Annotated in this window: 51 protein-coding genes and 2 pseudogenes; 30 read left to right on the top strand and 23 right to left on the bottom strand. The window is 72.6% G+C overall.

Features of this window, described 5'->3' with window-relative positions; genetic code table 11:
* On the top strand, positions 1–104 hold a 104-nt coding region (locus BCD49_RS46650; protein ID WP_131803637.1), incomplete at its 5' end, for an acyl-CoA dehydrogenase family protein.
* 462 nt (positions 105–566) lie between these two features.
* Here the strand turns inward: BCD49_RS46650 and BCD49_RS36455 are convergent.
* Positions 567–1121 carry a PIN domain-containing protein gene (locus BCD49_RS36455; RefSeq protein ID WP_007507366.1) on the bottom strand — a complete coding sequence of 185 codons (555 nt, stop codon included), beginning with the start codon at positions 1119–1121 and terminating at the stop codon, positions 567–569.
* Positions 1122–1124: 3 nt separating this feature from the next.
* The gene (locus BCD49_RS36450) at positions 1125–1583 is read right to left on the bottom strand and encodes an excisionase family DNA-binding protein (RefSeq protein ID WP_007507364.1); all 459 of its coding nucleotides are present in this window, start codon (positions 1581–1583) and stop codon (positions 1125–1127) included.
* Positions 1584–1678: 95 nt separating this feature from the next.
* On the opposite strand from BCD49_RS36450, the gene BCD49_RS36445 reads away from it, so the two are divergent.
* Positions 1679–2050, top strand: coding sequence for an acyl-CoA dehydrogenase family protein (locus tag BCD49_RS36445; RefSeq protein WP_084174250.1), 372 nt, complete (start codon positions 1679–1681; stop codon positions 2048–2050).
* A gap of 114 nt (positions 2051–2164) precedes the next feature.
* Here the strand turns inward: BCD49_RS36445 and BCD49_RS36440 are convergent, their stop codons facing one another.
* Positions 2165–2872 carry a DUF2306 domain-containing protein gene (locus tag BCD49_RS36440; protein ID WP_007507361.1) on the bottom strand — a complete coding sequence of 236 codons (708 nt, stop codon included), beginning with the start codon at positions 2870–2872 and terminating at the stop codon, positions 2165–2167.
* A gap of 155 nt (positions 2873–3027) precedes the next feature.
* Between BCD49_RS36440 and BCD49_RS36435 the strand changes: the two genes are divergently transcribed.
* The 6 genes from BCD49_RS36435 (at position 3028) to BCD49_RS36410 (ending at position 9210) form a co-directional block, all read left to right on the top strand.
* Positions 3028–4269, top strand: a complete 1242-nt coding sequence (locus tag BCD49_RS36435; protein ID WP_007507359.1) for a sensor histidine kinase — start codon at positions 3028–3030, stop codon at positions 4267–4269.
* Positions 4266–4931 (top strand): response regulator, encoded by a 666-nt coding sequence (locus BCD49_RS36430; RefSeq protein WP_007507356.1) that lies wholly within the window; start codon positions 4266–4268, stop codon positions 4929–4931. The genes BCD49_RS36435 and BCD49_RS36430 overlap by 4 nt, the downstream gene beginning before the upstream one ends.
* 237 nt (positions 4932–5168) lie before the next feature.
* On the top strand, positions 5169–6323 hold the full coding sequence (locus tag BCD49_RS36425; protein WP_007507354.1) for an ABC transporter ATP-binding protein: 1155 nt from the start codon (positions 5169–5171) through the stop codon (positions 6321–6323).
* On the top strand, positions 6320–7150 hold the full coding sequence (locus BCD49_RS36420) for an ABC transporter permease (protein ID WP_083401911.1): 831 nt from the start codon (positions 6320–6322) through the stop codon (positions 7148–7150). Before BCD49_RS36425 ends, BCD49_RS36420 begins: the two co-directional genes overlap by 4 nt.
* Before the next feature lie 123 nt (positions 7151–7273).
* The gene (locus BCD49_RS36415; RefSeq protein ID WP_035924761.1) at positions 7274–8608 is read left to right on the top strand and encodes a sensor histidine kinase; all 1335 of its coding nucleotides are present in this window, start codon (positions 7274–7276) and stop codon (positions 8606–8608) included.
* Positions 8605–9210: a response regulator transcription factor gene (locus BCD49_RS36410; protein ID WP_071042422.1), complete on the top strand. Its 606-nt coding sequence runs from the start codon at positions 8605–8607 to the stop codon at positions 9208–9210. Before BCD49_RS36415 ends, BCD49_RS36410 begins: the two co-directional genes overlap by 4 nt.
* 89 nt (positions 9211–9299) lie before the next feature.
* On the opposite strand, the gene BCD49_RS36405 is transcribed toward BCD49_RS36410, so the two are convergent.
* The 5 genes from BCD49_RS36405 to BCD49_RS36385 all read right to left on the bottom strand — a co-directional run bounded on the left by BCD49_RS36405 (position 9300) and on the right by BCD49_RS36385 (position 14475).
* Positions 9300–10343 carry an LLM class flavin-dependent oxidoreductase gene (locus tag BCD49_RS36405; protein WP_007507347.1) on the bottom strand — a complete coding sequence of 348 codons (1044 nt, stop codon included), beginning with the start codon at positions 10341–10343 and terminating at the stop codon, positions 9300–9302.
* A gap of 7 nt (positions 10344–10350) precedes the next feature.
* The gene (locus BCD49_RS36400) at positions 10351–11517 is read right to left on the bottom strand and encodes an acyl-CoA dehydrogenase family protein (protein ID WP_007507343.1); all 1167 of its coding nucleotides are present in this window, start codon (positions 11515–11517) and stop codon (positions 10351–10353) included.
* Positions 11514–12791: an acyl-CoA dehydrogenase family protein gene (locus BCD49_RS36395; protein ID WP_007507342.1), complete on the bottom strand. Its 1278-nt coding sequence runs from the start codon at positions 12789–12791 to the stop codon at positions 11514–11516. Before BCD49_RS36395 ends, BCD49_RS36400 begins: the two co-directional genes overlap by 4 nt.
* A gap of 78 nt (positions 12792–12869) precedes the next feature.
* On the bottom strand, positions 12870–13613 hold the full coding sequence (locus BCD49_RS36390; protein WP_007507340.1) for a 3-oxoacyl-ACP reductase family protein: 744 nt from the start codon (positions 13611–13613) through the stop codon (positions 12870–12872).
* Positions 13614–13680: 67 nt separating this feature from the next.
* Positions 13681–14475 carry an SDR family NAD(P)-dependent oxidoreductase gene (locus BCD49_RS36385; RefSeq protein WP_007507338.1) on the bottom strand — a complete coding sequence of 265 codons (795 nt, stop codon included), beginning with the start codon at positions 14473–14475 and terminating at the stop codon, positions 13681–13683.
* A gap of 185 nt (positions 14476–14660) precedes the next feature.
* Here BCD49_RS36385 and BCD49_RS36380 point away from each other — a divergent pair, with 185 nt between their 5' ends.
* Both BCD49_RS36380 and BCD49_RS36375 read left to right on the top strand, forming a co-directional pair.
* On the top strand, positions 14661–15407 hold the full coding sequence (locus BCD49_RS36380) for an SDR family NAD(P)-dependent oxidoreductase (RefSeq protein ID WP_007507336.1): 747 nt from the start codon (positions 14661–14663) through the stop codon (positions 15405–15407).
* 4 nt (positions 15408–15411) lie between these two features.
* Positions 15412–16365, top strand: coding sequence for an LLM class flavin-dependent oxidoreductase (locus BCD49_RS36375; RefSeq protein ID WP_083401910.1), 954 nt, complete (start codon positions 15412–15414; stop codon positions 16363–16365).
* 14 nt (positions 16366–16379) lie between these two features.
* Here the strand turns inward: BCD49_RS36375 and BCD49_RS36370 are convergent, their stop codons facing one another.
* The 4 genes from BCD49_RS36370 to BCD49_RS36355 all read right to left on the bottom strand — a co-directional run bounded on the left by BCD49_RS36370 (position 16380) and on the right by BCD49_RS36355 (position 19786).
* Positions 16380–17609, bottom strand: coding sequence for an acyl-CoA dehydrogenase family protein (locus tag BCD49_RS36370; protein WP_071042421.1), 1230 nt, complete (start codon positions 17607–17609; stop codon positions 16380–16382).
* Between the two features lie 59 nt (positions 17610–17668).
* Positions 17669–17980, bottom strand: a complete 312-nt coding sequence (locus BCD49_RS36365; RefSeq protein ID WP_007507330.1) for a hypothetical protein — start codon at positions 17978–17980, stop codon at positions 17669–17671.
* 145 nt (positions 17981–18125) lie between these two features.
* Positions 18126–18950: a FadR/GntR family transcriptional regulator gene (locus tag BCD49_RS36360; RefSeq protein ID WP_007507328.1), complete on the bottom strand. Its 825-nt coding sequence runs from the start codon at positions 18948–18950 to the stop codon at positions 18126–18128.
* Positions 18951–18958: 8 nt separating this feature from the next.
* A complete protein-coding gene (locus tag BCD49_RS36355) occupies positions 18959–19786 on the bottom strand; it encodes an enoyl-CoA hydratase/isomerase family protein (RefSeq protein WP_007507325.1) in 828 nt (275 codons plus the stop codon).
* Positions 19787–20013: 227 nt separating this feature from the next.
* Here BCD49_RS36355 and BCD49_RS36350 point away from each other — a divergent pair, with 227 nt between their 5' ends.
* The 10 genes from BCD49_RS36350 to BCD49_RS36305 all read left to right on the top strand — a co-directional run bounded on the left by BCD49_RS36350 (position 20014) and on the right by BCD49_RS36305 (position 30501).
* Positions 20014–21171, top strand: a complete 1158-nt coding sequence (locus tag BCD49_RS36350; protein ID WP_027140576.1) for an acyl-CoA dehydrogenase family protein — start codon at positions 20014–20016, stop codon at positions 21169–21171.
* On the top strand, positions 21171–21965 hold the full coding sequence (locus BCD49_RS36345; RefSeq protein ID WP_007507321.1) for an enoyl-CoA hydratase/isomerase family protein: 795 nt from the start codon (positions 21171–21173) through the stop codon (positions 21963–21965). Before BCD49_RS36350 ends, BCD49_RS36345 begins: the two co-directional genes overlap by 1 nt.
* 177 nt (positions 21966–22142) lie before the next feature.
* Entirely contained in the window at positions 22143–23294 is a 1152-nt protein-coding gene (locus BCD49_RS36340) for an acyl-CoA dehydrogenase family protein (protein ID WP_071042420.1), read from the top strand.
* Positions 23295–23370: 76 nt separating this feature from the next.
* Positions 23371–24810 (top strand): OB-fold domain-containing protein, encoded by a 1440-nt coding sequence (locus tag BCD49_RS36335; RefSeq protein ID WP_007507317.1) that lies wholly within the window; start codon positions 23371–23373, stop codon positions 24808–24810.
* Between the two features lie 3 nt (positions 24811–24813).
* Positions 24814–26016 (top strand): acetyl-CoA acetyltransferase, encoded by a 1203-nt coding sequence (locus BCD49_RS36330; protein WP_007507314.1) that lies wholly within the window; start codon positions 24814–24816, stop codon positions 26014–26016.
* Positions 26017–26067: 51 nt separating this feature from the next.
* Entirely contained in the window at positions 26068–26499 is a 432-nt protein-coding gene (locus BCD49_RS36325) for a Zn-ribbon domain-containing OB-fold protein (RefSeq protein WP_027140577.1), read from the top strand.
* On the top strand, positions 26496–27647 hold the full coding sequence (locus tag BCD49_RS36320; protein ID WP_007507309.1) for a thiolase family protein: 1152 nt from the start codon (positions 26496–26498) through the stop codon (positions 27645–27647). Before BCD49_RS36325 ends, BCD49_RS36320 begins: the two co-directional genes overlap by 4 nt.
* Before the next feature lie 131 nt (positions 27648–27778).
* On the top strand, positions 27779–28627 hold the full coding sequence (locus BCD49_RS36315; RefSeq protein WP_007507307.1) for an enoyl-CoA hydratase-related protein: 849 nt from the start codon (positions 27779–27781) through the stop codon (positions 28625–28627).
* Complete coding sequence (locus BCD49_RS36310; protein WP_007507305.1) at positions 28624–29538, top strand: enoyl-CoA hydratase-related protein; 915 nt, start codon at positions 28624–28626, stop codon at positions 29536–29538. The genes BCD49_RS36315 and BCD49_RS36310 overlap by 4 nt, the downstream gene beginning before the upstream one ends.
* 111 nt (positions 29539–29649) lie before the next feature.
* Positions 29650–30501, top strand: coding sequence for an acyl-CoA thioesterase (locus BCD49_RS36305; protein ID WP_007507304.1), 852 nt, complete (start codon positions 29650–29652; stop codon positions 30499–30501).
* Positions 30502–30845: 344 nt separating this feature from the next.
* Here the strand turns inward: BCD49_RS36305 and BCD49_RS36300 are convergent, their stop codons facing one another.
* The 3 genes from BCD49_RS36300 to BCD49_RS36290 are packed head-to-tail and all read right to left on the bottom strand — an operon-like array spanning position 30846 to position 32451.
* Positions 30846–31715, bottom strand: a complete 870-nt coding sequence (locus tag BCD49_RS36300) for a helix-turn-helix domain-containing protein (protein ID WP_083401912.1) — start codon at positions 31713–31715, stop codon at positions 30846–30848.
* Positions 31712–32263, bottom strand: coding sequence for a DUF6879 family protein (locus BCD49_RS36295; protein ID WP_007507300.1), 552 nt, complete (start codon positions 32261–32263; stop codon positions 31712–31714). The genes BCD49_RS36300 and BCD49_RS36295 overlap by 4 nt, the downstream gene beginning before the upstream one ends.
* Entirely contained in the window at positions 32218–32451 is a 234-nt protein-coding gene (locus BCD49_RS36290; RefSeq protein WP_007507297.1) for a hypothetical protein, read from the bottom strand. The genes BCD49_RS36295 and BCD49_RS36290 overlap by 46 nt, the downstream gene beginning before the upstream one ends.
* 235 nt (positions 32452–32686) lie before the next feature.
* Between BCD49_RS36290 and BCD49_RS36285 the strand changes: the two genes are divergently transcribed.
* The 3 genes and pseudogenes from BCD49_RS36285 to BCD49_RS46645 form a co-directional block, all read left to right on the top strand.
* The gene (locus tag BCD49_RS36285) at positions 32687–33160 is read left to right on the top strand and encodes a glycine-rich domain-containing protein (RefSeq protein WP_007507296.1); all 474 of its coding nucleotides are present in this window, start codon (positions 32687–32689) and stop codon (positions 33158–33160) included.
* 115 nt (positions 33161–33275) lie between these two features.
* Positions 33276–34055 (top strand): phosphotransferase family protein, encoded by a 780-nt coding sequence (locus BCD49_RS36280; protein ID WP_007507294.1) that lies wholly within the window; start codon positions 33276–33278, stop codon positions 34053–34055.
* 68 nt (positions 34056–34123) lie between these two features.
* A pseudogene (locus BCD49_RS46645) lies at positions 34124–34302 on the top strand (IS701 family transposase); the annotation flags it as partial.
* A 214-nt stretch (positions 34303–34516) separates the two neighbouring features.
* Here the strand turns inward: BCD49_RS46645 and BCD49_RS36275 are convergent.
* Complete coding sequence (locus BCD49_RS36275; RefSeq protein WP_007507290.1) at positions 34517–35002, bottom strand: MaoC family dehydratase; 486 nt, start codon at positions 35000–35002, stop codon at positions 34517–34519.
* A 116-nt stretch (positions 35003–35118) separates the two neighbouring features.
* On the bottom strand, positions 35119–36195 hold the full coding sequence (locus BCD49_RS36270) for an amidohydrolase family protein (RefSeq protein WP_071042419.1): 1077 nt from the start codon (positions 36193–36195) through the stop codon (positions 35119–35121).
* Between the two features lie 253 nt (positions 36196–36448).
* On the opposite strand from BCD49_RS36270, the gene BCD49_RS36265 reads away from it, so the two are divergent.
* Together BCD49_RS36265 and BCD49_RS36260 are read left to right on the top strand one after the other, a co-directional pair.
* Positions 36449–37948: an aldehyde dehydrogenase family protein gene (locus BCD49_RS36265; protein WP_007507285.1), complete on the top strand. Its 1500-nt coding sequence runs from the start codon at positions 36449–36451 to the stop codon at positions 37946–37948.
* Positions 37945–38811 carry an SDR family NAD(P)-dependent oxidoreductase gene (locus BCD49_RS36260; RefSeq protein ID WP_007507282.1) on the top strand — a complete coding sequence of 289 codons (867 nt, stop codon included), beginning with the start codon at positions 37945–37947 and terminating at the stop codon, positions 38809–38811. Before BCD49_RS36265 ends, BCD49_RS36260 begins: the two co-directional genes overlap by 4 nt.
* Before the next feature lie 148 nt (positions 38812–38959).
* On the opposite strand, the gene BCD49_RS36255 is transcribed toward BCD49_RS36260, so the two are convergent.
* From BCD49_RS36255 to BCD49_RS36245, 3 genes are all read right to left on the bottom strand, one after another.
* On the bottom strand, positions 38960–39964 hold the full coding sequence (locus BCD49_RS36255; protein ID WP_071042418.1) for an LLM class F420-dependent oxidoreductase: 1005 nt from the start codon (positions 39962–39964) through the stop codon (positions 38960–38962).
* A gap of 36 nt (positions 39965–40000) precedes the next feature.
* Positions 40001–40780, bottom strand: a complete 780-nt coding sequence (locus BCD49_RS36250; protein WP_007507279.1) for an enoyl-CoA hydratase/isomerase family protein — start codon at positions 40778–40780, stop codon at positions 40001–40003.
* Between the two features lie 96 nt (positions 40781–40876).
* Positions 40877–42127 (bottom strand): ABC transporter substrate-binding protein, encoded by a 1251-nt coding sequence (locus BCD49_RS36245; protein ID WP_007507277.1) that lies wholly within the window; start codon positions 42125–42127, stop codon positions 40877–40879.
* 125 nt (positions 42128–42252) lie between these two features.
* On the opposite strand from BCD49_RS36245, the gene BCD49_RS36240 reads away from it, so the two are divergent.
* On the top strand, positions 42253–42837 hold the full coding sequence (locus tag BCD49_RS36240) for a nuclear transport factor 2 family protein (protein ID WP_131803636.1): 585 nt from the start codon (positions 42253–42255) through the stop codon (positions 42835–42837).
* A 156-nt stretch (positions 42838–42993) separates the two neighbouring features.
* Here the strand turns inward: BCD49_RS36240 and BCD49_RS36235 are convergent, their stop codons facing one another.
* Entirely contained in the window at positions 42994–43809 is an 816-nt protein-coding gene (locus BCD49_RS36235) for a FadR/GntR family transcriptional regulator (RefSeq protein WP_007507273.1), read from the bottom strand.
* Between the two features lie 155 nt (positions 43810–43964).
* Here BCD49_RS36235 and BCD49_RS36230 point away from each other — a divergent pair, with 155 nt between their 5' ends.
* The 3 genes from BCD49_RS36230 to BCD49_RS36220 are packed head-to-tail and all read left to right on the top strand — an operon-like array spanning position 43965 to position 46515.
* Positions 43965–44525, top strand: a complete 561-nt coding sequence (locus tag BCD49_RS36230; protein ID WP_232794043.1) for a PaaI family thioesterase — start codon at positions 43965–43967, stop codon at positions 44523–44525.
* Positions 44522–45826, top strand: coding sequence for a phenylacetate--CoA ligase family protein (locus tag BCD49_RS36225; RefSeq protein ID WP_071042417.1), 1305 nt, complete (start codon positions 44522–44524; stop codon positions 45824–45826). The genes BCD49_RS36230 and BCD49_RS36225 overlap by 4 nt, the downstream gene beginning before the upstream one ends.
* On the top strand, positions 45823–46515 hold the full coding sequence (locus BCD49_RS36220; RefSeq protein ID WP_007507267.1) for a hypothetical protein: 693 nt from the start codon (positions 45823–45825) through the stop codon (positions 46513–46515). The genes BCD49_RS36225 and BCD49_RS36220 overlap by 4 nt, the downstream gene beginning before the upstream one ends.
* A 93-nt stretch (positions 46516–46608) precedes the next feature.
* Here the strand turns inward: BCD49_RS36220 and BCD49_RS36215 are convergent, their stop codons facing one another.
* The gene (locus BCD49_RS36215) at positions 46609–48297 is read right to left on the bottom strand and encodes an N-acyl-D-amino-acid deacylase family protein (RefSeq protein ID WP_007507265.1); all 1689 of its coding nucleotides are present in this window, start codon (positions 48295–48297) and stop codon (positions 46609–46611) included.
* A 133-nt stretch (positions 48298–48430) separates the two neighbouring features.
* Positions 48431–48562, bottom strand: coding sequence for a hypothetical protein (locus BCD49_RS46035; protein ID WP_274535053.1), 132 nt, complete (start codon positions 48560–48562; stop codon positions 48431–48433).
* A 27-nt stretch (positions 48563–48589) separates the two neighbouring features.
* On the opposite strand from BCD49_RS46035, the pseudogene BCD49_RS36210 reads away from it, so the two are divergent.
* A pseudogene (locus BCD49_RS36210) lies at positions 48590–48980 on the top strand (MMPL family transporter); the annotation flags it as partial.

Raw genomic sequence — 48980 nt, 5'->3', positions numbered from 1 at the left:
GCTTCCTCAACAGCCGTGCCGAGACCATCTACGGCGGTGCCAACGAGATCCAGCGCACCATCCTCGCCGAACGCGTCCTCGCCCTCCCCAAGGAAGCCACCTGAGCTCTGACCCGGCGGGGTCAGAAGGACCAGTGCCAGGTGAGTAACGCGCCGAGCGCGCCGGCGGCCGCAACTTGGGCCAGTGGCTCCTCGACGGGAGGGAACGGTCATCGGCGATTCTGTCTGCTCCGCTAACCCGGCGGCACGGGCGCGGCTTTGTCGGGCTCAGGGCCAGCAGCGGTGGACGCGTAGGAGGGCGGACACGGCGGCGGTGACGGTCTCATCCTGAAGGCCGGCGTTGAGGGCGATCTGGACTACCTGGGTGACGGCCGGATCCGGTTTCCTTTCTTGCCGGGTGTTTGGTGAGGTTTCGGGACGGTCGTCGTGCTGGCGGGTGTGAGACGTTCGAGGACCCTGCCATGGAGTACCTGTCGACGGCTTCCACATGGATCTTCCMGGCAGCCGCCGCGGGCCTGCCTCCGGACGGACACCTTCTCGCCGCCGCAGTGCCGACCGGGTGATTGGCTATACCGTTCGGAGCGCGGCGACTGATTCCACGAGGCCGTCGCGTTCCAGCTGGTCGAGGACGTCGTCGATGGACTCCGGTGGGTTGGTCCGAGAATCGGCGATCTGACGGACGGATGCGGCGACTGCGCGCCCCTTGACGCCGATCTGGTTCAGCACGAAGGTGTCGGGCGACTGGGCGTCGATGTTCCACGGTTCCAGGTCGGTGGCGGGGAAGTGCTTCAGGTTGCGGGTGACGATGACCTGGGCGCCGGTCTTGACCGCCGCGGCGAGGACATGCCGGTCGTCAGGATCCGGGAGTTTAAGCCCGTCGATCAGCGGCTCGTGGCCGGACACCAGAGCGTCTCGGACAGCTGCGTTCATGAGGTCACGGAGACGGTCGAGGCGCGTGGGCGGAATGTCAGGCCGGTTGCGGCGGAGCGCGGTGACCATCTCGTCGAGGATCTGGCTGGTCCACTTGGCCTGGACCAGGCCCGACTGGGCGATTCTGATCAGCAGGTCGCGCAACGTGTTCGGGTAGAGCACATTGGCGTCGTAGACCACCGTGAAGGTCATCGGTCAGTACAACCCCAGTTCCTGGGTCAGCTGGGTCAGTTCATCGGCTGCGCGCCGCCGGGCCAGGTCGTCACGGCTCTTGTAGGCGCGCAGGTCCTGGAACCTGACTCGGCGGTGGGTGCCGACCAGTCGGAACGGGATCTCGCCGGATTCCAGGAGTTTGATCAGGTAGGGGCGGGAGACGTTGAGGAACTCGGCGGCCTGCTGTGTCGTCAGCTCGGCGGAGTCGGGGATCACATGGACGCCCTCGCCGTTGGCGAGAAAACTGAGGATCTTCGCGAGCAGGACGGCCGCTTCGCGTGGGACAACCAGCGCGTCGTCACCCGCGAGCTCACCGTTGATCGTGACCGGGCCCTCGCCGGGGTGAGTCGTCAGGTACTCGCCGATGCGTCGCGCCGCCCGCAGGGCAAGCTCTCTCTCGGCGCCCTGCTGCCTGGCCGCGCCGTCAACCTGGCCGGGCATCGCCGTCACCTCCACCATCGCGCACGGTCTTCTAATCGAAGTATCCGCAACAATCGCAACATCTGCAAGCCGGCTGACGCCACACGACCGGCACCTTGAAAGGGGGCGAGCACCTGACGGCCGTGGGCCGCAGCTCGTCCTCGGTCAGCGCGGACGTCTGGATCGGCCTCGAGGTGGTCCGCTACACCAACCTGCGGATGATCGGCACGCTCACTCGGACGGGCGACCTCGGCTCCGAGTCGTCCGTCTCCAAGCTGCAGTGGGCCACCTGGCATCAGCGGCTCGGCGAGCTCTCGATGCAGTTGCTCGGCCCGTCGGCGGAGATCGTCGGCGACGGCTACGCCCTCGACGGCTTCCAGCGAGGCTTCCTCAACAGCCGTGCCGAGACCATCTACGGCGGTGCCAACGAGATCCAGCGCACCATCCTCGCCGAACGCGTCCTCGCCCTCCCCAAGGAACCCGCCTGAGCCCCGGCTGGGGCGAAGCCCATCAGGAGGCTGGCATCCGCGGCCGTGAGGCGATGAAGGGGCGGGCCTCCGCTCCTGGTGACGCCCCGGGTGTGGGGAGGTCCTCGGGGTTGCTCACGGCCCGGCCACCGAGCGGGGGGTGGCCGGGCCGGCATACTTGTTGATGACCCAGTGGGCGACGATGAGATTGGGCACCCAGCAAAGAAACGGCACCACCTGGTATGCGCGGTCGAACGCGAGATCGGACTCGGTGCCAGCGATGCCGCTCTGCGCCGCGATCAGCACGCCCAGCCACAGGCGGAGGGTCACCGCGGCGTAGGTCATGGCGAACGTCCGGATCGCCCAGCGCCGGTGCGCGCGGATGTCCCGCCGGACGCCCGCCCGTGCCGCCGCCACGGCGAACACCACCCACAGCACGGCCAGGAGGCCGAAGCCGGCCGTGCCGACGCCGCCCGCGAGGCTGACCGGCGCCAGCACCGCGCCCGCGGTGCCCGCGACGCAGATGGCCGCGATCGTGATCCGTCCGACGACCCGGTGTAGCCCGGCCGCGCGGGCGCGCACCCTGGCCGAGAGCTGGATGGGTGACAGGAGCAGGGCCGTCCCGCCGAACACGACGTGCAGGTAGAACGCGGTCCGCAGCGGCAGCGAACGGTCGACGTAGTTGGCGGCCAGCCGGCTCTGGTCATCGGCCAGACTGCTCAGCGACGAGGTCAGGTACGGCAGCGGGGCGAACATCGCGATGGCCACCGCGCTGAGCGCGAACCACCAGAATGCCGCAGTGCGGGTGCGGCTCGGCGCGGCGGGCCGGTCGATCGTTGACATGGCGCCAACACTGGATCTCCCGCCCGATCCGGATCGACCCCCAGGCGGGTGGATTCCGGCTGCCCGCCCGGGGATGCCGCATCACCCGCACGGGTGACCCGAGGCTGCCCTGACCGGGGGTCGCGCGGGCGGACCGACGACCGTCACCATGACCTATGTCATCCACAGCCGTGGCCGGCCCGGCCGCCCGCCGCTCGACCCGAAAGGTGCGCGGGGACCGCCATGTTCGGGCGGCGTTCGTCACCTTGACGAGCCGCCCCGCGCGCTCCGACGTCTGGTTGGCCGTGGGCTTGGCGGCCGTGACCGTCACCGCGACGGTGCTCTCGCCGGGTGACCCGCCACACCGCCCCGCCGGCCTGCTCGGCGCGGCTCTCGTCGCTTGCGCGGCGTGGTCATTGGTATGGCGGCACTCAGCACCCCTCGCCGCGAGCGCGGTGACGTCGGTGGCCGTGGTGGTCAACTCCGCGGCCGGCTTCGCCACGGGCGCCGTGCAGTGGCCGGCCTGGCTGGCGCTGTTCGGCGTCTTCGCCGCCGGCGGGCTCGTGCCGCGTCTCGCGGGATCGGCACTGGCCGCGGCCGCGGTGGGCGGCTATGCGCTGTTCGACCGTGACGTACCGACGGCTGGAACGTTCAGCGGCATCGCGATGTGCTTCCTGATCTCAGTGATCGCTGGCGATGCCGCTCGGGCTCGCCGTGCCTACGCAACAGAACAGCGGGCCCGGCTGCTGGGTGAAGCGAGGGAACGGGAGCTGGCCGTGGAACAGGCGCAGTTCGACGAGCGTGCCCGCCTCGCGGGCGAGTTGCACGACGCGCTCGGGCACGCGGTCAACGTCGTGGTGCTGCAGGCGGGTGTCGCCCGCCGGGTCTTCGCCGACAATCCCGGTTTTGCGCGCCAGGCCCTCGCCGACATMGAGAACGTCGGCCGCGAGGCGCTGGGTGAACTGGATATGCTGCTGCGGCTGCTGCACCCGCGGGACGAAAAGCGGATGAGCGCGCACGGCGACGGTGGGGGCCTGGGCGTCGAGCTGGCCGGCCTCGTCGACCGGATCCGGGCGCTCGGCAGAGTGGTGGAGCTGGAGCTGGAGCCGATCGACCCCGCCCTGTCCGCCGATGTCGCCCGCACCGTCTACCGCGTGGTGCGGGAGGCGTTGACAAATGCCGTGCGCCACAGCAGCACCGGGCGCATCGAGGTACGAATGCGGGCCGACCCCGGCCGCGTCACGGTCGAAGTGTTCAATGAAGGTGACGGGTTCGCCGGCCCGGTGCTGGGCCGGGGTCTAGCCGGAATGCGGGAACGGGTACGGATCGAGGGCGGGTCCTTCGAGGCCGGCCCGGTCGAGGGCGGGTTCCGGGTCTTCGTCACGCTTCCGCTCCGCGCCGACGATGCCATCTCATGATCAATGTGCTACTGGCCGACGACGACGTTCTTGTGCGTAGTGGACTTCGCGCGCTTCTCGACGCGGAGCCCGGGATCAGGGTGGTGGGCGAAGCGGCGACCGGTGAGGACGCGGTGCGTCTGGCCCGCCGCGAGTGCCCCGACGTCGTCCTGATGGACGTGCGGATGCCGCGGCGGGACGGGGTCTGGGCAACCCGCCAGATCGCCAGCTGGCCCCTTCCTCGGCCGAGAATCCTCGTTCTGACCACGTTCGACCTCGACGAGATCGTCGAGGATGCGTTGACGGCCGGCGCGGACGGCTTCCTCCTCAAGCGGGCCACCCCGGACCAGTTGGTGGACGGGGTGCGGACGGTAGCCGCGGGCGACGCTCTGGTCGCGCCAGCGGTCACCCGCCGCCTGCTGGAGAAGTTCGCTCGCCGCCGCCCACCGGACCGGGAGCGACTGATACAGGCCGACCAGCTCACCGAACGCGAGAAGCAGGTGCTGCTCACACTGGCCGACGGACTGTCGAACCAGGAGATCGCCGAACGGCTGAACCTCTCCGTGGAGACGGTACGGACCCATCTCAAGCGGATTCTCGGCAAGCTCGGGGTCAGGGACCGCACCCAGGCGGTGGTATGGGCATACCGGACCGGCTTTGTCGACGCGGTATCTCACGACTAATTCGCGCCCGAGTAGATCGCGACGGGCGGGACATCGATGTCGACGACGCCATCGTCGGCGTCGAGAACGCAACACCGCCTGCCCAACAGCCTCGCCGACCCCACCCGTACACCCTGTGCGCCCGACGTGGCGTCGACGAAAACGTCTGGCCATCGCTGACATATGTCATGGGTGAACCCGGGTGCGGCTCATTGAATCTGGTGACGACGTCACCGTTCGTGATGCCGATGTTGCCGGATGCTAAATGCTGTGGACGAAGACACCAATGTCATCACCGTCACGGAGCTCTGGCGCCGCTATGGCCCGGTGGGAAGGCGCGGCTACGACGCGGTCCAGGGGGTGGAGTTCTCGGTACGTCGAGGCGAGCTGTTCGCGTTGCTCGGGACCAACGGCGCCGGCAAGACCTCCACCCTGGAGGTGCTCGAGGGTCTGGCCAGGCCGAGTGCCGGCACCGTCAGGGTGCTCGGGTGTGACCCGTTCCGGGACCGGCGCCTGGTACGCCCCAGAATCGGGATCATGCTCCAGGCCGGGGCGTTTCCCGCCGATCTGACGGTCACGGAGGCAGCCTGGGCGTGGGCCGGCACGCTGACGTCGCCGCGCCCGGTCGCCGAGGCGCTCGACATCGCCGGTGTGCGCGACCGGGCGACGGTCCGCATCCGGCAGCTGTCCGGAGGTGAGCGGCGCCGGCTCGACCTCGCCATGGCCATCCTCGGCCGGCCCGAGGTGCTGTTCCTCGACGAGCCGACAACCGGTCTGGACCCGGAGAGTCGCCGTGCGACCTGGGACGGGATCGGGAAGTTGCTCGCGGCGGGAACCACCGTGGTGCTCACCACCCATTACCTCGAGGAGGCCGAAGTGCTGGCGAACCATTTGGCAATCATGCATCGGGGCCGCCTCGTGCGGACCGGCACGCCGGCTGAGGTGGTCGCGTCGCAACCCGCCCGCATCTCGTTCGAACTGGACGCCGAACTCCCCGTCGAGCTACCGGAACTGCCCGGCACGCGGCTGCACCTGGCCGAGGCGTGGCTCGGCCGCCGGAAAGGCAAGGGCAAGGGAGGCAGCGGGAGCGGCGGAGGTGACGGCGGCGGCAGTGACAGCGGCGGAGGTGACGGCGGCGGTGACGGCGGCGGGGGTGGGGGCGGCTGCGCGGTCCTGCTGACCACCGCGGACCTCCAGCAGACGCTCGCGGTGCTTCTGGCTTGGGGGGACCGGCACGGGATACGCCTGCACAACCTCAACGCCCGGTCCGCGTCGCTGGAGGAGGCCTTTCTCGCCGTGGCCCAGGCCGAGGAGACCCTCGCCGGCGAGTTCGAACGCCCTGGGCGAGCAGTGCGGTCAGCCCAGGCGGCGCGGGCAACGCGGATGCGGCAACCGGACAGGATGTCGGTGTGAGCCGCGAAACCGGGCTGGCGCGCCTGCTGCCAGGAGTGGTCGGCGCCGGCGCGGCGCGTCGGATCAGGTCTCTGGGGCGGGCCGAAGCAGTGCTGCTCCGGCGGAACGTCGTGGCGCTGCTCATCGCTCTCGGAACCCCGGTGAGCCTGCTGCCGCTGGCCATGTCGGCCTCGGACCCGGACCGCCGGTTCGCCGGGCTCGGCGCGGCCGCGATCACCGCGCTGACGGCGATCGTGCTCCTGGCTGCCGTGTACTACAACCTCGTCACCACGCTGGTTGCTCGGCGTGAGGCCCTGGTGCTCAAGCGGCTGCGGGCCGGTGAGGCCAGTGACCTCGAAATCCTGGCCGGGACGGCGGCGCCGGCCATCGTGGTGGCCTGGGCGCAGATCGTGGTGGCCGCCGTGGCCACGGCGGCGCTGTTCGACCTGGCCGCGCCGGTGAACCCGCTGCTCGTGGTGGCCGCCGTCGGACTCGGYACGGTCGTGTTCGTGCTGCTGGCCGCGCTCAGCACCGCGGTGACCCCCAGTGTCGAGCTGGCACAGGTGACGACCATGCCGGTGCTGCTGGTGCCGCTGGCTCTGTGCGGGCTGTTCATCCCCCTGGACGACCTGGCCGCGCCGTGGCAGTCCGTCGCCCGGGTGCTGCCACTCACCCCGGTGGTCGACCTGATGCGACTTGGCCTGACCGGAACCGCCACCGACGGGCGCATCGTCGACTTCGCCGGGTCGTTCGGCGCGGCAGCGGTGCCGACCCTGGTACTGGTGTCGTGGGCGGGCGCGGCTGRCTGGGCGGCGCGGCAGTGGTTCCGGTGGGAACCGCGCCAGTGACCAACCGCCGGGCCGGGACGCGGGAAGATCGCGCTCGACCGTCCGAGGCGTGGTGGTCGTGACAGTGTGGACCGCATGACCAGGTGGTGGCGGTGGTGGCGCGCGCGGAGCAGCGCCGAGCGCATGGACGCCATGGTCCGGTGGCCGCTCTATCTGTTCTCCGCCGCCGAGCCGGGGCTGGCGCTGCTCGCGGTCAACTCCCGGGCGGGGGCCTGGGGATCGCTGGCCGCCGGTTTCCTGGTGGTGTCCGCGCTGCATGCCGTGGCCTGTGTCGTGCTGCTGCGCGCCGGGCTCGCGGCCTACCTGGGCGGACCGCGGCCGCCGGCTCGGCTGGTTGCCGGGGCCGCGGCGGGCGCCATCGCGGTGGTCGCGGTGGGCGCCGCCGTCCCCGGGTTCGCCGCCGATCCCGGCGACGGCGTCCCGGTCACGCTCACCGTGGCGATGATCGCCGGTGGCATGCTGACCGTGGCGGTCGCGCCGCTGCTGCGGACACCGGCGCTGCTCGGCTGCGTGTCGCTGGGCGCCGTCGTCGCCGGGGGGCTGGTCGCGGTCGTGGGGGCCGGAACGACGGGGCCCGGGAACGCGTCGGGCACGACGGCGTTCGAGGCGGCCGTGATTTACGCGTACACGGTCGTGTTCGTGGCGCTCACCTACCGGGTCTCGACCTGGATGCTCGGTGTGGTGTGGGAGATCGACCGGTCGCGGGCGGTCCACGCCAGCCTGGCCGTAGCGGAGGAACGGCTGCGGTTCGCCCGAGACCTGCATGACGTCCTCGGTCATAACCTGTCGCTGATAGCGGTCCAGAGCGAACTCGCCGCGCGCCTGGCCACCCGCGGCGACGCCGGAGTCGTGAAACGGATGCTGGAGGTCCGTCAGGTGGCCCACGATTCGCTGCGTGAGATGCGCGCGGTGGTCGACGGTTACCGCCGGGCCGACCTCGGCGCGGAGCTCGCGGGCGCGCGGTCGCTGTTGCGTGCGGCTGGCGTGGCCTGCCGGGTCACCGGCGAGGTCAGCCGGGACGGCCGTGATCAGGCCCTGCCCGCCTCCGCGCAGGCCACGCTCGGATGGGTCGTCCGGGAGGCGACCACCAACGTGATCCATCACAGCGAGGCCACCACCTGCACCATCGACCTCGAGGTGCGCGGCGGCCCCGGTCGCGCGCGTACCGCGGTGCTGCGGATAGCCAACGACGGCGTTCCGGCAGTCCCGGCGGGCACCACCAGGCTGGGCGGCTCGGCCCCCGCCCCTGGGGCGGGCAGCGGCCTCGCCGGCCTCGAGGAGCGGCTCGCCGGCTTGGGCGGCGTTCTCACCGCGGCCCGGGAGCCGGGCGGCTACTTCGTCCTGGAGGCGCGGCTCCCGGTCCCCATCGACGCCGCGGAAGGCACGTCCCTGGTCGGGACATCGCCGCCCGCGTCGCCCGCGTCGCCCGGGGCTACCGTGGCGGAGGCGGGCCGGTGATCAAGGTGCTGCTCGCCGATGACGAGAACCTCATCCGCGGTGCGCTGGCGGTGCTGCTGTCCATGGAAGACGACATCACGGTGGTCGCGCAGGCGGCATCCGGGCCGGAGGCGCTGGCGATGGGACGGCTCCACCGCCCCGACGTCGCGCTACTCGACCTCCAGATGCCTGGTCTGGGCGRCATTGCTGTCGCCCAGGCGCTGCGTACCGACCTGCCCACGTGCGCCAACGTGATCCTGACCAGCCACGGGCGGCCCGGCTATCTCAAGCGGGCGCTCGCCGCCGGAGCGCGCGGCTTCCTGCCCAAGACCGTGTCCGCGCAGGTGCTCGCCGACGTGGTGCGGGTGGTGCACGGCGGCGGCCGCTACGTGGACCCGGAGCTGGCCGCCGAGGCCATCGCGGCCGGAGACAGCCCGCTGACGCCGCGCGAGACCGAGGTACTCGATCTAGCTGCCGGCGGCGCGCCGGTGGAGGAGATCGCGGCGCGGGTGTCGCTGTCGCGGGGTACGGTGCGCAACTACCTGTCGTCTGCTGTCGCCAAACTGAGTGCCGTCAACCGGCACGAGGCCGTCCAGCTCGCTCGCGCCCGCGGCTGGATCTGACCCGGAAGCGCCCGCCCTCGGCCGTCAGCCGGGACGCCTGCTCCCGCCGGCAGGCGCCGGCGGAGCGGTCGAGCAGGTCGACGGCCGTGTCAGCGCTCCACAGCGCTCGTGATGCGATCGGCACGGGACGCGCTCCCTCCGGTGGCCGGGCCGGCGGCGAGGAGCGGGGCGAGCCGGGTGCAGATCGTCTGGACGTGGCGGGCGACGGTCTCCTCGGGCTGGCCGCCGACCGACGCCCACAGGAAGACAGTCTCGACCGGGGCGTCGCTCACATGGTCGAAGATGCGCCCGGCGATGGCCTCCGGAGTGTCGCACCAGAAGTAGCCGAGGATCCGGGCGGAGCGGGTCCGCAGCTTCTCCGGGTCGAGCGCCCTGGGCTCCGGCTGGTCGGTGCCCTCGACCATGTGCCGGCGGTAGGAGTCCTGCTGGTAGGCGAGGTAGGGGGCGACCAGCGGCCAGTCGGCCTCCGGGTCGTCGCTGACCCACGCCTGGATCCCGCCGGCCATCCGGGCGGTCGCCGGGTCGTGGCCGGCCTCGACGAGCCCCGCGCGGTACTGCGGCCAGTTCGCCGCGTCCGCGGACAGCAGCGGCTCGCCGAGCAGGCCGGCGCGCCGTGCCCCCTGAGGGCCCTGGTAGCCCATCCAGATCGGGGGCCGTTCCTGGACCGGCCGGGGCGTCACCCCACCCGGTCCCCACAGCCGGCGGATCTCGCGTGCCCGCTCGTCGGTCTGCCCGTAGCGGCGTTCCATGGACGCCCCGAACAGGGCGTACTCGGGGACGCGGTAGCCGGCGCCGATACCCAGATCGAGCCGCCCGGCGGAGACGAGGTCGACCATCGCGGCCTGCTCGGCGATCTCGGCGGGATGGTGCAGCGGCGCGACGACGATGGCCGTGCCGATGCGCACCCGGGACGTCCGGGCGGCGATCGCCGCGGCGAACGTCAGCGGCGCGGCGAGGTAGTCGTCGTCGAACCGGTGGTGCTCGGTCAGCCAGACGGAGTGGGCCCCGAGGTGCTCGGCCTCCTGGCACATCTCCAGGGTGAAGGCGTGCAGCCTGGCCGGGTCGCGCCGCCACCGCGGCGGGTTGCGCAGGTCGAAGTAGAGGCCGACGTCGAGTCCTCCCGAGGCGTTCACCGGCGCCTCACACGCCGGCCCGGGCCAGCAGCCGCTCGTGGTAGACGGCCGGGCCGCCGAACAGCAGCTGGGACGACTTCGCGCGGCGGAAGTACAGGTGGGCGGGATGCTCCCAGGTGAAGCCGATGCCGCCGTGGACCTGGATGTTCTCCGCCGCGGCGGACATGAACGCCTCGGAGCAGACGACGTGGGCGACGGCGGCGGCCAGCCCCGGGTCGGGCGCGCCGTCGACGCCGTCCAGGGCGGCGGCGGCCTCCCGCGCGGCCGCGTCGGCGACCTGGATGCGGGTGAACATGTCGGCGCACTTGTGCTTGACGGCCTGGAAGGTCCCGATGGGCCGGCCGAACTGCACCCGGTCCCTGGCGTAGGCGGTGGCGGCGTCGAGGCACGCCCGCGCGCCGCCGACCTGCTCGGCGGCCAGCGCCGTGGTCGCCACGTCGAGGACGCGACGCAGGACGGCGGCGGCGGCGCCGGGCTCGCCGACGACGGTCGCCGGGGTGCTCCAGAAGTCGAGCCGGGCCACCCGGCGGGTGAGGTCGAGGGTGGGCAGCGGGGTCCTCGTGAGGCCGCCGGCAGCGCCGTCGACGACGCACAGCGTCGGGCCGGCCGGGCTGGCGGCGACGACGAGCACGACGTCCGCGCCGGCGCCGTCGACGACCAGCGGAGCCGAGCCGTCGAGCGTGACCCCGCCCTGCCCCGGCTGCGCCGTCACCGCGAGGCCACCGACACCGCCGAGGTCCCAGCCGCCGCCGGCGCCGGGCGCGGCCAGCGCCGCGAGGGTGGTGCCGGCCGCGATGCCGGGCAGCAGGCGTCCGGCGGCGTCGCCGTCGCCGGCGGCCGCGAGCGCCGTCCCGGCGAGCACGACCGACGAGAGGAACGGCACGGGCAGCAGCGCCCGGCCCAGCTCGCCGAGCACGACGGACAGCGCCGTCACGCCGGCGCCGTCGCCGCCGTACTCGGCTGGTAGCGCGAGCGCCTGTAGACCCAGCTGTTCGGCCATCTGCGCCCAGATCTTCTCGTCGTAGCCGCGGTCGGAGGCCACGGCGGCGCGCACGGCCGCCTCGTCGGCCTTGGCCGCGAGGAAGTCCCGCACCGCCGCACGGAGTTCCTCGAGCTCCGCCTCCCCGATCAGCCCGTCCGGGGCGTCGAGGCCCCCGCCGAGGTCGCCGGTCATGACTCGCCCCTTCCCGAGCGGCGTAGCTCCCGGAACGGCGACTTCGTGTCGATGCCCGGCTCCTTCGGCAGGCCGAGCACCCGCTCCGCGAGGATGTTCTTCATGATCTCTTCGGTGCCGCCGAGGATGCGCAGCGCCGGGGTCGCGAGCAGCAGCTCCGTCCAGGCGAACGTGCCCCATTCGCCGGTGTCCGCGACGAGGCGCGGGCCGACGATCTCGGCCGCGAAGTGCGCGCCGCGGGTGAGGTTGCGGGCGTACATGAGCTTGGAGACGCTCGCCTCCGGGCCGGGCTGCTCGCCGGCCCTGGCCCGGCGCAGCGACTGGCGGTTGAGGTAGTCGGTGGCGGCCACCTCGGCGTAGAGGCCGGCGAGCTCGCGGCGCGCGGCGGCGTCGTCGAGCCGCCCGTTCGCGCGCAGCAGTTCCGTGAGGAACGGCAGGGACACGGCGCGGCCGGCGGGGCCGGACGTGCCCTCGCCCCCGACGCTGGCCCGCTCGTTCATCAGCGTGGTCATCGCGACGGCCCAGCCGCCGTCGACGTCGCCGAGCCGGTGGTCGTCCGGTACGCGGACGTCGGTCAGGAACACCTCGTTGAAGTCGGCACCGCCACTCATCTGGCGCAGCGGGCGGATCTCGACGCCGGGCGCCGCCATGTCGACGAGGAACGCGGTGATGCCCCGGTGCTTGGGCTTGTCGGGGTCGGTCCGGCACAACGCCAGGCCGATCGCGGCGTGCTGGGCGACCGACGTCCAGACCTTCTGGCCGTTCAGGACCCACTCGTCGCCGTCGCGGACCGCGCTCGTGCGCACGCTCGCGAGGTCCGAGCCGGCGCCCGGCTCGCTGAACAGCTGACAGGCGATGATGTCGCCGGCGTACATCGCGGGCAGGTAGCGGCGCCGGATGTGCTCCCGGGCGTGCGCGAGGATCGTCGGCCCGATCATCCCGAGCCCGATCAGGGAGAGCACCGACGTGTCGGGCACGTCGTACTCGGCCTCGACAGCGTCGTACGCCAGGTCGTGCACGGAGGTCAGGCCGCGGCCGCCGAACTCGGCGGGGCCGGTGATCCAGCCGAAGCCGCCCGTGTGGCGGGCCTTCTGCCAGGCCTTCGCCTCGGCGACCTTCGCGGCGTCGACGTCCGGCGGGTCGGTGCTGAAGTAGACGACCTGGTCGTCGCCGACGCCCCACTGGACGGCCTGGCCGCCGCCGGCGCGCCGGGTCGCGTGGGCGTCGAGGAAGGCACGTGCCTCCTCGACGAAGGAGTCTGTGTCGCTCGGCATCCGCGGGTCTCCTTGGCCGTGGGAATGAGGTGCCGCGGGCGTCGTGGGGCGCCCGTCGGCGGACGGGGTGCGGGCCGGTCAGGCGCCCATGCTCAGGCCGCCGTCGACGGTCACCACCGACCCGGTGACGTAGCTGGCGCGCTCGTCGAGCAGGAAGGCGACGGCGTGGGCAAGCTCCGCCGGGTCGCCGCGGCGACCCATCGGGATGAGGCCGCGGATGGCCTCCTGCGACGAGGGCGCCATCGCGTGGGTCATGTCGGTCTCGAAGACACCGGGCACGACGAGGTTGACGGTGATGCCCCTGCGCGCGACGGCCCTGGCCAGCGACCGGGTCAGGCCCGCCAGTCCCGCCTTCGCCGCTCCGTAGCCGACCTGCGAGGGATGGCCCATGGGGGCGGTGACCGAGCCGATGTTGACGATCCGGCCGAACCGCTGCCGCTCCATCGGCTCCAGCGCCGCCTGTGCCAGGTGCCACGGGCCGGACAGGTTGACCCGCAGCGCCAGGTCCCATTCGTCCGCGGTCAGCCGCGCGGCCTTGTTCTCCACCAGCAGGCCGGCGTTGTTGACCAGGTGATCGAGGCGGCCATGGGTCGCGACCACGTCGGCGACGAGTCCGCGCGCGAACGCGCGGTCGCCGACGTCGCCCGGGTGCAGGCTCACCGAGCCGCCGGTGTCGGCCAGGCGGTCTCGCAGCGCCCGCGCCCTGTCGTGGTCGCCGGCGTAGACCGCCGCGACGTGCGCCCCACCGGCCACCAGCAGCTCGGTGACCGCGGCGCCGAGGCCGCGGGTGCCGCCCGTGACGATCGCGACCCGTCCCTGCACGCTTTCTCCCTCGTCGTCGCCTGTTCCCGGCTGTCGCCGGCCGGGCTGTCCGGCCGGCTCGTCGAGGTCAGGTGCGCATGTAGGCGCCGCTGGCCACGTTGACCGACTCGCCCGTGACGCAGCGGGCCCGGTCGCTGGCGAGGAAGGCGATGGTCTCGGCGATGTCGCCCGCCGTCGGCATCCACGGCAGCGGTCCGCGGTTGCCCGGGTCCTCGATGATCTCCGGGTGCTGGTCGATGAACCGGGTGCCGCCGACGACTCCCATCGCCACCGTCACGGCCCGGATCCCGAAGGGCCCGCCCTCGTGGGCCACCGACCGGGTCAGCACGTTCAGGCCGCCCTTGGTGATCGCGTACGGGCTCTCCAGGCCGTTGCCGCCCACGTCGGGGGCGTAGGAGGAGACGTTGACGACGACCCCGCGCCGGCGGTCGCGCATCGCGGGCAGCAGCCGCCGGCACAGGTACCACGGCCCACTGAGGTTGATCTCGACCGCTCGGTCCCAGTCGGCCGGGTCGTAGTCGAAGTGCCCGCCCATCCGGTTGAACGCCGCGTTGTTCACCAGCACGTCGACCGCCCCATGGTCGGCGAGCACGGTCTCGACGACGATGTCGATCGCGGCCCGGCTACCGACGTCGAGCTGATGGCCGACGACGGTCGCGTGGCGGTGCTCCCGCGCCAGCCGCGCGGCGACGGCCTCGGTGCGCCCCCGGTGCGCGTCGGTGACGACCACCGTCGCGCCCGCGGCGGCGAACCGCCGAGCGGTCGCCTCGCCGATGCCGCCGCCCGCGGCCGCGGTGACCAGCACGACCCGGCCGGCGAACTCCTTCGGGTCAACGACCGGCGGGAGCTGGGGATGCGGCACCAATGATGACCTCCTCCGTCCACGCGGGGCTCGGATGGCGTGAGCCGGACCGCTGTCCTCCCGACTCCCGAACAGATAAATTAACATACTAATTCAATCTGTTGGAAGGCTGGCGACCCGACTGGCCGGCCCGCGTGAGCGGGCCTCCCGCCCGGGTCGGCGGCGAGGCCGAGAGGGGAACGACGATGGGTCGGACAGCGGTGGTGACCGGCGCGGCGCGTGGGATCGGCACGGCGATCGCGGAGGGTCTCGCGGCGGCGGGCCACGACGTGGCGGTGCTCGACCTCGACGCCGACGCGGCCGGGAAGGTGGCGTCCGGGCTCACCGAGCGCCACGGCGTCCGGGCGATCGGGGTGGGCGTCGACATCACCGACGCGGCGGGCGTCGGCGCCGCCGTCGCACGGGTGACCGAGACGCTCGGCCCGGTCGAGGTCCTCGTCAACAACGCCGGCGTCGACGTGATCAAGCCGTTCCTCGACTCCACGGAGGAGGAGTGGGCCCGCATCGTCGCGGTGAACCTGCTCGGCACGATCCGGATGACCCGGGCCGTGCTCGACCCGATGGTCGAACGCGGCTGGGGCCGCGTCGTGATGATCGCGTCGGATGCCGGCCGGGTAGGCTCGTCGGGCGAGGTCGTCTACAGCGGCAGCAAGGGCGGAGTGATCGCCTTCGGCAAGGCCCTGGCCCGGGAGGTCGCCCGGCACGGTGTGACGGTGAACAGCGTCTGCCCCGGCCCCACCGACACCGCGCTGCTCGACCAGGTCGCCGCCGTCAGCCAGAAGCTCTACGAAGGCCTGGCCAAGGCGGTCCCGATGCGCCGGATCGCCACCCCCGAGGACATCGCGCCGGCGGTCGCCTTCCTCGCGTCGGACGGCGCCGGCTACGTGACCGGCCAGACCCTGTCCGTCAGCGGCGGCCTGACGATGGCCTGATCCGGTGGCGATCCCGACGGGCCCGGCCGCGGCCGGGCCGGCATCCGCGGGCCCACGCGTGGGCCTGCGGGTTCCCCGCGGGCTGTTCACCGCCGGCCTGCTGCCCGGCGCGGTCGCGCGGGCCGAGGACGCCGGGCTGGACCTGCTGGCCGTGGGGGACCACGTGACCTTCCACGGTGGCCAGGGCGGGGACGGCCTGGTCCAGGCCGCGGCCCTGGCCGCGCTTGCACGCCGGGCGCGGATCGCTGTGTCGGTCTACCAGCTCGCGCTGCGTCATCCGGTCGCCGTCGCCCGCCAGCTGGTCGACGTCGCCGCGCTCGCGCCGGGCGGGCTCTCCTTCGGCGTCGGCGCCGGGGGCGAGGACCGTGCCGAGGTCGCCGCGCTCGGCGTCGACCCGGCGACCAGGGGACGCCGGCTCGACGAGAGCCTGGCGGTTCTGCGCCGGCTGCTCACCGGCGAGCCGGTCGATCACGAGGGGCCGTTCTTCTCGCTGTCCGGCGTGGCGGTGCGGCCGGCGCCGTCCCGTCCCGTCCCGATCATCGTCGGTGGGCGGTCGGACGCGGCGCTGCGCCGGGCCGCGCTGCATGGCGATGGCTGGCTCGGGGTCTGGGTCTCGCCGCGCCGCTTCGCCGAGGCTGTCGGCCAGKTCGAGACGATCGCGGCGGACGCCGGGCGGGCCGCGCCGGCCTGGCGACACGGCCTCCAGGTGTGGTGCGGCTTCGGCGCCGACCCGCGGCGGGCCGCGGCGGCCCTGGCCGCCGAGATGGAGGGCCTCTACGGGCTGCCCTTCGAACGGTTCGCCCGGTGGTGCCCGGCCGGGCGGCCCGACGACGTCGCCGAGTTCCTGGCTCCCTACGTGGCGGCCGGGGCGGGCGAGATCTGCCTGATCGCGGCCGCCGGCGACCCGATGGAGGCGGTCGCCGGCGCCGCGGCCGTACGCGGCCTGCTGCGCGCGTAGGGCGGGCAGGTGGCCTAGGCCGCCGGGCGGGGCTCGCGGGGCAGGCCCAGGACCGTCTCGGAGATGATGTTGCGCTGGATCTCGGACGCGCCGGCATAGATGGTGCCGGAGCGCGCCGCCATCCAGGCGCCGGCCCACGAGGCGGTCGAGCTGGCTGGCACGCCCGGGTCGTCGGCCCGGTAGGCCCGCAGTGGCGGGCGGCCCTGGAGCACCTGCCCCCGGGGGCCGAGGACGTCCTCGGCCAGCTCCGTCACCCGCTGGTGGTACTCGCTCCAGTACAGCTTGGCGACCGACGCCGTCGCGGCCAGCTCGCCGCCTCCCGCGAGGCCGGTGAGGATCCGGTAGCCCAGGTGGCGCATGACCTCGACCCGGACGACGGCGTCGGCGAGCCGCTGTCGGACCACCGGATCGCCGGCCTTGCCGTCCTGCCGGGCCAGCCGGATCAGGCGGTCGAGCTCCGAGCGGAACAGGATCGGGTTGGTCGCGGCCTCCTCGCCGCGCTCGTGGCCCAGCAGCGCCGTCGCCACCTTCCAGCCTTCGCCGGGCGCGCCGACGACGTTCTCGGCCGCCGTGCGTGCCTCGGTAAAGAAGACCTCGCAGAAGTCACTCTCGCCCGTCATCTGGCGGATGCGCCGAATCTCGATGCCAGGCTGGTCGATCGGCACGAGCAGGAAGCTGATCCCGCGGTTGCGGGCGGCGGCGGGATCGGACCGGGCGAGGACGAAGATCCAGTCGGCGTCGAAGGCGTGCGACGTCCAGATCTTCTGGCCGTCGATGACCCACTCGCCACCCTCGAGGCGTGCCCGGGTGCGCAGCGAGGCCAGGTCGGAACCCGCCTCGGGCTCGGAGTAGCCCTGGCACCAGTGCTCCTCGCCGGACAGGATCAGGGGCAGGAACCGCTCCTTCTGCGCGGGGGTGCCAAAGCGCAGCAGGGTCGAGCCCAGCATCTTGATCGCGTAGGTGTCGTACGGCGCTCCGTAGGGAACGCCGGCGCGGGCCAGCTCCTCGACGAGGGCGACCTGGTGCAGGCGGGACAGGTCTCGGCCGCCGTACTCGACGGGCCAGGTGACCCCGAGCAGCCCGCGCCGGTACAGCGTGGCCCGCCAGCTCTCGACGAACTCCTCCGCGGCGGTCCGGTCCTCGATCGCCCMGAGGCCGGCGAAGCCCGCCGGGAGCTCCTCGGCGAGGATGGCGCGCACCTCGGCGCGGAAGGCCTCGACGTCGGGTGGGTAGCGCAGGTCCATGAGATAAAGATAGATTATTTATCTAATTTGGGTGGGTGATGTGGGCCGCTTCCCGGTCGTCAGCCTGGCCCGGTGGCGCGCCCACGGCGGCGTCCGGCCCCGGCGGGACGAGCGGCGGGGCGGCGGGGCGCGCGCCGCGCCGACCGGTCGACGCGGTGCGCGGCCACCGGCTCGCCGTCGCGCGCGGGCTCGCCCGTCCACGGCGCCACCTCGGGGTGCTGGCAGCCGGGCTCGTGGATGTGCGTCGCCTGCCAGTAGCCGGCGCGGTCGCGCCGCAGGTCGAGCACCCCCGCGCAGCAGTGGGTCGAGTAGGTGGCGGCCGCCTCGAGTAAGAGCCGTGGCGGCTGCTCGTCGGCGACGATGAGCCTCATCCTGGGTCCTCCCGCGTCGTCTGCGTCGGAACGCGGCCGCCATGTCCGGCCGGTGCCCGCTGGCCGCCTGCTCGGCTGGCGGCCGTCTTGCGATAGCGCTAAATCATCGTGCTTGCTTGGCGGTCTCGCTAGGGGGTGTGGCCGCTCAGCTCATCAGGTCGACGGCGGTCTCGGCCGGAACGCCCGTGAGCAGGAACGTGCTCACCGACTCCAGGTGGCGGGTCCAGTAGGCCTCGACCTCGATGGCCGTCCCGTCCCGCAGCAGCGCGACCAGCCTCCGGTGGCTGCGATGGGTGCGCTCGCGCAGGGCGGCGTGGGTGTCCGGCGGCGCGTCCCAGGTCGATGAGACGTTGGCTGTCTCGACGACGGCGTAGAGCATCCGGACCAGCAGGCTGAGGGTGGGGCTGTCGGCCAGCTCCACCAGGCCCAGGTGCAGGTCCTGGTCGGCGGTGAGGAAGTCGTCGTGGCGGGCGGCGGTGTGCGCGCGTGCCTCCGCGGCGAGCAGTTCCTCGAGCCGGGCCACCTTCGCCGGGGTGCGGGCCGCCGCCAGCCGGGCCGCGGCCTGGCCCTCCAGCAGCGTGCGGATCTCGAAGACGTCCTTCAGCCGGGCTCCGCGGTGCTGCAGCACGGCGCCTGCCTGACGGGCGAGCGCCGCGGGGCTGGGCACCTGGACCCGGGCGCCGCCCCGGGACCCGCGCAGCACGGTGATGAGGCCCTCGGCCTCGAGCATGCGGAAGCCTTCGCGCAGCGTTGGCCGGGAGACGCCGAACTGGGCCATGAGGACGGACTCCGACGGGAGCATGGTGCCCTCGGCGAGCTCGCCTCGCACGATCCTCCCGCGTACCTGGCTCGCGACCAGCTCCCCGGCCTTGGGTACGCGTACCTGGCGGCCTGGTCCGGCACCGCCCTGGCCCGCGCCGCCGGGGCTCACGCCGGTCTGGGGGGAGCGCCCTTCGGACGTGGTCGTCATACCTGGCTTCAGCCGGCCGGCGGGGCGTCGTCGTCGCCGGTCGCGCCGGTGAACCGCGCGGGACGCTTCTCCTGGATCGCCGCCATGCCCTCGACGGGGTCGGGCCCACCGAAGCCGTAGAACTCCAGTGCCAGCGACGCGTCGAAGCTCGGGCCCATCGCGCGGTACCAGTTGTTCAGCGCGTACTTCGTCCAGCGGACGGCGCTGGGGGAGACGGCCATCAGCTTGCGCGCGACGCCGAGTGCGGTGTCGCGCAGGTCGGCCTCGTCGACGGCCAGCGACACCAGCCCGATCCGCTCCGCCTCGGCGCCGGTCAGGGTGTCGTTGGTGAGCAGGTAGTACTTCGCCTTCGCCATCCCGGCGAGGATCGGCCAGCTGATCACGGCGTGGTCGCCGGCCGCGACGCCCAGCCGGGTGTGCCCGTCGAGGATGCGCGCGGTCCTCGCCGCGATCGAGACGTCGGCCAGCACGCCGACGACCAGGCCGGCGCCCACGGCCGGGCCGTGGATGGCCGACACGATCGGTTTCGAGCAGTTGATGACGTTGTAGACGAGGTCGCGGGCCTCCCGCATGACCCGGGTGCGGGTGGCGTAGTCACCCGTCATGTCGGCGAGCAGGTCGAAGCGGCCGCCGGCGGAGAACCCGCGGCCCTCGCCGCGGACCACGACCACCTGCGTGTCGGGATCCCGGTCGACCACTCTCCAGACCTCCGCGAGGTCGCGGTGCATCCGGGGGCTCACCGCGTTCAGGCCCGGGCCGTCGAAGACGAGCTCGAGGACGCCGGGCTCGGGCCGCTCGAGCCGAAGACTGGGGAAGTCCGTGTACAGGTCGGACATCGGGCCGCCCTTCCAGGTCGAGGGTCGCGGGTGGGCGCCGCCCGTGACCGGCCGCACGTCGGCCGGGCGCCCGCCCGTGCGATGGACTCTACGCGAATAAGATAGTTAATTGATACAAGTACGTCCTATCGCGGGGCCGGGTGGTCCAGGTTGGGCTCGGGGAGTAGCCCTGGCTGCCCGGCGACCCGGCCCGCCAGGCCCTCATGTATCCCCAGGAGGCGGACACCGTGCAGCGCAGGCACTTCGAGGTGGAGCACGAGGCGTTCCGCGACCTGTGCCGGTCGTTCTTCGTCAAGGAGTGCGCGCCGAGGGTCGACGAGTGGGAGCGGGCTGGCCAGGTCGACCGCGACGTCTGGCGGCGGGCCGGCGTCGCCGGGATGCTGCTCTGGGAGGCGCCCGAGGAGTTCGGCGGCCAGGGCGTCCGGGACTACCGCTACTCCCAGGTGCTCGCGGAGGAGATCTACGCGACCGGCACCGCGGGCGTCGGCTTTGGCCTGCAGAACGACGTCATGCCGCCCTACCTGATCGACCTGACCAGCCAGGAGCAGAAGGCCCGCTGGCTGCCCGGCTCGGTCACCGGCGACACCATCTGGGGCCTGGCCATCAGCGAGCCGGGCGCGGGCAGCGACGTCGCCTCGATCCGCGCGACCGCGCTGCGCGACGGGGACGCCTACGTCGTCAACGGCGCGAAGACGTTCATCACCAACGGGCTGCTGCTCGACAAGGCCGTCGTCGCGGTCAAGACCGATCCGGCGCAGCGGCACAAGGGCGTAAGCCTGCTCGTCGTCGAGGACGGCATGCCCGGCTTCGAGCGCGGCCGGCACCTCGACAAGGTCGGCCAGCGCTCGCAGGACACCACCGAGTTGTTCTTCCGCGACGTGCGGGTGCCGGTGGCGAACCTGCTCGGCGAGGAGGGCAGGGGCTTCGGCTACCTGATGCGCAACCTGCCGCAGGAGCGCCTCGGCGCGGGCGTCGCCGCCACCGGCGTGATGTGGCGGGCCCTCGGGCTGACCATCGACTACGTCCGCTCCCGCCAGGCCTTCGGCCAGACGCTGGGCGGCTTCCAGAACACCCGGTTCGAGCTGGCCGAGGTCAAGACGCTGTGCGAGGTCGCGCAGGCCTACGTCGACAAGGCCGTGGTGGAGCACCTGGCCGGCGACCTCTCGCCCGAGGACGCCGCCGGGCTCAAGCAGTGGACGACCGACACCCAGAACCAGGTCGTCGACCGCTGCCTGCAGCTGTTCGGCGGCTACGGCTACATGAACGAGTACGAGATCGCCCGGCTGTGGCGCGACAGCCGGGTCCAGCGGATCTACGCCGGCAGTAACGAGGTCATGAAGGAGATCGTCGGCAGGGCGCTGCGCCTCGACGGGCCGGCCGCCTGATGGGAGCCGCCAGCACGCAGCCACTCGTCCGCCTGGAGGCCGCCGACGGTGTCGGCACGATCCGGCTGGACCGCCCGCCCGTCAACGCGGTGAACGCCGAGATGCGCGCCCAGCTCGCCGCGGCGGCGGCCGAGGCCGGCCGGCGCGACGACGTGCGCGCGGTGGTCGTGTACGGCGGAGACAGGAGCTTCGCGGCCGGGGCCGACGTGCGTGAGCTCGCCGCGACCGACCTCACGGGCATGGTCGCGGACGTCGGGGAGCTGCAGGCCACCCTCGGCGCGGTCGCCGGCATCGGCAAGCCGACCATCGCCGCTCTCACCGGTTTCGCGCTTGGCGGTGGCCTGGAGATCGCGCTCGCCTGCGACTTCCGGATGGCGGCGCGGGACGTCCGGCTCGGGCTGCCCGAGGTCCTGCTCGGCACGATCCCGTGTGGCGGCGGCACCCAGCGGCTGGCTCGGCTCGTCGGCCCGGCGGTGGCCAAGGACCTGCTGTACACCGGCCGGCAGGTGCGCGCGGACGAGGCGCTCGCGACGGGTCTCGTCGACGCGGTGCTCCCCGTCGGGGAGGTCTACCAGGCGGCGCTCGCCAGGGCGGCGGCGTTCGCCACCGGGCCGGCGCTGGCCCTGCGGGCACTCAAGCTCGCCGTCGACGAGGGCCTCGAGGTTCCGCTGGACAGCGGCCTGGCCATCGAGCGCTCGCACTTCCTGGGCCTGTTCGCGACCGAGGACCGCGCCGAGGGCATGACGTCGTTCCTCGAACGCGGCCCGGGCAAGGCGGTCTTCACCGGCCGCTGACGGCGGGAGTCGTCCTGAGCCGGCTCGCCCATGCCTTGCCGTACGCCCAAAATCGTGTAATTTTCTAACTAATAATGCGATGGGGTGGGCCTCCGTCGTGGATGCCGGGGCCGCGCCCATGCGCGGTGCCCGCGGCGCGGCGGCCCCGCGCGCCCGATGGTGACCCGGGATGGGGACATGGACTTCGGACTGACTGACGAGCAGCGCCTGCTGCGCGAGACGGCGCGCGAGTTCGTGACCAAGGTGTGCCCGCCCGAACGGGCGAAGGCGTGGGACGAGGCGGGGACGTACCCCGCCGAGCTGTTCACCGCGATGGCCGAGCTTGGCTGGCTCTCGCTGCCGTTCCCCGCGGCGCTCGGCGGGGACGACGGCGGGATCGTCGAGCTGTGCCTGCTGGCAGAGGAGCTCGGGCGGGCCAGCCTCGACATCGCGATGTGCTACGCAGGCACGTTCATCCCTGGTCTGACGCTGTTGCGGTGGGGCTCACCGGCCCAGCACGAGCGCTACCTGGCCGACATGATGGCCGGCCGGACCCGCTTCGCCGTGGCGATGAGCGAGCCCGACGCCGGCTCCGACGTGGCGGCGCTGCGGACGTCCGCGGTGGACGACGGCGACCACTTCGTCGTCAACGGGCAGAAGGCCTGGTGCACCGGCGCCAGCGTGCCCGGCGCGATGATCGCGATATACGTGCGGACCGACCMGGACGCCCCCCGGCACCGGGGGCTGTCCCTCCTGCTCGTCGACCCGGCCTCGCCCGGCGTGGAGATCCGCCGGACACCGACGCTGGCTCGCCACATCCTCGGCACGAACGAGGTGTTCCTCACCGACGTGCATGTCCCCAAGGAAAACCTCGTCGGCCCGCTGCACGGCGGCTGGCAGGTCATGCTCTCCGGCCTGGACGTCGAGAAGATCCTCATGAGCGCCGCCTACGTCGGCACCGCGCAGGCGACGCTCGACGAGGCGCTGGCCTATGCGCGCGAGCGGCGGGCGTTCGGGCGCCCGATCGGGGAGTTCCAGTCGCTCGCGCACGCGCTGGCCGACCTGCAGACCGAGATCGACGCGGCCCGGCTGCTGTCCTACCGCGCGGCGTGCCTGCTCGCCGTCGGCGAGCCGTGCACCCGCGAGGGCGCGATGGCGAAGCTGAAGGGCTCCGAGACCTACGTGTCGGCGGCCCGCTGGGGGATGCAGGTCCTGGCCGGCCACGGGTTCTCGACGGAGAGCGTCATGAGCTTCCGCTGGCGGGAGTCGATCGTGGCGACGATCTCCGGCGGCACCAGCCAGATCCAGCGCAACGCGATCGCCCGCAGCATGGGCCTGCGCTCCTACTGACCCCGGGCCCGGGGCGGCGCTGGCCGTCCCCGCCCGGATGGCTACCTGACAGATCTGATCGTTCGTGGGAGGGCGCATGGCGAGCTCCGTCGGGATCACCGGCTACGGCGCGCACGTGCCGTACTGGCGGCTGAGGCGCGCGGCGGTCGCCGCCGCGCTGGGCGCCGGGGGTGGCAAGGGCACCCGGGCCGTGGCCAGCTACGACGAGGACACGACCACACTCGGCGTCGAGGCGGCGCGGGCCGCGCTGCGCGGGCGGGCCGGCGCGCTGGGGACGCTGTACTTCAGCACCACCGACCCCGCGTACGCCGACAAGTCCAACGCCACCGTCGTCCACGCGGCGCTCCGCCTCGGCCGGGACGTGCTCGCGGTGGACTTCGGTGGCGCCGTGCGCAGCGGCGTCGGCGCCCTGCTCGCCGCCACCGGTGCCGCGGTGGGTGGCGCGACCGGGCTGGTCGTGCTGGCGGACACCCGCACAGGCCTGCCCGGCGGGCAGGACGAGACGGCGGGCGGCGACGCGGCGGCGGCCCTGCTCGTCGGGCCGGACACTCCGGGCGCCCCGGTGCTGGCCGAACTGGTCGCCCAGGCCAGCGCCACCGCCGAGTTCCTCGACCGGTGGCGGATTCCCGGCGCGTCCGCGTCCCGCGGCTGGGAGGAGCGCTTCGGCGAGCAGGCCTACCTGCCGCTCGCGCACGAGGCGTTCGCTGCCGCGCTCAAAGATGCCGACCTCACGCCCGACCAGCTCGACCATGTGATCGTCTCCGGCACCCATGCCCGCGCGGTCCGCGCCTTCGCCGCCCGCTGCGGCGCCCGCCGCGACGCGCTCGCGCCCGACCTCACCGAGGCGCTCGGCAATCCCGGCACGGCGCAGGCCGGGCTGCTGCTCGCCGACGTGCTCGACCGGGCCGAGCCCGGCCAGACGATCGCCCTGGTCGTGCTCGCCGACGGCGCGACCGCGACCGTCTGGCGGACGACCGACGCCCTGCCCGCGGGCCGGCCGGCCGTCGGCGTCGCCGCCCAGGTGGCCGCCGGAAACGACGCCCTGCCGTACGCCTCGTTCCTGACCTGGAAGGGCCTTCTGGACCGGGAGCCGCCGCGTCGCCCCGACCCGGCGGCCCCGGCGGCCCCGCCGTCACTGCGCAGCGCCGCGTGGAAGTTCGGGTTCGTCGCGTCGAAGTGCACCGCGTGCGGCGACATCCAGCTGCCCCCGGGCAGGGTCTGCAAGAAGTGCGCGGCGGTGGACGAGACCACCCCGGTGGCACTGGCGGACACGCCCGCGAAGATCGCTACCTTCACCGTCGACCGCCTCGCCCATACCCCGAGCCCGCCGCTCGTCGGTGTCGTCGTCGACTTCGACGGCGGCGGGCGTACCGACTGCGAGCTGACCGACAGCGCTGGCGACGTCGCCATCGGCCAGCGGGTCGAGATGACCTTCCGGCGTGTGGCCACCGCCGGAAACGGGGTTCACAACTATTTCTGGAAGGCCCGGCCGGTTCGTTTCACCAAGGAGCGCTGAGCTATGGCGTCATCGGGTATCCGCGACCGCGTCGCGATCGTCGGGATGGGCTGCACGGCCTTCGGCGAGCACTGGGACAAGGGCGTGTCCGACCTGCTGATCGAGTCGTCCACGGCCGCCATGACGTCCGCCGGGGTGACCCGCGACGACATCGACGCCTACTGGCTCGGCACGATGGGCTCCGGCACCAGCGGGCTGACGCTCTCGCGGGCGCTGCGGCTGGACAACAAGCCGGTCACCCGGCTGGAGAACTTCTGCGCCACTGGTTCGGAGGCGCTGCGCAACGCCTGCTACGCCGTCGCGTCCGGCGCCTATGACATGGCCATGGCGATCGGCGTCGAGAAGCTCAAGGACTCGGGCTTCTCCGGCCTCGTGACCACCCCGGTGCCTGGAGACGGCACGGGCAGTGACCTGACGGCACCGGCCGCGTTCAGCCTGCTCGCGCCGGCCTACGCGAGGCGCTACGGCGTCGACGACGCCGAGCTGAAGGACGTGCTCGCCAGGATCGCGGCGAAGAACCACTACAACGGCGCCCGCAACCCGCGGGCGCAGTTCCGCAAGGAGGTCAGCCGCGAGGCGGTGTGCGCCGCGCCGCTGGTCGCCGGGGCGCTGGGCGTGTTCGACTGCAGCGGCGTCTCCGACGGCAGCGCCGCCGCGATCGTGGTCCGCGCCGAGGACGCGCACCGGTACACCGACCGGCCGATCTACGTGAAGGGCCTGTCGTTCGTCGCGGGCCCGGCGACCGGTACGTCCGACCCGTCCTACGACTACACGACCTTCCCCGAGGTCGTCGCGAGCGCGCGGGACGCCTACCGGCAGGCCGGGGTGACGGACCCGCGCCGCGAACTGGCGATGGCCGAGGTCCATGACTGCTTCACGCCCACCGAGCTGGTCCTGATGGAGGACCTCGGCTTCGCCGACCGCGGCTTCGGCTGGAAGGAGGTCCTCGCCGGGACCTACGAGCTCGGCGGGGACCTGCCGGTCAACCCGGACGGCGGGCTGAAGGCCTTCGGCCACCCGATCGGCGCCAGCGGCCTGCGGATGATGTTCGAGTGCTGGCTGCAGCTACGCCGTGAGGCGCCGCCGGAGCGGCGGGTCGCCTCGGTGGACGCGGGCCGGACACTCGCGCTCACCCACAACCTGGGTGGCCGGCCGGGTGAGTGCGTCTCGTTCGTCGGCGTCGTCGGCTCCGAGCCCGGCGACTGAGCGCTCGTCCGAGTGATGCTAATTAGTTAACTTCTTGCTATTATCCAACCTATGGTTGCGCAGGTACCGGTGGCCGAGGGCTTGTTCACCTGGCCGTCCGACGAACCCCGGCTGATCGGCTCGGAGCGGGACGGGGTGATCTCCTTCCCGGCCCGCACCGGCGAGCAGGAGCGCCTGCTCGGCAGCCGCGGCACGCTCTGGAGCTTCACCACCCAGCAGTTCCGCCCGCCGTCCCCGCCCTACGACGGTGCCGACACGGCGGAGACGTTCGTGCCGTACGCGGTGGGCTACGTCGAGCTGCCGGGCGAGCTGCTCGTCCAGGGCCGCCTCACCGAGGCCGACCCGGCGAGGCTCGCGATCGGCCAGGAGATGGAGCTGACAGTCGTGCCCTACACGACCCGCCCCGACGGGACCGAGGTGCTGACCTTCGCGTTCACGCCGACGGGCGGAGCGGACGAGCGGGAACAGGGGGATAGCGCATGAGCACGGCGGACGTCGCGATCGTCGGGGTCGGGTTGTTCCCGTTCGGCCGGTACGGCGCCAAGCCGTGCATGGAGATGGGCGCCGAGGCGGCCCGCGCCGCGCTCGCGGACGCGGGCGCCGACTGGGCCGACGTCCAGACCGCGTTCGTCGGCAGCCACGAGGTGTCCAACCCGGACGCGATCGTCGGGCTGCTGGGCCTGACCGGCATCCCGGTGCGTGGCGTGTTCAACGGCTGCGCGACCGGCGGCACCTCCCTGCAGATGGCCGCGCGGGCCATCCGCTACGGCGAGGCCGACGTCGCGATGGCGATCGGCATGGACAAGCACCCTCGCGGCGCCTTCTCCGGCGATCCGGCGATCATGGGCCTGCCGGCCTGGTACGGCCAGACCGGGATGTTCCTGACGACGCACTTCTTCGGCACGAAGATCAACCGGTACATGCACCAGCACGGCGTCACCCGCGAGACGCTGGCCCGGGTCGCGGCGAAGAACTTCGCCAACGGCGCCCGCACCCCGCACGCCTGGCGGCGCACCCCGATGACGGCCGAGCAGATCCTCGACTCCGAGATCGTGAACTACCCGCTCACCCGGTACATGTTCTGTGGCCCCGATGAGGGGGCGGCCGCGGTCGTGCTGTGCCGGGCGGACCTCGCCCGCCGGTACACCTCGGCCCCCGTGTTCGTCCGGGCCGCGGAGCTGCGCAGCCGCCGCGCGGGCGCCTTCGAGGTGCAGAGCCCGTCCCTGCCGCTGGAGTCGGCGCCGAGCCCGACGGTCGACGCGTCCCGCGCCGCCTACGAGGCGGCGGGCATCGGCCCGGGGGACGTCGACGTCGCGCAACTGCAGGACACCGACGCCGGCTCCGAGGTCATCCACCTGGCCGAGAACGGCTTCTGCGCGGACGGCGAGCAGGAGAAGTGGGTCGCCGAGGGCACCACCGAACTGACGGGGCGGCTGCCGGTCAACACCGACGGCGGCCTGATCGCCAACGGGGAGCCGATCGGCGCCTCCGGCCTGCGCCAGGTGTACGAGATCGTCCAGCAGCTCCAGGGCCGCGCCGGCGACCGCCAGGTCGGCGGCACTCCGCGCGTCGGCTACACGCACCTCTACGGCGCCCCGGGGGCGTCGGCGGTGTCGATCCTGTCGCGCTGAACGGCACGCACCGAGGACGGCCACGTCCGCCATCGGCGCGGCTCCGGCCCTCGCTGCGCGCCCGGCCGGCATCCGCGCCCCAGGGGCCGGCCGGGCGCCAGCGGCGCGCCGGCCGGCGGGAACGGAAGGGCATGAGCACGCTCGACCAGCTGACGGTGGCGCCTGAGGACACCGTTCTCTACGACGTCCGGGCGGACGGGGTGGCCGTCCTGACGCTGAACCGCCCGGGCCGGCGCAACGCCTGGGGTTACGACATGGAGACCCGCTACTTCGCGCTGCTCGACGAGGCCGCCGCGGACCCGGCCGTCCGGGTCATCGTGGTCACCGGCGCCGGCGGCACGTTCTGCCCGGGCATGGACATGGACATCCTGCGGCGCGCGTCGACCGACCCGACCTACCAGCGACCGGCCCGCCGCCCGCAGACCCACGCCCGCACCGTGCCCAAGCCCGTCGCCGCCGCCGTGGACGGGGCCTGCGCCGGTATCGGGTTCGTGCAGGCACTGATGGCGGACCTGCGGTTCACCACCGCGCGGGCGAAATGGACGCCGTCGTTCACCCGGCTCGCGCTGACCTCGGAGGACGCGGTCAGCTGGCTGCTGCCCCGTCTTGTCGGCGCCGGCCACGCCGCGGATCTGCTGTTGTCCTGCCGGGTGGTGCGGGGCGACGAAGCGGCGCGTCTGGGCCTTGCCAACCGCTGCGTCGAGCCCGACGACCTGCTGCCGGCCGCGCTCGCCTGGGCCGCCGACGTGGCGCGCGGCTGCGCGCCCTGGGCGCTGGCCCAGGTCAAGAACCAGCTGTCGCTCGACATGACTTCGACGTTGGAGGAGTCGCGGCTGCGCTCGAACGAGCTACTGACCGTGGCCCGTGAACGGCCCGACTATGCCGAGGGTGTCGCCTCGTTCCGGGAGCGCCGGGCGCCCCGCTTCGAGGGTCTGCCTGTCGACCATCCGCCGGTCGAGCTCGCCGGGCGGGGCCGATGAGCGCGGACGGCTCGGCCCCGCCCGCGCCCGCGACGGCCGAGTCGGCGGTGGCCGAGCCCGTGGCTGGGGAGCCGCGGGATCTCGTCGGGTACGAGGTCGACGACGCCGGCGTGGCGGTCGCGACCCTGGACGACCCCGAGAACCGCAACGGCTGGTCGCCGGACATGGAGAACGCCTACTTCGCCGTCCTCGACGCCGCCGCGGCCGACCCGGCCGTGCGCGTCGTCGTGCTCACCGGCGCCGGGCGCACGTTCTGCCCCGGCCTGGCGATGAGCCGGCTCGGCGCGGTCGCCACCGGCGGGCTGCGGCTGGCCGACCGCCGGCCTCAGTACACGCCGCGGCTGTTCCCGAAGCCGCTGATCGGCGCGATCAACGGTGCCTGCGCCGGGATCGGCCTCATCCAGGCCCTGCAGTGCGACGTCCGGTTCGCTGCCCGCGGCGCCCGGTTCTCGACCGCGTTCGCCCGCCGCGGCCTGTCCGCCGAGTACAACCTGGCGTGGGTGCTGCCGCGCCTCGTGGGCGTCGAGCGCGCGCTCGACCTGCTGCTGTCTGCCCGCACGTTCGACGCCGAGGAGGCCCACCGGATCGGCCTGGTCAGCCGGCTGTCCGAGCCCGGCGAGGCACTCGCCGACGCGCGCGCCTATGCCCGGGACCTCGCCGTCAACTGCGCGCCGACCGCGCTCGCGGTGATCCGCCGCCAGGTGTACGCCGACCTGGACGTCGACTTCAACGAGGGCCTGCGGCGCTCGTTCGCGGCGATGGCCGACATGAACGCCCGCCCAGAGCTCGCCGAGGGTGTCGCGAGCTTCCGTGAGCGGCGCCCGCCGGACTTTCCGCCGCTGCCGGCGGACTTCGATCCGGCCGCGGTCCTCGACGCCGCGCCGGCGCCGTTCCCGCGTCCGGTGGCCTGACCCGCGGCCGGCTGGCTCCGCGGTCGGCCACACGACGAACGATCAGCTATCTGGTGGAAGAGGTGCGCCCTGACCGCCCAGCATCCTGGCCGCCTGGGCCCGCTGCTGGACGTGCGGCCCCTGGGCGGCGACCTGTTCGCCGGCCCGGGAGGCCCACCGCAGTCGGGCACCAGGGTCTTCGGTGGCCTGCTCCTCGCGCAGGCGCTGGTGGCCGCCGGCCGCACCGTCGGACCGGGCCTGGCCGTCAACAGCCTGTACGCGGGCTTCCTGCGCCCAGGACAGGCCTCGTCGCCGCTCGAGCACGAGGTGGACCGGGTCAAGGACGGGCGCAGTTTCAGCTCCCGGGCGGCGCGGACGACCCAGAACGGGGCCGTGCTGCTACGGATGGAGGCCTCGTTCCACGCGGGGGAGACCGCGCTCGCCCACCAGGTGCCCGCCCCCGACGCGCCGGCGCCGGACGCGCTCGCTCCGGCGGAGAGCTGGTTCCACGGCGCGGGCCAGGATCCGGCGCGCTGGGCGCGCGCGTTCCTGGGCAGCCACCCGGTCGACGTCCGTTTCCTCTCGGAGCCGCCGCCGCTGTCGGTGCGCCGTGGACCGCAGCCGCCGTGCCTCGCGGTGTGGCTGCGCTGCCGCGGGCCGCTCGGCGACGACCAGCTGCTGCACGCCGCGGCGCTGGCCTACGCCTCCGACCTGTTCATGCTGAGCGCGGCTCTGCTGCCCCACGGCGAGGTGCTGGCCGGCGTGGGCGCGTTCTTCGGCACGACGCTGGGGCACGCGATCTGGTTCCACGAGCCCCGCAGGGCCGACGACTGGCTCTACTTCGAGCAGGTGAGCCCATGGACGGGACACGGCAGGGCGATGACGCAGGGCCGGGTGTTCGACCGCAGCGGCGCCCTGGTCGCCACCGTCGCGCAGGAGGGTCTGCTGCGCCGCCGGGAGGCCACGGCGCCCGCGCCGTTATAGGATCGCGGATAGGTGACCAGTCGGCCTGGGATCCGTTCGGTGGGGGAGTACAGCGGGCTCGACGTGGAGGCGTTGCGGGCGGAACTCGGGGATCGTCGAGGATCAGCTGCCGCACCCAGAGAGGTTTCTATGCGTGTCGGAGAAGGCCGCGGTCAGGCCGATTCCATCACTGACCTCGGCCGAGGCTTTTGACTCCGGGGTGTTGCTCGCGCCAGCGCCGGCGGCGCGGCTCATCGAGCATGYGAGGCAGTGCCTCGGTCGTCGATGTGGTGCGGCTACCACTGCAGGCGCGGTTACTGTAGGCGGCTGCGTCGTCGGTCAGGCCGCGGTTGGCCGAGGTCGCGTCAGCCCTTGTTCAGGTGCTCGTAGTCGGCGGCGATGCGCGCGAGGTGGTCGCGGGCCGCGTCGTCGAAGAAGGCGAGGTCGACGAGGGCCTCGAACAGTTCGATGTAGGTGGCGATGTCGGCGGGTCCGGTGAGGGTGGCGGTCGCGGTCTCGGTGCCGACCATGACGGCGTCCTGGTCGTAGAGGTGGAAGCCGTGCCGGGGGAACACCCGTACCGGGGTGGTCCAGGGGATAATTCCGAGGCGCACGTTGGGCCGGTCGATCGCCTCGGCAAGGGCGTGGACCTGCTCGGCCATGGTCGCGGCCGAGCCTGYCTGCCAGCGCAGCGCGCCCTCGGTCATGACGAGGACGAACTGTTTCGAGGTGTCGCCGAGTTGTCGCTGCCGGGCGAGGCGTGCCTGGGCGGCTTCGTCGATCTCGTCGCTGGACAGGGCGTGGGAGTCGGGGGTGCCGAACACGCACCGCATGTAGGCGGCGGTCTGGAGCAGGCCGATCACCATGGTTGGCTGGAACGCTTGGACGAGGGTGGCGGAGACCTCGAGGTTGCCGATGCGGCGCTGGGTCTCGGCGACGCCGCGGGCCATGATGACCTTGGTGGAGGCCTCGTCGCGTAGCCCGATGACGAGGGCGACAAGGTGGTCGCGTTCGTCGGTGCCGAGCTTGTAGGCGTGGCAGAGTGCGGTGACGTCGTCGGTGCTGGGGAGGAGAAACCCCCGCTCGATCTTGGAGATCTTGGACTGGGACATGCCGGTGCGCCGGCCGGCCTCGGCGCCGGAGAGTCCGGCGGCGAGGCGGGCCGCGCGCAGGGTGGCGGCGAGGCGGGTCCGGTCGGCCGGGCCCCGGCCACGCACGGGCGCAGGGGTGGTCATGCGGCGCGGTTGGCCCGCCATTCCTCGGGGTGTCGGGCCCACCAGTCGAGGAAGGGTTCGGCGGTGGCGACGGCGGCGTCGCGGCATCGTCGGTAGGCGGTGGTCTGGTCGTCGTCGACGGGTTCGGCTCCCTCGAACCGTCCGGTGGGGTCGTAGTGCATGCGCAGGCCGTGCTGGTTGTCGACGATCCAGAAGTCGTGGTCGACCAGGGCGGCCGGTGGTGGGGTTTCGGTGAGGTCGAGGACGCGGATGTCCTCGAACCGCGCGTTGGGCCGGTAGCCCCATTCGCATTCGTAGCGAAGGTAGTCGGTGAGCGGCGTTCGCAGCACGTGGACGCGCTGGTTGAGGATTCCGGCTTCCTTTTCGTGGCGGAGCCGGTCGAGCCAGGGCTGTTTGCGGGCCAGGTCGGGGCCGGGCTCGCCGCGCAGGTAGCGGGCGACGTCGGCGCCGTCGGTGGCGTCGTCATAGTGGTCGAGGGTCTCGAGCCGGAACGCCGAGTGGGTCAGGCGGGCGTCGATGTACTCGCCGAGCTCGACGGCGTTGAGCATCGCGTGACCTCCTCCAGCAGCGACAGCGGAACCTCGACGGCCGTCTCGTCCGCCCCGAGAGGTACCCGTGCCAGCGTGCCCGCGTCAAGGCGGTAGCCCTGGATGACCACGGTGCCGCGGTCGGTCGCATAGGCCGTCGGGCAGGTCCGCCCGTCCGGGCATTCGCCCGCGATCCGCGTGAGTCGCATCGGTCCTCCTGTGGTCCGCGACGATCGGTTAGCCCATCTTAGATGGAATAGCTTGACATGCAAGATCCCGGCGACCTAGTTTCTTAGTCCAGTTCTGATGGAATTGAAGGCCCGGCGGGTGTGGCCGGCGCGTAGCCTCCGCCACACGCGCCACAGCCCGTCCCGAGACCCGCCGCCGCCCGGAACAGCGACCGAACGCCGGGCGGCGTCGGCACCACCCTTCCAGGAGGACCCGTTGACGACCCTTGCCCCATCGTCCACCGACACCCCGCCAGCCGTCCGGCGTGGCCGCGAGCTCGTCGACGAGACGCTGTTCGGCCGGCTCACCGCCAAGGTCGCCGAGGACCACCCCGAGTTGACCAGCGACGCCGAGCGGATCGTCGACCAGGCGCTGGCGTTCCTCGGCGCCTGCGCGGGCAGCCCCTCCCGTTTCTCCCCGTCCCACGCGGTCGACGTCGGCTGGCATGCGTTCCTTCTCCACACCCGGGAGTACGCGCAGTTCTGCGCCCGGGTCGCCGGGCGGTTCCTTCACCACGTTCCCGAGCACCCGTCCGAGTGGGGGGTCACCGTCCTGACCGTGGCCGATATGGTGGCCGCCATCGAGAGGGCCGGCTTCCACGTCGAGCGCGACCTGTGGACCGGTCGGCACGGCGAGTGCCAGACCACGAACTGCCACCAGTGCCACGCCACCTGCCACGACAGTCCCTGACGAGGAGCCGGCCCTGCGATTCCAATGGGCTGACCTCCCCGCGAAGGCCCGGGCCGCCGTCGAACGGCGGTGTGGACCTGTCCGCGCGGCGGCGACGGCCCCGGACGGCCTGACGGTGGGTGTCGCGGCCCGGCTCGACACGGAGACGGGGCCGGTGTTCGTGAAGGCGTCGCCGCTCGGCGCCCCGGCCATCGGCCACTACCGCCGCGAGGCGGACGCGAACGCCGCCCTGCCCCCGGGCACGCCTGTGCCGCGGATGCTGTGGTCCGCCGAGATCGAGGGCTGGTTGCTGCTGCTGTTCGAGTACCTCGACGGCCGGGACTCGGATCTCGCGCCGGGCTCGCTGGACCTGGCCGCGGTCGGGCGGGTGATCGAGACGCTTGCCGGACGGCTCACTCCAAGCCCGTGGGAGCGCGCGCCGAGTGTGGTCGTGAAGATCAAGGCGCTGTACGAGAAGGCCGGCGAACTGCTGGGCCGGTGCCCCGAGGAGTTCTCCGGCCTCGCGGCGGCGACGCAGTTCGACCTCGGAGCGGTGGAGGGCGCGTCGCTGCTGCACGCCGACCCGCACCCCGGGAACTACGTCGTCACCGCCGACGGCGTGCGGGTGATCGACTGGTCGCACGCGTGCCGTGGCGCCGCGTGGGTCGACGCCGCCCTGCTCGCGCCCCGRCTTGTCGTTGCCGGGCATTCCCCGGCCGAGGCCGAGGCCCTGATGGACCAGTTGTCGGTCTGGGGTGACGCCCCGGCGCGCGCGGTGACCGGCCTGGGGGCGGTCACCGCGCTGTTCTGGGCGCATCAGGCCAGGTTCGGCCCGCCCCGGATGCGCGCGCGGCGGGCGGTCGCGGCGGCGGCCGGGCTCGCGTGGGCCACGCACCGGATCACCCGCGGACACTAGCGGTAGTCCGTTGGATCAAGATTGTGGTGGGTAGGCCTTCACTGGCCCTCGGGGGGAGGGAGTCAGTGATGACCAATATGGTGGCCTGCCCGCCGGCGCCGGGTCCGTTGGAGGAGTATGCGGCGCGGTTCGATGATGTGTTCTCGGCGGTGGCGCAGCGGCGGGGGTTCCGGAGTATCTGACCGGGCTTTTGGCGCCGCGGGATCGGAACAAGACGTTGACCGCCCTGGCCGGGGCGGAGCCGCTGGGGGTCCGCCAATCCCTCGAGGGGAGTCTTCCGCCTCGTCGATGCCTTCCGCCACCTCCACCCCACCGACAACGCCTACAGCTGGGGCGGCCGCACCGGCGACGGCTACCGCTACGACCACGCCCTCCGCTCCACTTCCCCCTCGCCCTCGAGCGCACCACCAGACCGTCGAAGGAGGCACGAGGTGGAACATTTTCGCCCCTCCGGCGGCCCTTTAGCCGGCGTCGTCGCCCTTGATGAGGCGGACCGGGGTGTAGGTCATGACGGTCTCGCCCCGCTGGTTGAGCACGGTGTTGCGGGTCGTGACGACGCCACGGTTCCCGCGACTGGCGGGGCGGGACTCGGTCACCTCGACCACGACGGTCAGAGTGTCGCCGACGTAGACCGGCGCGCTGATCGACAGATCGGTCCGCATGAAGGCCATGCCGGTGCCGTGCAGCACGTTCGTCCCGATGACCAGGCCCTCCGCGTAGGAGAAGACCATCATCCCGGGGCACAGTCGGCCGGTGTACCCGGCGGACGCGGCGTGCTCGGAGTCCATGAACAGCGGCTCGGTGACGCCGACGAGCTGGCGGAACAGCACCAGGTCGGTCTCGGTGATCGTGCGCGCCGGTGTGCGGAACGTGGTGCCGACGGTCATCTGCTCGTAGGTCTGCCCGACCACCAGCGGCGGGGCGTCGGTCGGCGCCGTCGTCGTCATGCGTGCTCCCTTCGAGGCACCCGGCCGGGCGTCGATCGGCGCACGCCGGGAGGATCTGCCAAGCTATTGGTTAGATAATATGCCGGTTTAGAGTCTCGCGACGGCTCAAGCCAGCCTCAGGTGGCTTGGACCGGCATCGGCGGGACGTCGAACAGCTCGGCGAACGCGCCACCCAGGACCCGGTCGCGCACCGCCGGGTCGACGTCGTCGAACAGCTCGTGCAGGACCTTCTGGGTGTTGGGGAACGTGCCCTCCAGGTGCGGGTAGTCGCTGCCCCACATGACCTTGTCGTAGCCCAGGGCGCTCACGGCCAGCAGCGCGCTCGGGTCATGCTGGAACGAGGTGTAGACCTGCGAGTAGACGATCTCGCGGGGGGAGCGGGAGAGCTTGGGCCGCACGAACATGTCGTGCTGGCGGTAGCCCTCCTCCATCCGGTCGGCGAGCGCGGGAATCCACGCGGCGCCGGCCTCGGCGACGAAGATGCGCAGGCCCGGGTGGCGGTCAAGCGCGCCCGAGGCGACCAGGTGGGCCACCACCCGCTGCCCGGGGAAGAAGGTCTCGACGTAGTTGATGACGCTRCCGCCGGGCCCACGGGAGATGACCTGGGGCATCATGCCGGTGCCGATGTGGAAGCACAGCGGGGTCCGCGACTGTTCGGCCAGGCTCCACAGCGGCTCCCAGACCTCGGAGTTGTAGGGCCGGTCGGGCGGGGGAGTGGCTGGCATGTACACGGCCTGGAAGCCGCGGTCGCGGGCACGGGCCAGCTCGGCCACCGCGTCGTCGGTGTCCAGCACGGACGTGATCGCGGCGGGCACCAGCCGGGGACTTGCGGCGATGATCGTGTCCGCGGCCCAGTCGTTGTAGGCCGYCGCGCTCGCCCGGGCCAGCTCCGGGTCTGTCATGTTGTGGATCCAGAAGCCGCGGGAGGGGAACACGACCTCGCCCCAGACCCCCTGGTCGTCGAGGTCGGTCAGGCGGATCGTGACGTCCTCGGCGCCCGGCGGGCGGATCGCCTCGGCGAAGGACAGCGGGTCGCGGCGCATGATCTGGCCGTCCACGTAGACCGTCTCGCGGTTGTCACTGCGCTCCACCCGGGGCGCGCGCTCGGCCAGCCGCGCCGGCAGTGCCCGCTCCCACAGGTCCAGCGGCTCCAGCGCGTGCGAGTCGCCCGAGTTCGCCCAGATCTTCCCCATGATGATCTCCCCTTCTGGCGCGCAACCTCACAGCGTGAAGCCGCATGCCACAAGATCGTAAAGTTACGTACCGCAGGATCCCGGTGCCTCGGTCGCTGGTTGCCGGCGCCTTGACGGGGTCGCGCGGCGGGGGACATACTGCCGCCCAGCCAGCTAAAGATAAATTATAGAACTAATTGAGCGTTCGTGGGGGCGAGGCGCCGACGTCTCGAGCACCCACAACCCATCGGCAGGTGACCCCGAGGAGAAGGCGATGGCGTTGGACGCAGAGCCCGAGGGCCGGCTCTACATCGGCGGGCAGTTCCGCGAGGCCGCGGCCGGCGGGCGGTTCGACGTGCTCAACCCGGCGGACGAGACGCTGGTCGGCACCGCCGCCGACGCTCAGGCCGAGGACGTCGCCGCCGCCGTCGCCGCGGCGCGGCGCGGCGCGGACGAGACGTCCTGGGCCAGCGACCACACCTTGCGTCAGCGGGTGTTACGCCAGCTACAGGAAGGGCTGCGCAAGGAGGCAGCGGCGGCCCGGCGGCTGCAGGTGGCGGAGGCCGGCACCGTGGTCGCCAACATCGGCAACCACATTGACGTCATGACCGAGGACATGACGTTCTTCAACGACCTCATCGGCCGGTTCCCCTGGGAGACCGACGTCGGCGTCCACCAGGGCGTCGGGCTGCCGAGCAACCGCCGGGTCCGCTATGAGCCCTACGGCGTCGTCGGCGCGATCACGCCGTGGAACGCGCCGTTCATGACCGACATCTGGAAGATCCAGCACGCGCTCGCGACCGGGAACACCATCGTGCTCAAGACCGCGCCGGACACGCCGCTCACCGGCGCCCTCATCGCCCAGGTGGCGCATGAGCACACGGAGATCCCGCCCGGCGTGCTCAACGTCATCAGCTCGCGCGACAAGGCGGCCGCCGGTGAGGCGCTCACCGGCGACCCGCGGGTGGACATGTACCACTTCACCGGCTCACCCCAGGTGGGGCAGCGGATCTACGAGCGGGCCGCGGTGGGCATCCGCAAGGTGTGCCTCGAGCTCGGCGGCAAATCGGCGAACATCATCCTCGACGACGCCGACCTCGCCGTGGCGATCCCGGTATCCGTCGGGATGTGCATGGCCAACAGCGGCGAGGGCTGCGCGCTCGCCACCCGGATGGTGGTCCACGCCGCGCGCTACGACGAGGTCGTCGAAGCGGTGACCGCGGCCGTCGCGGCGCTGCCCTGGGGCGACCCCACCGACCCGGCCAACGTCGTCGGCCCGATCATCAACGCCGCGCAGCTCGCCCGGATGGAGGGCCTGGTGGACCGGGCGGTCGCGGCCGGCGCGCGGGTGACCGTCGGCGGGCGGCGCGGCGCGTCGCCGACGGGCGGCAGGGGCTTCTGGTACGAGCCGACGGTCGTCGCTGACGCCCACGAGGACTCCGAGATCGCGCAGTACGAGGTCTTCGGCCCCGTGCTGACGATCGTCCGCTACGACGGCGACGATGACGAGGCCGTCCGCGTCGCGAACAACTCCCGCTACGGCCTGTCGTCCTATATCCAGACGTCCGACCCGGAGCGGGCCTGGCGGCTGGCGAACCGGATGGCCGCCGGCACGGTCAATATCGGGCCGTCGTTCTACCTGTCGCCGGACACCCCGTTCGGGGGGTACGGCATCAGCGGCGTCGGCCGCGAGCACGGCGAGGACGGTTTCCGCGAGTACCTGCAGGCCAAGACCATCGCCAGCCCGGCCTTCCCGGCGGGGGTCGGGGCGTGAGCGGCCGGCTCGCGGGCAGGACGGCGCTCATCACCGGCGCCGGTTCGGGCCTCGGGCGGGAGTCCGCGCTGCTGTTCGCGGCCGAGGGAGCGAACGTCGTCGTCACCGATCTCGTGCCGGCGCGGGTCGACCGCGTCGTCACCGAGGTCCTGGCGGCCGGCGGCGTCGCCGTCGGCGCGAAGACCGACGTACGCGAGGCGCAGGAGTGTGTCGACGCGGTCGCGCTGGCGGTGGACACCTACGGGCGCCTCGACATCCTCATGTGCTCGGCCGGGGTGCCCGAGGAGGGCTTCGGCACGAAGGCCTTCGAGGACATCTCGATCGAGGGCTTCACCTCCATGCTCGCCACGAACCTGACCGGGGTGTTCCTCGCGGCGCGCGCGGCGGTGCCGGTGATGAAGGGGCAACGCCGCGGCACGATCCTGGCGGTCTCGTCGATGGCCGGCTTCGTCGCCTACCCGGGCTTCCCCGGCTACGCCGCGGCCAAGCACGGCGTCAACGGGCTGGTCAAGGGCATGTCGCTGTCGCTCGGCGCCTATGGCATCCGGGCGAACGCGCTCTGCCCTGCCCACGGCATGAGCATCAACTTCTCGATGCCGCCGGACGCGGAGGTGCTCGGCAGGAGCTACGAGGAGATGCAGCCCTGGGACCCGACCGCGACGTCGATCCCGCTCAAGCTCGACCGGCCACCGTCGCTGCGCGACAACGCGGGCGTGGCGCTGTTCCTGGTCAGCGACGAGTCCGCCTACATGTCCGGGGTGTGCCTGCCAGCCACCGACGGTGGCAACCTCGCCCGAACGTCGATCATCTTCCCCGGTGACCTGGGCGGTGAGGCCGGCGTGCTACCGGAGGCCCTCCGCTAGCGCGCCCGCCCCGTCCCTCCGGCACCCGCCGGCCCCTCGGACACACGCCGGTTGGACGAGGGGCCGGCGGGTTCTCCGTCCGCCGGCAGGCAGATGGCCCGCCGGCCAGGCACGCGACCTGGCTGGCGGGCCATCTGGGTGGCCGGTGTCAGCGCAGCGCGGACAGCACCTCGGGCCAGACCGCCGGGTCCGACTCGTAGGTCGCGTAGAAGGAGACGCGGGTCGACACCCGCGTCAGCTTCGCGCGTAGACCCTTGCCGACGTCGGCAGGTGTCCCCACGACGCTGAACTCGTGCAGCATCTCGTCGGTGATCAGGTCGCCCATGTTCGACCAGCGTCCCTGCTTGGACAGCCGTGTCAGTTCGGGCTGCAGGTCGYCCCAGCCGTGTACGTCCAGCACCGGGCGGTAGGCGGGCGTCGAGGCGTAGAACGCGATCTGGTCCTTCGTGCCCTTCACCGCCACTGCCAGCTCCCGCTCGTCGCGCCCGACGGTGACGAAGGACGGCCCACAGACGGTGAAGCCCTCGAGACTCCTGCCCGTCCTGGCGCGGCCGCGTTCCAGCGCGGGGAGGGTGACCTCGTCGAGGTAGCGCCGGGTGGTGAACGGATGCACGAAGAACCCGTCGGCGACCTCGCCGGCCACCTCGGTCATGAGCTCCCCGACGCCGGCGACAAACACGGGCGGGGGCCCGAACTCGTGCGGCGGCGGCGCGAAGAACGGCGTCATCAGCGTGTGCGTGTAGAAGTCGCCGCGGAAGTCCAACGGGGTGCCGTCCTGCCAGGCCGCCCAGATCGCCCTCATCGCCAGCACGAACTCGCGCATCCGCGGCGCCGGGTGCGACCACGGCATCGAGAACCTGCGCTCGATGTGTGGCCTGACCTGCGAGCCGAGGCCCAGGACGAAGCGACCGCGAGAGTAGCGGGCGAGGTCGAACGCGCTGTTCGCGAGCGTCATCGGGGTGCGCGCGAACGCGATCGCGATGGCCGTGCCGACGGTGGCCGCGTCGGTTGCGTCGACGGCGTGCAGGGCCTGCAGGAACGGGTCGTGCCTGGTCTCGCCGATCCACATCCCGTCATAGCCGGTGTCCTCGATCGTGCGGGCGCCCGCCTTCGTGGCCGAGATGTCCTTGCCGAGGCTGGCGTCGATCTTCATGGGGTCCTCTCGGTCGGCGTCCTCGGGACGGGCGCGTCAGCCCTTCCGGCGGGCCTTCTGACGGGCGAACTGGTCGGGCACCGCGAGGTACTCGGCGGTGTCGTGTGACTGGCTCTCGGCCGCGAGTCCGTAGCCCAGGGCCGCGACCGAGGAGGCGCGCAGTTGCTGGTTGAGAAGCGCCTTCGTCTCCTGCACCGCCTGGTGGGGCAGTGCGGCCAGCCGCTCGGCGAACGCCCGTGCCTCGTCCAGCAGGCGCTCCCGGGGGACCGCGAACGTCGCCAGGCCCAGCCGGACCGCCTCCGCGGCCGGAATGCGGTCGCCGGTCAGCAGGTAGCGCTTCGCGGTGAGCAGGCCGGTGTGGTGCGGCCAGGTGACGGCGCCGCCGTCGCCCGCCACCAGCGCGACGGCGACGTGCGGGTCGGCCAGGTAGGTGTCGTCCGCGATGAAGACGATGTCGCACAGCGTGCTCAGCGTGCAGCCCAGCCCGACCGCGGGGCCGTTGACGGCGGCGACCACCGGGACGTGGACGTCCAGCATCTCGGTGACGACCCGCCGCGCGTCCCGCATCGTGCGGCGGCGACGCGCGAAATCGGCGTGCAGCAGCGGGAAGTCGTCGAGGTTCCCGCCGGCGCAGAACGCCCGGCCGGCGCCGGTCAGCACGACCGTGCGGACGTCCCGGCTGTCCTCGACCTCGCGCCACACGTCGTTGAAGGCGCGGTGCAGCGTGGCGTCAAAGGAGTTCAGCTCCGCGGGCCGGTTGAGCGTGACGGTCCAGACCGGTCCCGACCGGTCCAGCAACAGCACCTCGTCGCCCATGGCCACCTCCATCGTGATCGCGCCTGATCTGATGAAATCATCTTAATGAGATAGTTATATAGGCGAGAGGTGGAGGAGGGGAAGATGGCGGAGCGCTCAGCCCTCGATGCGTTGGCCACACCATGCGTTGCCGCCCGGTCCTGCCCCTCCGGGGACAGCGTCGAAGCCGCTGCCGGACTGGTCCACCCGGACGAAGTAGTAGCAGGTGTTGAGCTGCCCGAACCCGCTCGTCATGTCGATCGGCTGGGCTAGCAGGCCACCCGCGTCATAGTCGCGCACGGCTCGTAGCCCGCTGAGGAACGCCGCGCGCGTGGGGCACGGTCCCGCCGCCTCAAGACCGCGGACGAACAGATCAGCGGTGATGAAGCCCTGCAACGTGGTCTCCTGCTGGGCGTCGGCCTGCTCCGGTGCGTAGGCCGCCACGGCTGCCTGATAGGCGTCGAGGGCCGCGGACTTTACCTGGAAGGAAGGTGTGGTGAGGTAGACGGACATCCCGGCGATGTCGGCGCCGTACCTCCCGGGCAGGCTCCGGTCGTAGCCGTCCGGCCCGACGGCGGCCTTGAGGGAGATTCCAGCCGCGTGAAGAGCCTGGACGATCGTGGCGAGCCCGTCGCCCGAGATCTCGGCGAGGACAACATTGGCCTGCTGGTCGCGGACCGCGTCCACGACGACCTGGGGGCTTGTCACCTGCTCGGCGTAGCTGACCTGCCCGACCACCGAGACCCCTGCTGACCGGAGGCTGGCGGCGTCCTTCTCTGCGACACCGTGCGACGACGGGTTGACCGCGCTTACCACCATGATGGCTCGGGTTCCGCCCGCTCTGGCCACGTAGGTGCCGAGCGTCGTGACCGAGGGGCCGGTCGTGTACGGGTAGGCGAACGCGAACATGTTGCGGTACCGGCCCCATACCGACTCGGCCACGATTCCCGCGACGGGGATGTCCTTGTCGGCGAGATAGGAGGCGGACCCGGAGGCTACAGCCGTCTCCTCCAGGAGACCGAACACCTCCACGTTCTCGACCAGCTCGCGTGCGGCGGTCAGGTTTGCCGAGGGGTCCGACTCGTCGTCGCGCCAGGTGATGTCGATGCGGCGGCCGCCCACGCCACCGTTCGCGTTCTGCTTGGCGATGCGTGCCTCGACGCCGGCTCGGACCGTCTTGAACGGTCCGGATAAGGGCCCGCTGTCGGGGTAGACGAGTCCGACCTTGATCGATTCCTCGCTGACCCCTGGGCTGGAGCAGCTGGCCGCGCTGGATGATCCGGCGGATCCGGAGCACCCGGCGATCGCCGAGGCGAGCGCGACGCACGCGGCCGCGGCGGCGTGCCGCCAGACCTGCCTGTGGGCCACGGTAACTCCATATCGCTAAATGATTAAGCTTAGAATATAGTTACCATGCGTGGATCGGCGTTGCCGCGGCGGGGGTCGCCTCCCGGCCCACGTGATCTGACCGAGCCCGTGAAGGGAGTGGCGTGTTGGGTGACCAGGAGCTGGCGGCGGTGTACGCCCGGCTGGCGATGCTGGAGGCACGGGAGGCGATCCGCGACCTGGCGGCGCGCTACGCCGCCGCCGTCGATGCCCGTGACCTCGATGGGCTGACGGGGTTGTTCGTCGAGGACGTGCGGTGTGCGAACGGTGTCGGGCGCGCGGCGCTACGGGAGTATTTCGTCGATCTCGTCGGCCGCCGAGCGCCGTTCACGACGACGGTGCACCTGATAGCCGGCCACGTCATCGACCTCGACCCCGCCGACCCGGACGCCGCGCGGGGCACCGTGCACTGTCGGGCCGAGCACAAGGTCGGTGAGCACTGGGTGGTGCAGGCGATGCAGTACAGCGACCGGTACGCGCGCCGGGACGGTCGCTGGTACTTCCGTGGTCGCCGCCCCCGTTCCTGGTACAACGCCGACGTCCTCGAACAGCCCGCCACGGGCGACCGCCTCAAGTGGGCCCTCGAGGACGTCGGCCTTGCCCCAACCGCCGAACTCCCCGAAACCTGGCCTACCTGGACCGCCTTCTATGCCGAGATCAGCGACCCCGCGGCGACGGCCACTGCCGGGTAGGCGTCGTCCGAGGCGACCGAGGCTGGGGCGCTGGCCTTCGCGCCCCGTGCACCCGCGGCGTTCCGGTCGGCGAAAGTCCCGGCTGGGCGTCCCTGCGCTGGACGGCGCGGGCCCCCATCGCCGCCCAGCCCGCCGGGGTGGCGTCGCCGGGCGCGGTCAGCCGAGCAGGTCGAGGACGGTGCGGGCGCCCGAGCCGGTGCGGAAGTGGTCGCCCTGCTCGTCGAGATGGCGTCGCCAGAGGGTCTGGGCGTTGTCGGCGTCCCGGTCGCGCAGGTGCTCGATCAGCTTGGCGTGCGCTCGCTGTCCCTTGAGCGCGGCCCGGCGCTGCGCTGGCAGCGCGGACTCGGCGCTGACGTAGGCCTGGTTCGCCCGGTCGACGATGTGGCGGAGCATGCCGGTGAGCACGGTGAGGGTCTGGTTGCCGGTGAGCTCGACCAGGAGAAGATGGAACCGGTCCTGGGCGTCGAGCAGGGCGAGCGGGTCGTTCTTGACCCGCTCCGCCTCCTCGTACAGCTCCTGGAGGCGGTCGAGGTCACCCTCGGACCAGGTACCGGCGAGCAGCGCGGCGCACGGTGGCTCGATGATGGCGCTCGCCTGGTAGACGTCCCCGACCGTGGTCTCCCGATGCTCCAGGATCAGACCGGCGTAGCGGGCGGCGATGTCCCCGTTGGGCGCGTGCACCCGGGCGCCGCCGTGGGCGCCACGCCGGACGCTGATGAGCGCCTCGGCCTCGAGGACCCGGAACGCCTCGCGCAGGGTGGGCCGGGAGACGCCGAACTGCTCCATGAGCACCGACTCGGGCGCCAGCGCCTCGCCCTCGCGAAGCTCACCCTTGATGATCTGCCGGCGCAGCTGCGCGGCCACCAGCTCGGCCGTCTTCGGCACGCGGATCTGGTGGCCGACCGGCTGGACCGCGCTGTGGGCGCCGTTGGCCGTGGCCGTGGCGCCGACTACTGTGCCGCGGACCGCCATCGCGCGCCGCCTCTCGTCGAAATGATTTGTCCAATAGTACCTAGTGAGGCGCCGGAATCGCGCCGCGACGGTCACTGTCGGCGCGCGAGGCCGGGTGCGAGCCGGCCCTCGCTCCTTCGATGGCAAATCATCTAACTAAGCTGTATATTCAACTTGTGGCCTGCGACACAACCGGTGAGGCATGGGCGGGCGGGGACTGGCAGCGCCCGGGGCTGTCGCCCAGCGGGGTCGCGCTGTGCGGCGGCTGCCAGGCGGCCGCCCGGTGCCGGCTCGGGATCGAGACGGAGCACCCGGTCGACGGTGGTGTCGTCTACACCCTGACCTGCCCGTGGGAGGCCGAGGGCGGCCCCCGGGTCGCGCACGGGGGCTGGACCGCCGGGGTCCTCGACGAGGTCGTCGGGCATGTGCCGCTGCTGCACGGCCAGCTGGCGGTGACCGCCTCGCTGACCGTGGGCTTCGTGAAGCCGGTCCCGGTCGGCCGCCCGCTACGGGCCACCGCCCGGTTGGCCCGGCGTGAGGGACGCCGGTGGTACGTCGAGGCCGAGCTGACGCTCGGCTCGACCGGCACGCGGCTCGCGACCGCGCAGGCGGTCCTGGTGGCCCGTGACCAGGACCATTTCGCGCGGCACGAGGCGTGGCTCGCCGAGCAGGACCAGTCCACCGGGGCGTCCGCCGGCCGGCGGCGAGCAGACAGGAGAGGGGAAACGGAAGGGTGACCTACCTCGAACCGGAGATCGAGACCGCCCCGGCGGACCGGATCGCCAGCGAGCAGACCAGGCGGCTGTTGGAGGTCGTCCGGCTGGCCCACGAACGTTCGGCGCTCTACCAGGGCCGGTGGGACCCGGCCGGCGTCAAGCCGGATGACGTGCAGTCGCCGGCGGACTTCCGCCGCCTGGTTCCCTTCATCGACAAGGACGCGGTCCGCGCCTTCCGCGACCGCACCGGCGACGCCTTCGGCGGCCTGCTCTGCGTGGACCCCGCGGACCTGACCACCATCACCGCCAGCTCCGGCACGACCGGCGACCCGACCTTCTTCAACGAGATGTGGGCGGGCCTGGCCTGCGCGCCCCTGCCAGCGGGCTACTTACGGGCCCTGTGGATGATGGGCGTGCGGCCCGGGGACCGGGTGCTGTGCAACGCGGCGACGTTCCGCGGCTGGATCGAGGACGCCTTCCGCGCGATGGGCCTGGTCCCGCTCCTGGTGGACACCTGGATGGGCAAATGGGCCGAGGTGCTCCGCGTCATCGAGCAGCACCGGCCCACCTACGTCCAGCTGATGAGCACGAACCTGGTCGAGCTGGAGCACCTCGCCCCCCACCACGACCTGCGCAAGCTGTTCGACTCGTTCAAGGCCGTCTCCTTCGCCGGCGAGCCACTGGGCGCGCGGATGCGCGAGCGGCTGTCCACCGAGTGGGGCCTGGACGTCTTCGTCTACACCAGCGCCGGCGACACCGGCCTGGCCTGGGAGTGCACCGAGCACGACGGCTACCACCTGTGGTGGGACGAGGTCTTCCTCGAGGTCGTCGACCCGGCCACCGGCGAGCCGGTCGCCGAGGGCGAGGTCGGCGAGATGGTGGTGACGTYGCTCGACAACGACGCCGCCCCACTGATCCGCTACCGCACCGGCGACCTCGTCCGGCACAGCACCGCCGTGTGCCCGTGCGGCCGGACCTCGCCCCGGGTGTGGGTGCTCGGCCGCGGCGGCGACGAGACCGTCGTCGCCGGCCGGTCTGTCCTTCCTCACGAGATCTGGACGGCGGTCGAGAGCGTTGATGAGACGCAGACAGGACTGTTCCAGATCATCCGCCCGACCCGCGAGGTCGAGCGCCTGCGCCTGCGGGTCGGCTACGACGCCTCCCGCCCGGTAGATCTGCCCGAACTCGCCGCCCGCCTCGCCTCGTCGGTCGCCGACGCCGCGCGGCTGCCGGCCGAGCTGGTGGACATCGAGCTGGAGACGGAGGAGGCCCTGTTGCGACGAGGATCGGCCGCCAAGGTCCCGCGGGTGGCGAAGTCATGACGCTGCTGTCGGTGACCGAGGCCGCGCTGCGGCTGCCGCGCCAGCCGCTGTATGGCATCTCGTGGTGGTACGTCGACGGCGAGGCCGTCGAGTTCGCGATCGGCGATGCGGACGTCGAGCGTGACACCGCGTGGGCGACCGCGCGCCTCGCCGCGGCCGGGCTCGGCCGCGGCCACGTCCTGGTCGCGGTGGCCGGGCCCCACGAGGGCGGCTGGATCCAGCCGTTCACCCGGGCCGCGGGAACGCTGCGCGCGACCGTCGCGCACGCGGACCGGTTCGGCTGGGACGCGGGCCGGGTCGAGATGTTCACCCGCCGGCTGCCGGTGCGGTTGGTCGTCGGGCTTCCCGGTGACGTCGCCACGGCGCTGGTCGAACGTGACCTGCTCGCGCAGGTGGCCGCGGTGCCGGTGCTGCTCGCCCGGCCGGACGCCGTCGGCACGCTGCGCGCGGCCGGCGCCGCCTGCGGTGTGCTCGCGATGCTCGGCCCGGCGGTCGCGATGACCGCGGACCCGACACCGGGAGCGCCGCTGGCCTATGACGCCGCCGAGTGGCGTTTCGACGACGACGGCACCGGTGAGCTGCTCGTCAGCACCGTCGGCCCGAGGACGAGCAGGTTCGAGCGCGCCCGGACGGGGGTCGCCGGCCGGGTGGCGGGCGAGGGCCTGCTGGAGCTGGTCCTGCCCGTCTGACAGCACGACGGAAGTGGCCGGCGCCATCGGGCGCCGGCCACTTCGCGCGCCGGCCACTTCGGGCTGGGCCACCGGCTCGGCCGGCGGCCGGGCTCAGCCAGCCCCGAGGAACCGGCCTGGGCGGGCGTCGGTGAGCTCGCCGTCCTGCTGGGTGACCTCACCTGCGACGGCGGTATAGCGGTATCCGCCTGACGGGCGGCGCAGCCGGGAGCCACCCGCCGGCAGGTCGTCGATGAAGACGTCGGTCTGCCAGGCCAGCTCGTCGAGGGCGAACACGACCAGGTCCCCGGCCGCGCCGGCGCGCACGGTGCCGCGCCCGCGCAGCCCGAACGCCTCCGCCTGCCGCCCGGTCAGCGCGTGGACGGCCTGCTCCAGGGTCAGGTCGGCGCGGTCGCGCACGTGGCGGGTCAGCAGGAGCGTGCTGTCGCCGGTCGCGCACATCATCTGCAGGTGGGCACCGGCGTCGCTGTTGCCGATCAGGGCGGCCGGGTGAACGAGCGTGGCGGCGACCCCGTCGGGGTCGGCGTTGGCGACGCCGACCCCGACGAGCCCCGGGTCCAGGTCGTTGTCCAGCACCCAGTCCGCGAGGACGTCCGAGGGGTGGCCGCCACGCTCGGCGACCAGGTCGGCCAGCGTCGCGCCGACCCACCGGGCCAGCTCCGGCCGGCGGACCTCGACGAGGCGCAGCCGGTCGGGGAACCTGTGCGGGATCATCGTGCGGGGCACCCGGTCCCACTCCTCGCGGGCCACCGCCCGCCAGGCCGGGTCGACCAGCAGTGCGCGCTTGGTGGCGGCGTCCGCCTGGACCATCCGGTGCCAGCCGTCGGCGAGCGCGAACCACGACATGCCGCCTGACCAGTTCACCCGGATGTCCAGCGTGCGCGGCGACACCTGCGGCAGCGTCCGCACCCCCTGCTGCTGCAGCGCGAGGGCATGGTCGAGCATCCGGGTCGCCGCGTTCGGGTGGTCGGCGTCATGGAAGACCCCGATCCAGGTGTGGGGGATTCCGCGTGGCCCGCAGAGAGCCGCGATCCGCTCGACGTCCGCCCGCATCGCGCGGCCGCCGGTCTGGTCGGGGATGAACTGCAGGGCCCGGCCGCGGGCCGCCACGACGTCGAGGAGCGCCGCCAGCTCCGCGTCGTCGGCCAGCCGGCTCGGCACGGGCCGCTTCTCGCGGTCCTCGTCGAAGCCCAGCGAGCTCGACAGGCCGAGCGCGCCGGCGGCGAGGCTCTCGTCCAGAACCCGCGCCATCTCTGCTCGCTCGGCGTCCGTCGCGGCCCGTTCCCACGCCTGCGGGCCCATGACGAACAGCCGGAGCGGGGTGTGGCCGACGAACCCGATCGTGTTCACACCGAACCCACGGCCGGCCGCGGCGGCGCGGTAGTCGGGCCAGCTCTCCCACGTCCAGGGGATGGCGGCGTCGAACGCGGACTCGGGCAGATCCTCGATGTAGCAGAACAGGCTCGTCACGCCGGCCCGGTCCGCGGCGCGCACCGGCGCGAGCGAGAGCGAGCAGTTGCCCATCAGCACGGTGGCGACGCCGTGCTGCGGCATCGGGTCGCACGAGGCGTCCCACCACAGCGACGGGTCGACGTGGGTGTGGTTGTCGATGAACCCGGGTGCCACGACCGCCCCGCCGGCGTCGAGGACGCGCTCGCCCGCCGGAGCGAGCCCCGGCCCGACCTCGGCGACCCGCCCGCCACGGACGCGGACGTCGGCCGCGCGGGCCGGCGAGCCGGTGCCATCGACGAGCAGGCCGCCTCGGACCAGCAGGTTAGCCATGGTTCACCTCCGCGCGCCAAGGACGACGGCCGGCCGAACGCCGCGTCCGTGCCCCGACAGCCTCCCGATACAGATGCATAAGATAAAAGATACAACTAATTAATCGCTGAGGCAGGGGCTGTGTCCCCGGGGTTCAGCATCCGTGGATGGTGGGTCCGGTCTGGGTGGTGTCGAGGGAGAGGTGGTCGGCCACCGCGGTGATCTCTATGCCGTCGGGGGTGGTTCGGGCCGCGGTCAGCTGAAGGTTCATGGGTAGGCCGGTCACCGGCACACCGCGGTCGCATCGGTAATCGTGAAAGGCTCGGCGCTGCACCCCGACCGAGCCACCGCGCAGCGCCTTGTCGCCACGGCGCGGTCCTATGACGGGCCCAACCTGCAGGTCGAGATCGCCGGCCCGGATGCGGTCGCGGTCAACGCGACCACCATTTCCTGGTGGCCGATTCTCATCGCGCTCGCGGCTGCCCTGCTGCTGCTCGGCGCTACCCTGCGTTCCCGCGGCGCGGTCGCCGTCTGCGCCGTGACCACCTCCGTCGCCACCGTGACGGCACTGGCGATCGCCGTGTTGCTCTCCCACGCGACGACGATGACGTTGTACGCGCCGCTGCTCGCGGCCGTCGTCGCGGCCGGAACCAGCCTGGGCGGGGCCGTCGTCGTCGTGCACCGAGCCCAGTCCTGGCTGCGGG

It is taken from the genome of Pseudofrankia sp. EUN1h (assembly GCF_001854645.1).
Classification (GTDB): Bacteria; Actinomycetota; Actinomycetes; order Frankiales; family Frankiaceae; genus Pseudofrankia; species Pseudofrankia saprophytica.
The sequence above is the reverse complement of the archived record's forward strand: the minus strand, read 5'-3'. Positions and strand labels throughout refer to the sequence as shown.

Excerpts from the sequence above, each read along its gene's own strand:
- BCD49_RS36455 (WP_007507366.1), bottom strand. The coding sequence starts at position 1,121 with ATGACCTTCACGGTGGTCTACGACGCCAATGTGCTCTACCCGAACACG.
- BCD49_RS36450 (WP_007507364.1), bottom strand. The coding sequence starts at position 1,583 with ATGCCCGGCCAGGTTGACGGCGCGGCCAGGCAGCAGGGCGCCGAGAGA.
- BCD49_RS36440 (WP_007507361.1), bottom strand. The coding sequence starts at position 2,872 with ATGTCAACGATCGACCGGCCCGCCGCGCCGAGCCGCACCCGCACTGCG.
- BCD49_RS36430 (WP_007507356.1), top strand. The coding sequence starts at position 4,266 with ATGATCAATGTGCTACTGGCCGACGACGACGTTCTTGTGCGTAGTGGA.
- BCD49_RS36425 (WP_007507354.1), top strand. The coding sequence starts at position 5,169 with ATGCTAAATGCTGTGGACGAAGACACCAATGTCATCACCGTCACGGAG.
- BCD49_RS36415 (WP_035924761.1), top strand. The coding sequence starts at position 7,274 with ATGGACGCCATGGTCCGGTGGCCGCTCTATCTGTTCTCCGCCGCCGAG.
- BCD49_RS36400 (WP_007507343.1), bottom strand. The coding sequence starts at position 11,517 with ATGACCGGCGACCTCGGCGGGGGCCTCGACGCCCCGGACGGGCTGATC.
- BCD49_RS36395 (WP_007507342.1), bottom strand. The coding sequence starts at position 12,791 with ATGCCGAGCGACACAGACTCCTTCGTCGAGGAGGCACGTGCCTTCCTC.
- BCD49_RS36380 (WP_007507336.1), top strand. The coding sequence starts at position 14,661 with ATGGGTCGGACAGCGGTGGTGACCGGCGCGGCGCGTGGGATCGGCACG.
- BCD49_RS36365 (WP_007507330.1), bottom strand. The coding sequence starts at position 17,980 with ATGAGGCTCATCGTCGCCGACGAGCAGCCGCCACGGCTCTTACTCGAG.
- BCD49_RS36360 (WP_007507328.1), bottom strand. The coding sequence starts at position 18,950 with ATGACGACCACGTCCGAAGGGCGCTCCCCCCAGACCGGCGTGAGCCCC.
- BCD49_RS36355 (WP_007507325.1), bottom strand. The coding sequence starts at position 19,786 with ATGTCCGACCTGTACACGGACTTCCCCAGTCTTCGGCTCGAGCGGCCC.
- BCD49_RS36345 (WP_007507321.1), top strand. The coding sequence starts at position 21,171 with ATGGGAGCCGCCAGCACGCAGCCACTCGTCCGCCTGGAGGCCGCCGAC.
- BCD49_RS36335 (WP_007507317.1), top strand. The coding sequence starts at position 23,371 with ATGGCGAGCTCCGTCGGGATCACCGGCTACGGCGCGCACGTGCCGTAC.
- BCD49_RS36330 (WP_007507314.1), top strand. The coding sequence starts at position 24,814 with ATGGCGTCATCGGGTATCCGCGACCGCGTCGCGATCGTCGGGATGGGC.
- BCD49_RS36325 (WP_027140577.1), top strand. The coding sequence starts at position 26,068 with ATGGTTGCGCAGGTACCGGTGGCCGAGGGCTTGTTCACCTGGCCGTCC.
- BCD49_RS36320 (WP_007507309.1), top strand. The coding sequence starts at position 26,496 with ATGAGCACGGCGGACGTCGCGATCGTCGGGGTCGGGTTGTTCCCGTTC.
- BCD49_RS36315 (WP_007507307.1), top strand. The coding sequence starts at position 27,779 with ATGAGCACGCTCGACCAGCTGACGGTGGCGCCTGAGGACACCGTTCTC.
- BCD49_RS36310 (WP_007507305.1), top strand. The coding sequence starts at position 28,624 with ATGAGCGCGGACGGCTCGGCCCCGCCCGCGCCCGCGACGGCCGAGTCG.
- BCD49_RS36295 (WP_007507300.1), bottom strand. The coding sequence starts at position 32,263 with ATGCTCAACGCCGTCGAGCTCGGCGAGTACATCGACGCCCGCCTGACC.
- BCD49_RS36290 (WP_007507297.1), bottom strand. The coding sequence starts at position 32,451 with ATGCGACTCACGCGGATCGCGGGCGAATGCCCGGACGGGCGGACCTGC.
- BCD49_RS36275 (WP_007507290.1), bottom strand. The coding sequence starts at position 35,002 with ATGACGACGACGGCGCCGACCGACGCCCCGCCGCTGGTGGTCGGGCAG.
- BCD49_RS36265 (WP_007507285.1), top strand. The coding sequence starts at position 36,449 with ATGGCGTTGGACGCAGAGCCCGAGGGCCGGCTCTACATCGGCGGGCAG.
- BCD49_RS36250 (WP_007507279.1), bottom strand. The coding sequence starts at position 40,780 with ATGGGCGACGAGGTGCTGTTGCTGGACCGGTCGGGACCGGTCTGGACC.
- BCD49_RS36235 (WP_007507273.1), bottom strand. The coding sequence starts at position 43,809 with ATGGCGGTCCGCGGCACAGTAGTCGGCGCCACGGCCACGGCCAACGGC.
- BCD49_RS36220 (WP_007507267.1), top strand. The coding sequence starts at position 45,823 with ATGACGCTGCTGTCGGTGACCGAGGCCGCGCTGCGGCTGCCGCGCCAG.
- BCD49_RS36215 (WP_007507265.1), bottom strand. The coding sequence starts at position 48,297 with ATGGCTAACCTGCTGGTCCGAGGCGGCCTGCTCGTCGATGGCACCGGC.